Annotated in this window: 43 protein-coding genes and 1 pseudogene (1 of these 44 only partly in view); 23 read left to right on the top strand and 21 right to left on the bottom strand. The window is 64.0% G+C overall.

Features of this window, described 5'->3' with window-relative positions:
- Positions 1-259 precede the first annotated feature (259 nt).
- Complete coding sequence (gene tyrS / locus NMQ14_RS06420) at positions 260-1,462, bottom strand: tyrosine--tRNA ligase (RefSeq protein WP_257094486.1); 1,203 nt, start codon at positions 1,460-1,462, stop codon at positions 260-262.
- Positions 1,463-1,570: 108 nt separating this feature from the next.
- Between tyrS and NMQ14_RS06415 the strand changes: the two genes are divergently transcribed.
- Complete coding sequence (locus tag NMQ14_RS06415; RefSeq protein ID WP_257094484.1) at positions 1,571-2,659, top strand: anhydro-N-acetylmuramic acid kinase; 1,089 nt, start codon at positions 1,571-1,573, stop codon at positions 2,657-2,659.
- A 16-nt stretch (positions 2,660-2,675) separates the two neighbouring features.
- On the opposite strand, the gene erpA is transcribed toward NMQ14_RS06415, so the two are convergent.
- The 6 genes from erpA to rplM form a co-directional block, all read right to left on the bottom strand.
- Entirely contained in the window at positions 2,676-3,026 is a 351-nt protein-coding gene (gene erpA / locus NMQ14_RS06410) for an iron-sulfur cluster insertion protein ErpA (RefSeq protein ID WP_257081951.1), read from the bottom strand.
- Positions 3,027-3,073: 47 nt separating this feature from the next.
- Positions 3,074-3,475: a polymer-forming cytoskeletal protein gene (locus tag NMQ14_RS06405; protein ID WP_083223953.1), complete on the bottom strand. Its 402-nt coding sequence runs from the start codon at positions 3,473-3,475 to the stop codon at positions 3,074-3,076.
- Positions 3,476-3,498: 23 nt separating this feature from the next.
- Complete coding sequence (locus NMQ14_RS06400) at positions 3,499-4,125, bottom strand: DUF6776 family protein (protein ID WP_257094482.1); 627 nt, start codon at positions 4,123-4,125, stop codon at positions 3,499-3,501.
- Between the two features lie 101 nt (positions 4,126-4,226).
- Positions 4,227-5,258, bottom strand: a complete 1,032-nt coding sequence (gene argC / locus NMQ14_RS06395) for an N-acetyl-gamma-glutamyl-phosphate reductase (RefSeq protein WP_257094480.1) — start codon at positions 5,256-5,258, stop codon at positions 4,227-4,229.
- Positions 5,259-5,381: 123 nt separating this feature from the next.
- Positions 5,382-5,780: a 30S ribosomal protein S9 gene (gene rpsI, locus NMQ14_RS06390; protein WP_069038505.1), complete on the bottom strand. Its 399-nt coding sequence runs from the start codon at positions 5,778-5,780 to the stop codon at positions 5,382-5,384.
- A gap of 13 nt (positions 5,781-5,793) precedes the next feature.
- Positions 5,794-6,222 carry a 50S ribosomal protein L13 gene (gene rplM, locus NMQ14_RS06385; RefSeq protein ID WP_069038506.1) on the bottom strand — a complete coding sequence of 143 codons (429 nt, stop codon included), beginning with the start codon at positions 6,220-6,222 and terminating at the stop codon, positions 5,794-5,796.
- A gap of 500 nt (positions 6,223-6,722) precedes the next feature.
- Between rplM and NMQ14_RS06380 the strand changes: the two genes are divergently transcribed.
- Positions 6,723-7,145 (top strand): OsmC family protein, encoded by a 423-nt coding sequence (locus tag NMQ14_RS06380; protein WP_257094478.1) that lies wholly within the window; start codon positions 6,723-6,725, stop codon positions 7,143-7,145.
- A gap of 13 nt (positions 7,146-7,158) precedes the next feature.
- On the opposite strand, the gene coq7 is transcribed toward NMQ14_RS06380, so the two are convergent.
- Genes coq7 through NMQ14_RS06365 form a run of 3 tightly spaced genes read right to left on the bottom strand, consistent with a single transcriptional unit; the run spans position 7,159 to position 9,022 of the window.
- Positions 7,159-7,782, bottom strand: coding sequence for a 2-polyprenyl-3-methyl-6-methoxy-1,4-benzoquinone monooxygenase (coq7, locus tag NMQ14_RS06375; RefSeq protein WP_257094476.1), 624 nt, complete (start codon positions 7,780-7,782; stop codon positions 7,159-7,161).
- Positions 7,783-8,523, bottom strand: a complete 741-nt coding sequence (locus tag NMQ14_RS06370) for a CNP1-like family protein (protein WP_257094474.1) — start codon at positions 8,521-8,523, stop codon at positions 7,783-7,785.
- Positions 8,447-9,022: an RNA pyrophosphohydrolase gene (locus NMQ14_RS06365; RefSeq protein ID WP_257094530.1), complete on the bottom strand. Its 576-nt coding sequence runs from the start codon at positions 9,020-9,022 to the stop codon at positions 8,447-8,449. Before NMQ14_RS06365 ends, NMQ14_RS06370 begins: the two co-directional genes overlap by 77 nt.
- A gap of 144 nt (positions 9,023-9,166) precedes the next feature.
- On the opposite strand from NMQ14_RS06365, the gene NMQ14_RS06360 reads away from it, so the two are divergent.
- Positions 9,167-10,894, top strand: a complete 1,728-nt coding sequence (locus tag NMQ14_RS06360) for a proline--tRNA ligase (protein WP_257094471.1) — start codon at positions 9,167-9,169, stop codon at positions 10,892-10,894.
- The gene (locus NMQ14_RS06355) at positions 10,894-11,505 is read left to right on the top strand and encodes a lytic transglycosylase domain-containing protein (protein ID WP_257094469.1); all 612 of its coding nucleotides are present in this window, start codon (positions 10,894-10,896) and stop codon (positions 11,503-11,505) included. Before NMQ14_RS06360 ends, NMQ14_RS06355 begins: the two co-directional genes overlap by 1 nt.
- 6 nt (positions 11,506-11,511) lie before the next feature.
- Here the strand turns inward: NMQ14_RS06355 and NMQ14_RS06350 are convergent, their stop codons facing one another.
- Positions 11,512-12,138, bottom strand: coding sequence for a LuxR C-terminal-related transcriptional regulator (locus NMQ14_RS06350; RefSeq protein ID WP_257094467.1), 627 nt, complete (start codon positions 12,136-12,138; stop codon positions 11,512-11,514).
- Between the two features lie 19 nt (positions 12,139-12,157).
- A complete protein-coding gene (ffh, locus tag NMQ14_RS06345; RefSeq protein WP_257094464.1) occupies positions 12,158-13,513 on the bottom strand; it encodes a signal recognition particle protein in 1,356 nt (451 codons plus the stop codon).
- Positions 13,514-13,550: 37 nt separating this feature from the next.
- Between ffh and NMQ14_RS06340 the strand changes: the two genes are divergently transcribed.
- The 14 genes from NMQ14_RS06340 to NMQ14_RS06275 all read left to right on the top strand — a co-directional run bounded on the left by NMQ14_RS06340 (position 13,551) and on the right by NMQ14_RS06275 (position 26,007).
- On the top strand, positions 13,551-14,363 hold the full coding sequence (locus NMQ14_RS06340) for an inner membrane protein YpjD (RefSeq protein WP_257094462.1): 813 nt from the start codon (positions 13,551-13,553) through the stop codon (positions 14,361-14,363).
- Between the two features lie 3 nt (positions 14,364-14,366).
- Complete coding sequence (locus NMQ14_RS06335; RefSeq protein ID WP_257094461.1) at positions 14,367-15,644, top strand: HlyC/CorC family transporter; 1,278 nt, start codon at positions 14,367-14,369, stop codon at positions 15,642-15,644.
- A 101-nt stretch (positions 15,645-15,745) separates the two neighbouring features.
- Complete coding sequence (gene pilB, locus NMQ14_RS06330) at positions 15,746-17,461, top strand: type IV-A pilus assembly ATPase PilB (RefSeq protein WP_257081938.1); 1,716 nt, start codon at positions 15,746-15,748, stop codon at positions 17,459-17,461.
- Positions 17,462-17,520: 59 nt separating this feature from the next.
- Positions 17,521-18,753: a type II secretion system F family protein gene (locus NMQ14_RS06325; RefSeq protein WP_257094459.1), complete on the top strand. Its 1,233-nt coding sequence runs from the start codon at positions 17,521-17,523 to the stop codon at positions 18,751-18,753.
- A gap of 18 nt (positions 18,754-18,771) precedes the next feature.
- Positions 18,772-19,626, top strand: coding sequence for an A24 family peptidase (locus NMQ14_RS06320; RefSeq protein WP_257094457.1), 855 nt, complete (start codon positions 18,772-18,774; stop codon positions 19,624-19,626).
- A 121-nt stretch (positions 19,627-19,747) separates the two neighbouring features.
- Positions 19,748-20,068 (top strand): FmdB family zinc ribbon protein, encoded by a 321-nt coding sequence (locus NMQ14_RS06315; RefSeq protein ID WP_257094455.1) that lies wholly within the window; start codon positions 19,748-19,750, stop codon positions 20,066-20,068.
- Positions 20,068-20,697 (top strand): DUF502 domain-containing protein, encoded by a 630-nt coding sequence (locus NMQ14_RS06310; protein ID WP_257094452.1) that lies wholly within the window; start codon positions 20,068-20,070, stop codon positions 20,695-20,697. The genes NMQ14_RS06315 and NMQ14_RS06310 overlap by 1 nt, the downstream gene beginning before the upstream one ends.
- A 44-nt stretch (positions 20,698-20,741) precedes the next feature.
- Positions 20,742-22,535 carry an aspartate--tRNA ligase gene (gene aspS / locus NMQ14_RS06305; RefSeq protein WP_257094450.1) on the top strand — a complete coding sequence of 598 codons (1,794 nt, stop codon included), beginning with the start codon at positions 20,742-20,744 and terminating at the stop codon, positions 22,533-22,535.
- A gap of 8 nt (positions 22,536-22,543) precedes the next feature.
- Entirely contained in the window at positions 22,544-22,933 is a 390-nt protein-coding gene (locus NMQ14_RS06300) for a ribonuclease domain-containing protein (protein WP_257094448.1), read from the top strand.
- 2 nt (positions 22,934-22,935) lie between these two features.
- Positions 22,936-23,391 carry a barstar family protein gene (locus NMQ14_RS06295; RefSeq protein ID WP_257094445.1) on the top strand — a complete coding sequence of 152 codons (456 nt, stop codon included), beginning with the start codon at positions 22,936-22,938 and terminating at the stop codon, positions 23,389-23,391.
- The gene (gene nudB / locus NMQ14_RS06290) at positions 23,388-23,837 is read left to right on the top strand and encodes a dihydroneopterin triphosphate diphosphatase (protein ID WP_257094444.1); all 450 of its coding nucleotides are present in this window, start codon (positions 23,388-23,390) and stop codon (positions 23,835-23,837) included. Before NMQ14_RS06295 ends, nudB begins: the two co-directional genes overlap by 4 nt.
- A 70-nt stretch (positions 23,838-23,907) precedes the next feature.
- Positions 23,908-24,330 carry an Hsp20/alpha crystallin family protein gene (locus NMQ14_RS06285; protein WP_257081928.1) on the top strand — a complete coding sequence of 141 codons (423 nt, stop codon included), beginning with the start codon at positions 23,908-23,910 and terminating at the stop codon, positions 24,328-24,330.
- Positions 24,331-24,439: 109 nt separating this feature from the next.
- Complete coding sequence (gene argB, locus NMQ14_RS06280) at positions 24,440-25,342, top strand: acetylglutamate kinase (RefSeq protein ID WP_069038525.1); 903 nt, start codon at positions 24,440-24,442, stop codon at positions 25,340-25,342.
- Positions 25,339-26,007 (top strand): pyrimidine 5'-nucleotidase, encoded by a 669-nt coding sequence (locus NMQ14_RS06275; RefSeq protein ID WP_257094443.1) that lies wholly within the window; start codon positions 25,339-25,341, stop codon positions 26,005-26,007. The genes argB and NMQ14_RS06275 overlap by 4 nt, the downstream gene beginning before the upstream one ends.
- Here NMQ14_RS06275 and hemB read toward each other — a convergent pair.
- Together hemB and yihA are read right to left on the bottom strand one after the other, a co-directional pair.
- Entirely contained in the window at positions 25,994-27,004 is a 1,011-nt protein-coding gene (gene hemB / locus NMQ14_RS06270; RefSeq protein WP_257094442.1) for a porphobilinogen synthase, read from the bottom strand. The genes NMQ14_RS06275 and hemB overlap by 14 nt on opposite strands.
- A 289-nt stretch (positions 27,005-27,293) precedes the next feature.
- On the bottom strand, positions 27,294-27,923 hold the full coding sequence (gene yihA / locus NMQ14_RS06265) for a ribosome biogenesis GTP-binding protein YihA/YsxC (RefSeq protein WP_257094441.1): 630 nt from the start codon (positions 27,921-27,923) through the stop codon (positions 27,294-27,296).
- A gap of 145 nt (positions 27,924-28,068) precedes the next feature.
- Between yihA and NMQ14_RS06260 the strand changes: the two genes are divergently transcribed.
- A complete protein-coding gene (locus NMQ14_RS06260) occupies positions 28,069-28,719 on the top strand; it encodes a cytochrome c4 (protein ID WP_257094440.1) in 651 nt (216 codons plus the stop codon).
- Here the strand turns inward: NMQ14_RS06260 and NMQ14_RS06255 are convergent.
- Entirely contained in the window at positions 28,698-29,510 is an 813-nt protein-coding gene (locus tag NMQ14_RS06255; protein WP_257094439.1) for a ferritin-like domain-containing protein, read from the bottom strand. The two genes, NMQ14_RS06260 and NMQ14_RS06255, sit on opposite strands and share 22 nt — an antisense overlap.
- A 138-nt stretch (positions 29,511-29,648) precedes the next feature.
- On the opposite strand from NMQ14_RS06255, the gene msrP reads away from it, so the two are divergent.
- Together msrP and NMQ14_RS06245 are read left to right on the top strand one after the other, a co-directional pair.
- A complete protein-coding gene (msrP, locus tag NMQ14_RS06250) occupies positions 29,649-30,602 on the top strand; it encodes a protein-methionine-sulfoxide reductase catalytic subunit MsrP (RefSeq protein WP_257094438.1) in 954 nt (317 codons plus the stop codon).
- Positions 30,603-30,671: 69 nt separating this feature from the next.
- A complete protein-coding gene (locus tag NMQ14_RS06245) occupies positions 30,672-31,274 on the top strand; it encodes a protein-methionine-sulfoxide reductase heme-binding subunit MsrQ (protein WP_257094528.1) in 603 nt (200 codons plus the stop codon).
- Between the two features lie 9 nt (positions 31,275-31,283).
- Here NMQ14_RS06245 and NMQ14_RS06240 read toward each other — a convergent pair whose 3' ends face one another.
- From NMQ14_RS06240 to bioB, 5 genes and pseudogenes are all read right to left on the bottom strand, one after another.
- Complete coding sequence (locus tag NMQ14_RS06240) at positions 31,284-32,012, bottom strand: PEP-CTERM sorting domain-containing protein (RefSeq protein ID WP_257094437.1); 729 nt, start codon at positions 32,010-32,012, stop codon at positions 31,284-31,286.
- Between the two features lie 25 nt (positions 32,013-32,037).
- Positions 32,038-35,127, bottom strand: a complete 3,090-nt coding sequence (locus NMQ14_RS06235; protein WP_257094436.1) for an ExeM/NucH family extracellular endonuclease — start codon at positions 35,125-35,127, stop codon at positions 32,038-32,040.
- 311 nt (positions 35,128-35,438) lie between these two features.
- A pseudogene (locus NMQ14_RS06230) lies at positions 35,439-36,441 on the bottom strand (MFS transporter).
- Between the two features lie 225 nt (positions 36,442-36,666).
- Positions 36,667-37,560: a methyltransferase domain-containing protein gene (locus tag NMQ14_RS06225; RefSeq protein ID WP_257094434.1), complete on the bottom strand. Its 894-nt coding sequence runs from the start codon at positions 37,558-37,560 to the stop codon at positions 36,667-36,669.
- 26 nt (positions 37,561-37,586) lie between these two features.
- Positions 37,587-38,567, bottom strand: a complete 981-nt coding sequence (gene bioB / locus NMQ14_RS06220; RefSeq protein ID WP_257094431.1) for a biotin synthase BioB — start codon at positions 38,565-38,567, stop codon at positions 37,587-37,589.
- Positions 38,568-38,638: 71 nt separating this feature from the next.
- Here bioB and NMQ14_RS06215 point away from each other — a divergent pair, with 71 nt between their 5' ends.
- Entirely contained in the window at positions 38,639-39,346 is a 708-nt protein-coding gene (locus NMQ14_RS06215) for a ComF family protein (RefSeq protein WP_257094429.1), read from the top strand.
- A gap of 52 nt (positions 39,347-39,398) precedes the next feature.
- Positions 39,399-39,881: a tRNA (cytidine(34)-2'-O)-methyltransferase gene (locus NMQ14_RS06210; protein WP_257094427.1), complete on the top strand. Its 483-nt coding sequence runs from the start codon at positions 39,399-39,401 to the stop codon at positions 39,879-39,881.
- Positions 39,882-39,887: 6 nt separating this feature from the next.
- On the opposite strand, the gene NMQ14_RS06205 is transcribed toward NMQ14_RS06210, so the two are convergent.
- On the bottom strand, positions 39,888-40,615 hold the 3' portion of the coding sequence (locus NMQ14_RS06205; RefSeq protein WP_257094426.1) for an NAD(P)H-dependent glycerol-3-phosphate dehydrogenase. The gene runs 265 nt beyond the window's last position; only the last 728 of its 993 coding nucleotides appear in the window; its start codon lies beyond the right edge, outside the window; it ends in the stop codon at positions 39,888-39,890.

The raw sequence follows: 40,615 nt of genomic DNA, 5'->3' as shown, positions 1-40,615 counted from the left end.
ATTTCCATCACCCCAGGTTCCCCCGAAACGACATCCACACGCCGTTACAACCATGCCGTGCCCACACCTATCGGCTGTTTGTGTTTTTAAAGAGCTTCGCTGCTGAGCAACGAGAGGTGCGCATTCTACGGATAATCGAAAGGCCGTCAATACCTTTTCGAAAGAATCCTGAATATTTTTTGCATCGCACTCACGCCGCCCCGATGCAACACGACAAACGTATAAAAATCCCCCGTTTGATCAGCGGACTAACGGCTCATCACTGGCCGACGATGATCCTGCAAAATTTTCGCTTGCCGACCTGCGCCACCACGTTTGCCCCCGCCGCAAGCAACAGGCCGCGATCGGATACCTTCTCGCCGTCGAGGCGAACACCGCCTTGCTCGATCATGCGCAGCGCCTCCGACGTCGTTCCCGTGAGCCCGGCAGACTTCAGCGCCTGAGCGATCGGCAAACCGGATGGCGGCGCCTGAAGCATCACTTCCGGCAAATCATCCGGCACACCGCCTTGCCGGAACCGCGTTTCAAAGTCCTGCAGCGCTGCATCAGCCGCAGGCGCGCCATGGAAGCGCGCAACGATTTCCTGTGCCAGCATCACTTTTGCATCGCGCGGATTGCGGCCTGCCCGAGTCTCTGTCTGCAGCGCTTCGATCTCGGCACTGCTGCGGAACGACAACAGCTCGAAATAGCGCCACATCAGCGTATCGGATACCGACATCACTTTGCCGAAGATCTCGTTTGGGGGCTCGGAGACGCCGATGTAGTTGCCAAGGGACTTGGACATCTTGTTGACGCCATCCAGCCCTTCAAGCAGCGGCATCATGAGTACAACCTGCTGCGGCTGCCCGTACTGCTTCTGCAGCTCGCGCCCCATCAGCAGGTTGAACTTCTGATCGGTCCCACCGAGCTCCACATCGGCCTTCAATGCGACCGAGTCATAGCCCTGGCAAAGGGGGTAAAGAAATTCGTGGATGGCAATCGGTTGATTGCCGGCATAGCGCTTTGCAAAGTCGTCGCGCTCGAGCATTCTGGCCACCGTATGGCGCGAAGCGAGGCGGATCATGCCCTCGGCGCCGAGTTCGTTCATCCAGGTCGAGTTGAACACAACCTCCATGCGCTCGGGGTCAAGGATCTTGCCGACCTGATCCTGATAGGTGCGCGCATTGGCAAGCACCTGTTCGCGGCTGAGCGGGGGCCGGGTCGCATTCTTGCCAGTCGGGTCACCGATCGAGCCGGTGAAGTCACCGATCAGGAACAGGATGTGGTGACCAAGGTCCTGAAAATGCTTCAGCTTGTTCAGCAATACGGTGTGCCCAAGATGCAGGTCCGGTGCTGTAGGATCGAAGCCGGCCTTGACCCTCAGCGGGCGCCCGGACCTCAACTTCTCTACCAGATCAGCCTCGGGCAACAACTCTTCCACGCCACGCTTTATCCAGTGCAACGCTTGTTCGACATCTGACATGACTGTACTCCGGCTATCCAGAAACGCCGGCTGGCCCAGATCAGGCCGGCCGGCGTGCAAATCGCGCGATGGTATAGCAAGCGCGGTACCGCGCCGACGGGAAGGCTCATGAGGGAGCTGTTCGTCGGAATCATGTCGGGCACCAGCCTCGACGGAATTGATGCGGTGCTGGCCGATTTTTCGGCCGAACGGCCTGCGCAGCTCGCGCATGCACACCGGCCCTACACGAGCACGCTGCGCGAAGAACTGACCGCACTGTGCGCGAGCGGGCCAGACGAAATACATCGATCGCAACGCGCAGCCATTGCATTGGCCCATCTCAGCGCTGAACTGGTTTGCGGACTGCTCACCGCGGCCGGACTGTCTGCAGCAGACGTCAGCGCCATCGGCTGCCACGGCCAGACCGTCCGGCACATGCCGGACGACGGTTACACATTGCAGATCAACGCACCTTCACTGCTGGCCGAGCTGACCGGGATTGCCGTGGTCGCCGATTTCCGCACGCGCGATCTAGCGGCCGGCGGACAAGGCGCACCGCTCGTGCCAGCGTTCCACGCTCATGTTTTCTCCGACGCAACGCGGTCGCGCGTGGTACTGAACATCGGCGGCATGGCGAACGTGACACTGCTGGCGCCGGGCGAGCCGGTGCGTGGATTCGATTGCGGCCCCGGCAACGTGCTGATGGACGGTTGGATCGCGCGCGCGAGGGAGCTACCCTACGATGCTGATGGCGCGTGGGCAGCAACCGGGAAGGTGGATCGGAAGCTGCTTGATGGGTTGCTGTCGCATCCGTTCTTCGCACGCCAGCCACCAAAGAGCTGTGGGCGAGAACAGTTCAATCTCGATTGGCTGGATTCGCTGTTGACGGGCAGCGAGCGCGCCGAGGACGTGCAGGCCACCCTGGCGGAATTGACCGCAATGTCGGTGTGCCAGGCGCTGGCGTCCGCCGGTTTCAGCGCCGATGAGATCGCCGTGTGCGGCGGTGGCGCCTTGAACACGCATCTTGTGAACCGACTGCAGGCCAATACAGGAGCTCAGGTCATCAGCACCGCCCACTGGGGTGTCGCGCCCGGCAGCGTTGAATCGCTCGCGTTCGCGTGGCTTGCGCGGCGCACCTTGCGCGGCGAGCCTGGCAACGTACCGAACGTCACCGGTGCCCGCGGCCCCCGGATACTGGGCGCCGTGTGGCCGGCCTAGAAACCAGCTTGCAAAATCAGACTGAGAAGGACGAGCCGCAGCCGCAGGTCGATGTCGCGTTCGGATTCTTGATCACGAACTGGGCACCTTCGAGACCTTCACTGTAATCAATCTCTGCGCCAACCAGGTACTGGTAGCTCATCGGATCGATCAACAGCGTCACACCGTTCTTCTCAAGTGCAGTGTCGTCTTCGTTGGTGACTTCGTCGAACGTGAAGCCGTACTGGAAACCCGAGCACCCACCGCCCGACACGAAAACGCGCAGTTTCAGGTCAGGGTTGCCCTCCTCAAGGATCAGCTCCTGGACTTTGTTTGCCGCGCTGTCGGAAAAAAGCAGCGGCATCGGCATTTCGGTCATTGCATTCATGTTTCGTTACTCCAAGGTTGCTGCACTACAAGGCAGGTTCGTTCAACTCAACTTCCACTGGCCAATTTCAGCTCTATCGCACGCGGCGCTGCATTCTGATGTTCAAGCTGCCCCTTGACGATAGCACCAAGATGCACCTCCAGCCTGTTATAGACAACATCGCCGGAAATTCGTGCCTGCGGCTGCAGCTCGAGAAACTCGGACGATACGATGGGCCCGTTGACAACACCATTCACCATGGCGTGGGTCACGGATACAGCACCTTCGATCCGCGCATGCTCGCTCAGCACCAGTGTGCTGGATTCATCCCCGTCAGCTCGCACATTGCCCGCCACTTCACCATCAATGCGCAGGCCGCCACGGAAATGTACGTCACCAACCACTCTGGTTCCCGCGCCGATCAGGCTGTCGATGCGATTACTGGGCTTCTTCGATTTCTTTCCGAACATGCCGTCCTCCGTGGGTTGTAGATTCAAACCGCCGCCGTCGCACGCGCCCTGATTTGTCCGTCCTGAACAAAGCGGGCTTCAATCGATTTCAGTCGCGCGCCATCAGGCAAGGTAATCACCCCATCGACACGCTGGAAGTGCCTGAAGGCAACGCGATGCGATGCGTCGCCGGATTTGGGTGGAAATGTGATGTTAGCATCGTGCCCCTGTTGGTCAATTGTCGCAACGATCTCGTAGGCTCCAAGTGCGTCCCGGTCGGGCTTGCCGCCTTGGCGGATGATCAGCATGCGATAACGATAGCGCCCCGCCTCGCCATCGGATTCGAGCACCAGTCGGTTGATCTTGAAACCCTGCTCTACGCCGGATGAACCGGCCAGACTTTCGAATACGAGCATGTCTTCGCGCAGGCGGCTATTCTCGCTTTCCAGCGAGCGGATGCGGGACGTCAGCTGCTCCTGCGCGCTTCGCTCGATCTGCAACGTGCTATGCGCTGCATCGGCCTGCTGACGAATACCCGCCAGTTCGCCTTCAAGCACCGACACGCGCTCACGGAGCGATTTCGCCTCCGACTGTATGCCCGAAACGTCCAGACCCACCCAGCCGCGCCCGGCGTCAAAAATTACTTGCGCCAGCACAAGCGCAATCGCCACTACACCCGTGACCGCAAGCGCCTTGAGATACCAGGGCGCGTGGGAACGCACCGCAACCTGACGGGCTGCGATGCCGTGGCGCGAGCGCCAGCGACGCGCCTTTACGGCAAGACCGGTACGAGCTCTAGTCCACACGACTCATCGAACCCGAACATCAGATTCATGTTCTGCACCGCCTGTCCCGCAGCACCTTTCACCAGGTTGTCGATAACGCTGAGCACTACAACCGTATCGCCGCCCTGCGGGCGGTGTACCGCGATGCGGCAGGTGTTGGACGCACGAACAGAACGCGTCTCTGGATGACTGCCCGCCGGCAGGACGTCGACGAAGCGTTCGTTAGCGTAGCGCTCCTCAAACAGCGCCTGCAGGTCACAGTCCTTCGTCACGCGGCCATACAGGGTGGCGTGAATGCCGCGAATCAGAGGCGTCAGATGCGGCACGAAGGTCAGGCCGATTTCTCTGCCGGCCACGTTCGACAGGCCCTGCCGGATTTCAGGGAGGTGACGGTGTCCCGGGACCCCGTACGCCTTGAAATTGTCCGATGATTCAGCGAAAAGCGTGTGCACTTCCGCCTTGCGCCCAGCACCGGACACACCGGACTTGGCGTCGGCGATAAGGCCCGCGGGATCGATCACACCTGCTTCGATCAGTGGAATGAATCCGAGTTGCACTGCTGTCGGATAGCAACCAGGATTTGCGACGATACGTGCGGAACGTATCGTCGCCCTGCTGACCTCGGGCAGACCATAGACTGCTTCAGCAAGGATGTCAGGGCAGGCGTGCGGCATGCCGTACCATTTTTCCCAGACGGCCTCGTCCTTGAGGCGGAAGTCCGCGGCGAGGTCGATGACCTTCACCCCTGCCGCCAGCAGTACCGGCACCTGCTGCATGGCAATGCCGTTCGGTGTGGCGAAGAACACCACGTGGCAGTCTTCGAGCCCCGCATCGACTGGGTCGGCAAAACGCAGATCGACATGCCCCCGCAGGCTTGGAAACATCTCGGACACGAGTTTTCCCGCATCGCCGCGAGAGGTTATCGCCTTCAGTTCAACTTCTGGATGTCGCGCCAGCAGGCGCAGCAATTCGACGCCCGTGTAACCCGTTCCACCGACGATACCAACCCGGATAGCCACCTCGATTCCCCTTTGAATGGATGCGGCGTGGAGCGAACTCGTAGCTCCGCATACGCCGCATGATGCCAGAAACGAAAAAGGCCGCTGTCGAGGCGGCCTTTTCCGGATGAGGCGACTGACGGATCAGCGCTTCGAAAATTGCTTGCGACGACGCGCCTTGTGGAAGCCAACCTTCTTGCGCTCCACTTCACGTGCATCCCGCGTGACAAACCCCGCCTTGCTGAGTGCCGGCTTCAGCGTCGCATCATAGTCGATGAGCGCGCGGGTGATGCCGTGGCGGACCGCGCCAGCCTGACCGGATTCGCCACCGCCGATAACGTTCACCATGATGTCAAACGTGCTCACATGTTCGGTCAGCTCGAGCGGCTGTCTGACGACCATTCGGCCGGTTTCGCGCGAAAAGAACTCGTCGACCGGCTTGTCATTTACAACGAAAGCGCCCTTGCCCGGACGGAGGAACACCCGGGCGACCGCAGTCTTGCGCCGTCCCGTGCCGTAGTAATAATCAACGTTAAAAGCCATGACCGGACCGTCCTCAGATATTCAGTGCTTTGGGTTGCTGCGCGGTGTGCGGATGATCCGTCCCCGCGTAGCACTTCAGCTTCTTAAGCATTGCGTAGCCGAGCGGCCCCTTCGGAAGCATACCCTTGACTGCCTTCTCAAGAACACGCTCCGGGAAACGCTGCTGCAGCTTCGTGAAATTCGTTTCGTAGATACCGCCGGGGTAACCCGAGTGGCGGTAGTACTTCTTGTCTTCTGCCTTGTTGCCGGTGACGCGCAGCTTCTCGACGTTCACGACAACAATGTAATCGCCCGTGTCGACGTGCGGAGTAAATACAGGCTTGTGCTTGCCGCGCAGACGGCGTGCGATTTCGCTGGCCAGGCGCCCGAGCACCTTGTCAGAGGCATCGACGACATACCAGTCGCGCTCGACTTCGTGCGGCTTGGCTGAAAAGGTTTTCATCTCGAACGTCCCAATGATTTCGGGCCAGATCGCCCAAAAGCCGGCGAATATAGCCCGCGTAGTCAGGCGTGTCAATGCTCGACGCCTGAATAAAAAAAGCGCGACTCAATGAGTCGCGCTAAATCCACACCAAAGGAGGAGGGTGGAGGAGACACCTGCGGAGAAACGATCGCGGAGCCAACGACTGGCGTGAAGTGAACGATCGTCCTCAAAACTTGACCTGATTATTGTCCAGCCGACCGGCGTAAGCAAGAATTTTTTGCATCGCACAAGTGACGCATCACATCCGAAATGGGAAACAGCACTGACCCAAGGCCGTAAAAACCGCTATTTTTCATTGAGTTGCAGACTGATTTCTCATCAGTCAATGAATCACCACTACTGAAATGCGGATTACTTCGCATTGCCACCGAGTCCGTGCCGCGTTGCAACAATTCCGGCGCTCGCGGATTCATCGTGTCTGAGCATTACAATCTCCCGCTCTAACAGGAGATGGCGCAATGGAATGTGTCGTGAAGTGGCTGGACGGCGTGAGCTTCGTGGCCGAGACGGGCTCCGGCCACATGCTGAATATGGACGGCGCGCCGGAAGCCGGCGGTCGCAACATGGCACCGCGACCCATGGAACTGCTGCTCGCCGGCACAGGAGGCTGCACAGCCTTCGATGTCATGCTGATACTGAAGAAAAGTCGTCAGGCGGTCACTGGCTGTGAAGTGGAGCTCAAGGCAGACCGCGCACTCGAAGACCCCAAGGTGTTCACCCGCATCGGGTTCCACTTCAAGATCAGCGGGCTGCAGCTGAAACCGGAAATGATCGAGCGCGCGATCCATCTGTCGGCCGAGAAGTACTGTTCGGCTTCCATCATGCTCGGCCAGACGGCGCGTATCGAGCACACGTGGGAAATCATCGAAACACCTGCCTGATCGGCAGGTGCCGTCAGACGTGGTAAGCGAGTCTGGTCATCACCGACGACGCCGCACGCATCGCAGCCCGGACGGGTGCCGGCAAGTCTGCGGCGCCCAGCCTTTCCGCTACGCGCGCATGCTGGCGCTCGTCCTGCCGCATCTGTTCGAGCAGCCTCCAGGATTTCTGGTCAGCGGCCGGCAGTCGATCCAGATGCCCTTGCAGGTGCGCCTCGACCTGCCCTTCTGTCTCCATCAGGAAACCCAGATTCCATTTGTCGCCGACCAGTCCGGCGGTAACACCTGCCAGCAACGCACCGCAATACCAGAGCGGATTCAGCAGGCTGGTCCGAGCACCGAGTTCCCCGATGCGTGACGCAGTCCAGCACAGGTGTTCGGTCTCCTCGATGGCCGCCTGACGCAACGCATCGCGAACAGATGGATCGCGACACGTCAGCGCCTGCCCCTGATACAGCGCCTGGGCACAGATCTCCCCCACATGGTTGATGCGCATCAGAGCGCCTACATGACGACGCTGGCCGTCGTCGAGATCCGGCTCCGGCAGTTCGGAACCCGGAATCGGGCGTGCGGTTCGTGCGGGTGCCGCCAGAGTGCGCAGCGCGCGATCAAGTTCGATGATCAGTCGATCCGGGAACATTCAGCGATAGCCCGTAAGTGGTGTACCGACGCGCGACTTGAAGCTGGCCGCCATCAACTCGATCGCCTGAGATGGCTTCTGCGGGCGATCGCCCGCACACACCAAACCATCGAACAAAGCGTAGTGATAGGCGTTGAAGCGATTGCCGGTGTAGACCGGAGACCAGCGCACACCACGCGGAGTCACCCAGCCCGTTCCTGTCCTGAGGTAAGCGTACAGACGGCGCTCCGCCGTTGCGCAACGAATGCCCTCGACCGAAACAGTCTCTGCGCCACCCGCGGTCAGCACACGGGAAATGAAGCGCGTCACTTCGTCCTTGCCCACGCTGATACTCGCGCGTGCGACAAAATAGCGATTTCGCGTCTCGGAACCGATATGGAATTCGACCCAGTCCGTCGCCTGAGCAACATCGGGCAATGCGAAGTCGTCTTCCTTCAGTTCGCCCGGTTCGCCGGCTTCCTCTCCGCGATAGGGCTCCGGTTTCTGCCAGTCGGTGATCTGCGCACCTGCGCCGGTCATCCAGAAGCACAGCAACAACGCCGCAGCACGACGTCCGGCGGCTGGAGAAGGTTTGATCGACATATGAGCAGTTGAGGGTCCTTGGTTGATGCAGGTTCCGCAACTTGCTGCAGCACCTGCACGGCCCGGACGAAATTCGACGCACTCAAGGCGCCGGGGAAACAGAGTCCGGTCGTGAGTCGTCCGGAAGCGGCGCAGCCTTGTGTTCCTCGTCGTCGCCATGACTCGAGCAGCCTTTCGCGCGGGCGTTCCGGAAGGCCAGCCGCGCCAGTTCAGTCAGCGCCTGCTGATAGACCTGCCGCTTGAACTCGATGACCGAATCCAGCGGAATCCAGTAATCGTGCCATCGCCATGCGTCAAATTCGGGATGATCGGTCGCGCGCAGGCAGACGTCGCAATCGCGGCCCACCATGCGCAACAGATACCAGATCTGCTTCTGGCCGCGGTACGCACTGCGCCATTCGCGCCGCACCCAGTTGCGCGGCACGTCATAGCGCAACCAGTCGCGGGTGCGCCCGACGATACGCACATGCTGCGGACGTAGCCCCAACTCTTCCCAGAGCTCGCGGTACATCGCCTGCTCGGGCGATTCACCGTGATTGATGCCTCCTTGCGGAAACTGCCAGGCGTGTTCGCCTATGCGCTTTCCCCAGAAGACCTCATTGCGCCCGTTGATGAGGATGATGCCGACGTTCGGGCGATACCCTTCCCGGTCGAGCATGACTGAACCTGCCTGATGAAATTTTTGTGGATTCTTCCACAATTCGTCACCGAATTGAAGCAAAGGTCGCCGCTTCAGCCTATCGGTGCCAAGCGGCTAGAATCGCAGGTTGGCCACTTAACCATTCCCGGGTTCGCGAACTTCATGCACGCCAGCAAATTCTTCATTTCCACACTCAAGGAAGCGCCCTCGGACGCCGAGGTCGTTTCGCACAAGCTGATGACCCGCGCCGGCATGATCCGCAAGCTCGCTGGCGGCATCTACAACTACATGCCGATGGGGCTGCGGGTCATCCGGAAAATCGAAGGCATCATCCGCGACGAAATGAACAAGGCCGGCGCGATCGAGCTGCTGATGCCGCTGATTCAGCCAGCCGAGCTGTGGCAGGAGACCGGGCGCTGGGACAAGATGGGTCCAGAAATGCTGCGCGTGAAGGATAGACATGACCGCGACTTCATCATCCAGCCGACGTCGGAAGAGGTCGTCACCGATATCGCGCGGGCCGAAATCCACAGCTGGCGTCAGCTGCCGAAGAATTTCTATCATATCCAGACCAAATTCCGCGATGAGCGCCGGCCGCGCTTCGGCGTGATGCGCGGACGCGAATTCACGATGAAGGATGCTTATTCGTTCGATCGTGACGATGACGCTGCCGGCCGCAGCTACGACATCATGTTCGACGCCTATCTGCGCATCTTCAACCGGCTCGGCCTGCAATTTCGCGCCGTTGCCGCCGACACAGGCGCCATCGGCGGCTCGCGCAGCCACGAATTCCAGGTGATCGCCGACACCGGCGAAGACCTGATCGCCTGGTGCCCCGAGTCCGACTACGCCGCCAATATAGAACTCGCGCAGGCTGTGTCGCTGATCCCGCAACGCGGAGCAGCGACGCAGGTGATGGCTGTCACACCGACGCCCGGCACGACGCGGTGCGAGGATGTTTCGGCGCTGCTCGGCATCCCGCTGGCGTCGACCGTCAAGTCCATCGTGCTTGCGGCCGAAAAGGAAGGCAGGGCCGAACTGTGGCTGCTCATGTTGCGCGGGGATCACGAACTGAATGAAGTGAAGGCGTCGAAGCTGACGGGTCTCAAGGACGGATTCCGCTTTGCGTCAGAAGCGGAGATCGTCGAGCACTTCGGCTGTGTGCCGGGCTATCTCGGGCCGATCGGCCTGAAGAAGCCGGTGCGCATCGTGGCCGACCTGACTGTCGCCAACATGAACGACTTCGTCACCGGCGCCAACCAGCCGGACGCCCACCTGACCGGCGTGAACTGGGGTCGAGACCTGCCGGAACCCGAAACGGTCGCCGACCTGCGCAACGTGGTTGAAGGCGATCCGTCGCCGGACGGCAAGGGTGTGCTGGCCATCCAGCGCGGCATCGAGGTCGGCCACGTGTTCTTCCTCGGCACCAAGTACTCGGAAGCGATGAACTGCACCTATCTCGACGAAACCGGCAAGCCGCGCACCATGGTGATGGGTTGCTACGGCATCGGCGTGACGCGCCTGGTCGGCGCAGCGATCGAACAGAACCACGACGAGCGCGGCATTATCTGGCCGCAGACGATCGCCCCGTTCGAAGTCGTGATCTGCCCGGTCGGCTGGAGCAAGTCCGACGCCGTGCGCGACGCGGCGCAGTCGCTATACGGTGAACTGGTTGAAAAGGGCTTCGACGTCATCCTCGACGATCGCGACGAGCGCCCGGGCGTGATGTTTGCCGATTGGGAGCTGATCGGCGTGCCGCACCGCATCACGGTCGGCGAGCGCGGCCTGAAAGAGGGGTTGGTCGAGTACCAGCACCGGCGCGAGGGCGTGGTGCACAAAGTGGCGCCGGACGCCGTGGCCGGACTTCTGGGCGCCCCTGCAGGACACTGATGAGACGCGCTCGGCTCGCCTGCTTCGCCCTGCTGCTCGCTTCGCTGCCGGGCGGCGCGGCCGCGTCTCAGCAGTACGAGCCGCTGGCCGACAGCGTGCGCGCGGCGCTGCACCGGGCGATCAGTGACCGACCGGCACCGGAGTCAGCCGGCGGCGCGTCGGCCGAACGTCAGCTCTGGCTGAATACGATGTCCGAGCGGCTGACCAAACGCATGCCGGACGACGCCGGGCGCATGGAATTCCTGAAGGCGGTGCATTACGAGGCAACGCGGGCCGGACTCGACCCGCAGCTTGTGCTCGGCTTGATCCAGGTAGAAAGCGGCTTTCGCAAGTACGCGGTGTCGAGCGCCGGTGCGCGCGGCTACATGCAGGTCATGCCGTTCTGGGTGAAGCTGATCGGCAACGAGGAAAGCAACCTGTTCCACCTGCGCACCAACCTGCGCTTCGGCTGCACGATCCTGCGCCACTATCTCGACATCGAGAAGGGCAACCTGTTCAGGGCGCTCGGGCGCTACAACGGCAGCCTGGGCAAGGCCGAATACCCGAATCTTGTACGCGGCGCGTGGGAGCGTCACTGGTCCTGGCCCGGCTTGAGTGCCAGCAATCCCTGAACCCGGTCAGCGCAATGGCTCCGAGAGCAATCGCCATTCGGTGACCTGAGCCACCAGTTCGGCCAGCGAATCGACCTTCATCTTGGTCATCACGCGCGCGCGGTGCTGTTCCACTGTCTTCATGCTGATGCCGAGATCGACTGCGATCTCCGCGTTCTGACGCCCATCCATGACGCGCTCGAGCACTTCGCGCTCGCGCGCGGTCAGCGTTCCCAGATGTTGTCCAACCGCATTAAGGCGGCTGCGCCGGCCGCGCTGCGCACTGTGGATGCCGATCGCTTCATTCACCCGTTCGCGCAATTGCACCGGATCGACCGGCTTGAGCAGGAAATCCAGCGCGCCGCCGCGCACCGCCTGAACAGCCTGGTGCACCTCGCAGGGGCCCGACACGAACACGATCAGGGCGCGGCTGCCGATGGCGCGCAGACTGGACTGCAACTCGACGCCGGCGATGTCCCGCAAGGTCGCGCTGACCACCAGGCAAGCCGCGCGTGCGATGGCACTGCGGTTCTGCAGCAGCGAACCGGCGCCGGCAAACACCTGCACATCGATCTCCGGTCCTTCAAGCGCTTCCGCCAGCGCGCGGCGGGCGCGCTCGTCGTCATCGACGACACATACCAGCTCGCGAACCACGGCGACCGGCTCCGCGCGCTCAGCGCATGCCCGGGAGCATGCCCTTCATGCTGCGCATCATTTTCTGCATGCCCCCCTTGGAGAACTGCTTCATCATTTTCTGCGTCTGTTCGAACTGGTTCAGCAACCGGTTCACCTCCTGCACCGATGTACCGGAACCCGCTGCGATGCGCCGTTTGCGACTTGCCTTGATCAGTTCGGGCTTGGTACGTTCGGACGGCGTCATGGAATTGATGATGCCTTCGATGCGCCGGATGGCCTTGTCGTCCTGGCCACCCTGCATCTGCTGGGCGGCACCTGCGAATTGCGCCGGCAGCTTGTCCATCAGCGCCGACAGGCCACCCATCTTGCGCATCTGCGCGATCTGCTGCTTGAAGTCATTGAGATCGAAGCCTTTGCCGCTTTTCAGCTTCTGCGCCAGATCGCGCGCCTGATCCTCGTCGACCTGACGGCGCGCGTCTTCGACGAGACCGAGGATGTCACCCATGCCGAGAATGCGGGATGCCATGCGCTGCGGATGGAACTCCTCCAGTCCGGTCAGCTTTTCGCCGACGCCGGCGAACTTCAGCGGCGCACCGGTCACATGGCGCACCGACAGCGCTGCGCCACCGCGCGCATCGCCATCAAGCTTGGTCAGCACGACGCCGGTCAGCGGCAGCGCATCCTTGAACGCCTTGGCGGTATTGACCGCGTCCTGACCCAACATGGCGTCGACAACGAACAGCGTTTCGATCGGTTTGATCGCCTCGTGCAGCGCGCGGATCTCATCCATCATCGGCTGGTCGACCGCCAATCGGCCAGCGGTGTCGACCAGCAGCACATCGAAGTAACGGGTTTTCGCGAATTCGACCGCCGCGCGCGCGATGTCGACCGGCTTCTGGTCGGGCGTCGATGGGAAGAACTCTGCGCCGGCCTGGCCGGTCACCGTGCGCAACTGCTCGATGGCGGCCGGGCGATAGACGTCGCACGACACCGTCAGCACCTTCTTCTTCTGCGTCTCCTTCAGCCACTTGGCCAGCTTGCCGACTGTCGTCGTCTTGCCGGCGCCCTGAAGGCCGGCCATCAACACGATGGCAGGTGGCTGGGTGGCGAAGTTCAGACCGACCGAGGCGCCGCCCATCAGCGCGGTGAGCTCGTCATGGACGACGCCGATCAGCGCCTGGCCGGGAGTGAGTGATCCGACCACTTCCTGACCGACCGCCTTTTCGCGGATCTTCGCGACGAGGTCTTTCACGACAGGGAGCGCAACGTCGGCTTCAAGCAGGGCCATGCGCACCTCGCGCAGCATGTCTGCAATGTTCTCGTCGGTCAGGCGAGCCTGACCGCGCAGCGTCTTGACGACCTTGGCAAGCCGTTGGGTGAGGTTGTCTAGCATGTCGGGGCGGCCTGCGCCTTGGGTTAAACTGGGAGCAATGATTCTAATCGAACTGCTCCCTTCCGCCCTGTACGCCGCACTGGCGCTTTGGCTTGCCCGCCCTGCCATGCTGGCCCAGGCACTGCCGGCGCCGGGGAGCAGCTCGCGCACCGCGGCGCTCGCCTTCGCGCTTGTGGTACACGGCGTGGTGCTGTCGCACCAGCTCTTCCCGGACGGCCAGATGCGGTTCGGCGCGGCCGACGCACTTGCCGTAATGACCTGGCTGGCACTGGTTTTCTACTGGGTGGAAAGCCTGTCATCGCGACTGGATGGCCTGCACACACTGGCGCTGCCGGTCGCTGCGGTGTGCGCCGCGATTCCGGTCATCTGGCCGGACCGTCACGCGATCGGCAACGCCGACAATCTGCTGTTCCGCACCCATTTCGTCATGGCGATGACCGCCTACAGCCTGTTTACGCTGGCCGCGCTGCACGCGATGCTGATGTCGGCCGTCGAGCGCAGCCTGCACAAGGGCCGGCTGACCCGATTGCTCGACAACATGCCGCCGCTCCTGGTGATGGAAGGGCTGCTGTTCAGGCTCATCACGGTCGCTTTCGTGCTGCTGAGTGCAACGCTGGTCAGCGGCATCGTGTTTTCGGAACAGGTATTCGGCAAGCCGCTCACCTTCAATCACAAGACCTTCTTCGCGATCCTGTCCTGGGTGCTGTTCGGCATCCTGCTGGCCGGGCGTCACTTCCGCGGCTGGCGTGGCCGGCTCGCCCTGCGCTGGACGCTGGGCGGCTTCTTCGTGCTGCTGCTCGCCTATATCGGCACGCGCTTCGTGGTCGAGGTCGTGCTCGGCCGTAACTGAGCGATGGATTCGATCCCGCTATCCAGCCAGTTCGTGGCGCTGGCCGTGCTGCTGGTGCTGTCGGGCTTCTTCTCGATGGCCGAGACCGCAATGATGGCCTCCAACCGCTACCGGCTGAAGGCGGCGGCCCAGGGTGGCTCGCGCGGCGCACAGCACGCGCTCGACCTGCTGGCACAGACCGACAAGCTGCTCGGCGTCATCCTGCTGTTCAACAATCTGGTCAATGCCGCCGCCGCCACGCTGACCGGGGTGATCGTGATCGGCCTGTTCGGCGAAGGCGAGTTGACACTCGCGATCGGCACGCTGCTGATCACCTTCCTCATCCTGGTATTTTCCGAGATCACGCCCAAGGTGGTCGGCGCGGGCTACGCCAATTCGATCGCCCCGGTGGTCGCGTTCGTGCTCAAGCCGTTGTTGAAGGTGTTCTATCCGGTCATCTGGTCGGTCAATCTGCTCGTTTCGGGCATCCTGCGCATCACCCGCCTGAACCCCGGCGACCAGGAAGAAGGTCATGCGCTGTCAGCAGACGAATTGCGCGCGCTGATGACCGAATCCGGCCACTTCATCCCCGCCGCGCACCGGCGCATCCTGATCAACCTGTTCGAACTGGAAGACGTGACGGTGGAGGACGTGATGACTCCGCGCAACCAGATCGAGGCGATCGACCTCGAACAGCCGCTGCCGGACATCCAGCACCAGATTGCCACCAGCCACCACGGCCGGGTTCCGGTCTATGTCGGCGAGCTGGACCGGGTGCTCGGCGTGTTGCCGCAGCGGCGGGTGGTCAGCGCACTGTCGGCGGGCGAGCTCGACAAGGACGAAATCCGTGCGCTGCTGACCAAGCCCTACTTCGTGCCGTCGGCGACGCCGCTTTACAGCCAGCTGCAGTTTTTCCAGGAGAACCGGCAACGCCTGGCACTGGTGGTGAACGAATACGGCGAGGTCGAAGGACTGGTCACCCTGGAGGACATCATCGAGGAGATCGTCGGCAAATTCACCACCGGCCAGCCAGGGAGCGCACTCTCGCTGACCTGGGCGGACGGCAGCGTCATCGTCGATGGCAGCCGCAGCCTGCGCGAACTGAATGGCAAGCTCGGGCTCAACCTCCCGCTTCAGGGGCCGAAAACACTGAACGGGTTGTTGCTTGACCACCTGCAGGACATCCCTGAATCCGGTCTTTCGGTACGGATCGACAACGTGACGATGGAAATACTGCATACCGAAGACCGAATGGTGCGCAGCGTGCGCCTGTTCAAACCGGTCGACGAGACGAAGCGTTGAAACGGCGTTGAAGCGCCACAAACCGTTTACAGATCAAGCCTGAATCGTCATCATCAAAGGCGATTTATCAACTTTCGAAAAACCCGTCTCCGACTCCGATCATGGCCGCTACAGCAAAAAGCTCCCTGTCAGGTCTGGCGCGCGCGCTGGCCCAGCACGGCCGCCTGACCGAGACGGAAGCCAGCACGCTGACACGTGAAGGCGATCAGTCGGGGGCAGGTTTCGTGGCCCAGCTCGTGGCGAGCGGCAAGATGTCCGCACGTGATGCGGCCGTGTTCGCATCTGAAACCTTCGGCTATCCGCTGCTGGACCTGACGCAGTACGACCCCGACCAGTTCGCCACCGACGCGATCGACAAGAAGTTGATGCGCACGCATCGCGTGCTGGCGCTCAAGAAGCGCGCCAACCGGCTGGCCGTGGCGATCGCCGATCCCTCCAATCTGCGCGCAATCGATGAAGTCCGCTTCCAGACCGGACTGGCCGTCGATCCGGTTGTGGTGGAGACGGACAAGCTGTTTGCGCTGGTCGACAAGCTGTCGGAATCGGTCGAGAAGACGCTGGAATCACTCTCTTCGGCCGACTTCGACTTCGAAGGTGAAATGGCGCCGGACGAGGACGCCGCAAGCAACGACACTGGCGCCATCGAAATCGACGACGCGCCGGTGGTGCGTTTCATCCAGAAGATCTTGCTTGACGCGATCAATGAGGGCGCGTCTGACGTCCACTTCGAGCCGTACGAAAAGTACTACCGCATCCGCTATCGCACTGACGGCGTGCTGCGCGAAATCACCCAGCCGCCGCTGGTGCTGCGGGAAAAGATCGCGTCACGCATCAAAGTCATTTCCAGGCTCGACATTTCGGAAAAACGGGTCCCCCAGGATGGCCGGATGAAATTCGTGCTGTCCAAGACGCGCGCCATCGACTTCCGGGTCAGCACGCTGCCGACGCTGCACGGCGAGAAGATCGTCATGCGGATTCTCGATCCGAGCTCGGCCATGCTGGGCATCGACGCGCTCGGTTACGAGCCTCCGCAGCGTGCGGCGCTGATGCATGCGATCGGGCGTCCGTACGGCATGATTCTGGTCACCGGGCCGACCGGTTCGGGCAAGACCGTGTCGCTCTACACCTGCCTGAACATACTGAATCAGGCCGGCGTGAACATTTCGACCGCGGAAGATCCGGCCGAAATCAACCTGCCGGGCGTCAATCAGGTCAATGTGAATGACAAGGCCGGCCTGACTTTCGCTGCGGCGCTCAAATCCTTCCTGCGGCAGGATCCGGACGTGATCATGGTCGGCGAAATCCGCGACCTCGAAACAGCCGAAATTTCGATCAAGGCCGCCCAGACCGGTCACCTCGTGCTGTCGACGCTGCACACGAACGACGCGCCGACCACGCTCGACCGCATGCGCAACATGGGCATTGCAGCATTCAATATTGCATCGAGCGTCATATTGATCACTGCACAGCGCCTCGCACGACGCCTATGCTCCTGCAAGCAACCGATGGACATTCCGGTCGAAGCCCTGCTGGAAGCCGGCTTCACCGAAGAAGAACTTGACGGCAGCTGGCAGCCCTACGGTCCGGTTGGCTGCGAGCGCTGCAAGGACAGTGGCTACAAGGGCCGGGTCGGCATCTACCAGGTGATGCCGATCTCGGATGAGATTGCGCATATCATCATGACCAATGGCAACTCGATCGACATTGCGCAGCAGGCCCGGCGCGACGGCGTAAGGGATTTGCGACAGTCGGGTCTGCTGAAGGTCAAGCAGGGTGTGACCTCGCTGGCGGAAGTGCTTGCCTGCACCAATGAATGAACGGTCGCGGCACCCCCGCCGCGACAGCATGAGCGGTCATACCGCGCTAGGAGCTTGATTTGGCCACCGCAACCCGCCCCGCACGCAAGGACAGCGGTTCCAAGGACCAGGTATTCAACTGGGAAGGCAAGGACAAGAGCGGCAAGCAGGTGCGCGGCGAAATGCGCGCCGGCGGCGAAGCCATGGTCCAGGCCACACTTCGTCGTCAGGGCATTCTGGTCACCAAAGTCAAGAAGCGCAGCTTCGGGCGCGGCGGCAAGGTGACCGAAAAGGACATCACGTTGTTTACGCGCCAGCTCGCGACGATGATGAAAGCCGGCGTACCACTGCTGCAGGCCTTCGACATCGTCGGCAAGGGTGCTGCGAATGGCGCCGTGTCGCGCCTGCTGGGCGACATCAAACTCGAAGTGGAATCCGGGTCGAGCCTCAACCAGGCCTTCCGCAAATACCCCCAGCACTTCGACCCGCTGTTCTGCAACCTCGTGTCGGCCGGCGAACAGGCCGGTATTCTCGACAGCCTGCTCGACCGGCTGGCGACCTATCGCGAGAAGATCCTGGCCATCAAGGGCAAGATCAAGTCGGCCATGTTCTATCCTGCGTCGGTGCTGGGCATCGCAATCATCATCACCGCGGTGATCATGATTTTCGTCATTCCGGAGTTCAAGAAAGTGTTTTCGAGCTTTGGTGCCGACCTGCCGGCACCAACGCTTGTCGTCATTGCGATCTCGGACGCTTTCGTCGCCTATTCCTGGCTCATTGCGCTCGTCGTCGCCGGCGCCTTCATCAGCTTCGCGTACATGCTCAAGCGATCGCTGCCGCTGCAGATTGCCGTCGACCGGCTGCTGCTCAGGTTGCCGGTGATGGGCGATATCGTGCGCAAGGCCACCATCGCGCGCTGGGCGCGCACGCTGTCGACGATGTTCGCGGCCGGCGTACCGCTGGTCGAAGCGCTCGATTCGGTCGGCGGCGCCGCCGGCAATCACATCTACCGCATGGCAACCAAGCAGATCCAGTCGGAGGTAAGTACCGGCACCAGCCTCACCGTGGCGATGCAGAACACGAATGTGTTCCCGGTGATGGTGATCCAGATGGCGTCGATCGGCGAGGAATCCGGTCAGCTCGACGCGATGCTGTCCAAGGTGGCAGACTTCTTCGAGCAGGAAGTGGATGACTCGGTGGAGGCGCTGTCCAGCCTGCTGGAACCGATCATCATGGTGGTGCTCGGTACGCTGATCGGTGGCCTGGTGGTGGCCATGTATCTGCCGATCTTCAAGGTCGCGCAGTCGGTCTGAGCACAGGCAGGTCACATCATGAACATCGACCTGCTGGTCCAGTCCGGGCCGCTGGCGCTGCTGTGCGGCCTGATCGGGCTGGCCGTCGGCAGCTTCCTGAACGTGGTGATTCATCGCCTGCCGCTGATGATGGAACGCGAGTGGGCGGCACAGTGCGCGGAACTTGCCGGCCAGACGCCCGCACCGGCTGATCCACTGACGCTCTCTGCGCCACGTTCCCGCTGTCCATCCTGCGGCCACGCCATCACCGCGCTGCAGAACATCCCGCTGCTGTCATGGGCGCTGCTGCGCGGCCGCTGCAGCGCCTGCCGGACGCCGATCAGCGCGCGCTATCCGCTGGTCGAACTGCTGACCGGCCTGCTCAGCGCCGCCTGTGCCCTCAATTTCGGCCCGACGCTGCTGCTGGCTGGCGCACTGGTTTTCGTGTGGGCGCTGATCGCCCTGACCTTCATCGATCTCGATACCCAGCTTCTGCCCGACAGCATCACGCTGCCTCTGGTCTGGGCCGGGCTGCTGCTCAATCTGGTCGGCGGTTTCACCGACCTGTCCTCGGCGGTGGCGGGCGCCATCGTCGGGTACCTGGTGTTGTGGTCGGTGTACTGGGCCTTCAAACTGATTACCGGCAAGGAAGGCATGGGTTACGGCGACTTCAAGCTGCTGGCTGCGATCGGCGCCTTCCTCGGCTGGCAGATGCTGCCGGTGGTCATCCTGCTGTCGTCGCTGGTCGGCGCGAGCGTCGGCATCGCGATGATTGTCTTCCGCTCGCACGGCCGCAACGTACCCATTCCGTTCGGCCCCTATCTGGCGGCAGCGGGTGTTCTGGCGCTGTTTTTCGGACAGACGATCAACCAGACCTATCTCGGTGCTTTCTGACGCGCGTGCCCGGACTTGATTCCGGCGCGCCAACCCTCATCTCGACAGGGCCGCATATGGACTGAAATGTGCATGTGCAACAATGCCTTAATCTATACTTCTGCGTTTTCCGGAGCCTGACATGCCGATTTACGGTTACCGCTGCTCGTCCTGCGGTCATGAAAAAGATGTGATGCAGAAAATCAGTGAGGCGAAGCTGACAGTCTGCCCGGCCTGTGGCGCATCGACCTTCGTCAAACAGCTTTCCGCGGCCGGCTTCCAGCTCAAGGGCAGTGGCTGGTATGCGACCGATTTCAAAGGTGGCGGCGCAAAACCGGTCAGCCCGGCAGCCGGCGCCGATGCCCCGAAGGAGGCGTCATCGGGATCCTCTGCCGAACAGGCATCGACCGACAGCAGTCCGGCCGCGCCGAAGGCTTGCGGCGGCCCGTGCGCCTGCCATTGATGAAACGTTATTTCATCACCGGTCTGCTGATGTGGATTCCGCTCGCGATCACCCTCTGGGTGCTCGCGTGGATTCTCGGCACGCTGGATTCAACCATGCTTCTGGTGCCCTACAAATGGCGGCCGGAGCAGCTTTTCGGGTTCGACATTCCCGGTCTGGGCGTCATCCTGACCGTGCTGATCATCCTGATCAGTGGCGTCATAGGTCACAACATCATCGGCCAGCGCCTGCTGCGCTACTGGGAAAGCCTGCTGTCGCGCATTCCGGTGGTCAAGTCGATCTACAACGGCGTCAAGCAGGTGTCGGACACGCTGTTTTCCAGCTCGGGCGAGGCCTTCCGCAAGGCGATGCTGATCCAGTACCCGCGCCAGGGCAGCTGGACCATCGCCTTCATGACCGGCCAGCCGGGCGGCGACGTAGCCAACCACCTGACCGACCACATCAGCGTCTATGTACCGACCACGCCCAATCCGACTTCAGGCTTCTTCCTGATGGTGCCGCGCAGCGAGGCGATCGAACTCGACATGACGGTGGACGAAGCGCTGAAATACATCGTGTCGATGGGCGTTGTGCCGCCCGCCCGCAAACCCAGGGTACAGAAGACGGTCGTGCCCGCACTCGATAACTGAAACCGGGGCGCGGCCGCGCCCCTTCTCTCTTCCGGAAACACACCATGCGTACGCAATACTGCGGCCTGCTCGATGCGGGCTATCTTGATCAGACCGTCACACTTTTCGGCTGGGCGCACCGCCGGCGTGATCACGGCGGCGTCATCTTCATCGACCTGCGCGACCGCGAAGGTCTGGTGCAGATCGTGTGCGACCCTGATCGCGCGCAAACCTTTGCCGTGGCCGAATCGGTTCGCAACGAGTTCTGTCTGAAGGTGACCGGCCGCGTGCGCCGCCGCCCGGAAGGCACGACCAACGCCAATCTGGTGTCCGGCCAGATCGAAGTGCTGGCGCATGAAGTCGAGGTGCTGAACCCGTCGGTCACGCCGCCCTTCCCGCTCGACGACGAGAATCTGTCGGAAACCGTGCGCCTGACGCACCGCGTGATCGACCTGCGCCGGCCGGCGATGCAGAAGAACATGATGCTGCGCTACAAGACCGCAATGGCTTTCCGCCGCTTCCTCGACGAAAAGGGCTTCATCGACATCGAAACGCCGATGCTCACCAAGAGCACGCCGGAAGGCGCGCGCGACTATCTGGTGCCCAGCCGCGTGCACGATGGTCATTTCTTCGCCCTGCCGCAGTCGCCGCAGTTGTTCAAGCAGCTGCTGATGGTGGCCGGCTACGACCGCTATTATCAACTGACCAAGTGCTTCCGCGACGAAGACCTGCGCGCCGACCGGCAGCCGGAATTCACCCAGGTCGATATCGAAACCAGCTTCCTCGACGAGCACGAAATCACCGCGCTGATGGAGGAGATGATCCGCTACGTGTTCAGGGAGGCGCTCGCGGTCGAGCTGCCGTCGCCGTTCCCGCGCATGACCTACGCCGAAGCGATGGACCGCTTCGGTTCCGACAAGCCGGATCTGCGCGTCACGCTCGAACTGGTCGACGTCGCCGATGCGGTCAAGGACGTCGCCTTCAAGGTGTTTTCGGGCCCGGCCAACGACCCGGCGTGCCGCGTCACCGCGCTGCGCGTGCCCGGCGGCGCCTCACTGTCGCGCGGCGAAATCGACAGCTACACCGAATTCGTCAAGATCTACGGCGCACGCGGTCTGGCCTACATCAAGGTCAACGACGTCACGAAGCTGAACGAGGAAGGCCTGCAGTCGCCCATCGTCAAGAACCTGAGCCCTGAATCGCTGGCCGCCATCATGGCGCGCACCGGCGCGCAGAGCGGCGACGTGATCTTCTTCGGCGCCGACAGGAGCAAGGTGGTGTCCGACGCGCTGGGCGCGCTGCGCCTGAAGATCGGCCACGAGAAGAAGTTCGTCACCGGCGAAGCCTGGCGCCCGCTGTGGGTCATCGACTTCCCGATGTTCGAATACGATGAGGACGAAAAGCGCTGGAACGCCTGCCACCACCCCTTCACCAGCCCGAAGGACGATCACATCGGCCTGCTGAAGACCGATCCGGGCAAGTGTCTGGCCAAGGCCTACGACCTCGCGCTCAATGGCTGGGAAATCGGCGGCGGCTCCGTGCGTATTCATCGCGCAGACGTGCAGGAAACCGTTTTCGAGGCGCTGAACATCGGTCCGGAAGAACAACAGTTGAAATTCGGCTTCCTGCTCGACGCCCTGAAGTACGGCGCGCCGCCGCATGGCGGCCTGGCTTTCGGTCTGGACCGCATCGTCACGATGATGACGGGCGCCGAATCGATCCGCGACGTGATCGCCTTCCCGAAGACCCAGCGCGCGCAGTGCCTGCTGACGCAGGCGCCGAGCCCGGTGGACGAGCGTCAGCTGCGCGACCTGCACATCCGCCTGCGCAACACCGCGAAGGCGGACACTGCGCAGTAAGCCCGCTGATGACCTCGGGACTGTTTCGCCGGACCGGCCGCAGTGCGGTGCTTGCACTGCTCTGGCTGTTGCTCAGCGGCTTTGCGCCGCCCGGCAGCCTGCCCGAGGTCGACCTCGACCGACTGCCGCCCGAGGCCGCGCACACGCTGATGCTGATCAAGCAGGGCGGGCCGTTCCCGTACTCGCGTGACGGCGTGGTGTTCCAGAACCGCGAACGGCTGCTGCCGGCGCGCCAGCGCGGCTATTACCGCGAATACACCGTGCGCACGCCCGGTTTGAATCACCGCGGCGCGCGGCGCATCGTCGCCGGCGAGGGCACAGAACGCGATGTGCGCAGCTCGGGCGAGTATTACTACACGGGCGATCACTACCGAAGTTTCCGCCGAATCAAGGAGTAACCATGTCTTCCCTGCCGCCACCGACATCGATGGAGGCCCGATTGCGCGACGCCTCGCGCAGCGGCGTTTTTTTCGCGCAGCCCACCGCGGCTGCCCGCGCAGCGCGCGTGGCCGATCAGGCCGGATTGCTGCTGATCGGTCTCGATCTCAAGGACGCGCGCGACCGCGCTGCGCTGTTCCAGGCCTTCGCCGACACCTTCGGCTTTCCAGCCACCTTCGGCCACAACCTCGACGCGCTCGGCGACTGCCTCGGCGACCTGTCGTGGGTACCGGCCGGCGGATATCTGGTGCATCTGAGTGGCTGCGCAAAGCCGGTCGAACATTGCAAGGACGACTTCAATGCCATCGTCGCCGTGCTCGACGAGGCCGCCGCCGAATGGCGCTCGCGCGGCACGCCGTTCTGGGTGCTGATCGACCAGCCGAATACGCTGGCGCGTCCCTTCATGGCCAGCGCATGAAGCGACCGCAGTCGGTCCTGGTTCTGATCCACAGTGCCTGTGGTGACATCCTGCTGATCGAACGGGCGAAGCACCCGGGCTTCTGGCAGTCGGTCACCGGCAGCGTCGAAGCCGGCGAAACGCTGGCCGAGGCGGCACAGCGTGAAGTGGCCGAAGAAACCGGCATCGTCGCCCCGGCTGCGCAATTCGAGCGCTGGCATCACAGCAGCCGCTTCGAAATCTTCCCGATGTGGCGCCAGCGCTACCCGCCAGGCGTCACCCACAACACCGAACACCTGTTCAGCCTGTGCGTATCGCGCAACACGCCGATCACACTGGCACCCGACGAGCACCGCGACTGGCGCTGGTTGCCCTGGCGCGAGGCGCTTGACGCAGTGTTTTCATGGACCAATCGCGATGCGATACGGATGTTGACCCAGCGCAAGGCGTTGCAGCGGCGGTATTGAAATCACTTTTCCCCGACCCTAGTTTGGAAGCACGCGGGCGCTCCCCGCACCAGACATGAAAGGGAAAGCCATGAATCAAGTGACCCGTTGGGACCCGTTCGAAAACCTGTTCAAGGACTTCCGCGGCCTCGTGCTGCAGCCGGTCGATCTCGCCGGCAATCCGGATGTGCCGGCGCTGAAGGTCGACGTGAAGGAAGACAAGGACGCCTACACGGTTCATGCCGATCTGCCCGGCGTGACCAAGGACGACATCCACGTCAGCATCGAAGGGCCGGTGGTGTCGATCAGTGCCGAGAAGAAGCGCACGGTCGAGAACAAGGATGGCGAGCGCGTGCTGCGTTCGGAACGCCACTACGGAAAGGTGTCGCGCAGCTTCCAGCTCGGCCAGGACATTGACGAGGCGAACGCCCAGGCCCGCTTCAGCGACGGCGTACTGGAACTGACCTTGCCGAAAAAGGTGGTGGCTGCATCGCGCAAGCTGACCATCCAGTAAACCGGACCGGCGATGCATCGGAAGCGGACACCCCGGGGTGTCCGCTTTTTGTTTGTGCAGTGCACGGCTAGAATCCGGCACCATCATCTCCAGCTGCCGGACACCCGAAATGCCCCACTCTTCCGACCTGACTTCCGGACTGTCACCCCACGCCAAGGCTGCCGTGCTTTCGGAGGCGCTGCCCTATATCCGGCGCTTCCAGGACCGCACCATCGTCATCAAGTACGGCGGCAACGCCATGACGGACCCTGCGCTGAAGCTGGGTTTCGCGCGCGACGTGACGCTGCTCAAGCTGGTCGGCATGAACCCGGTGGTGGTGCATGGCGGCGGCCCCCAGATCGACGACCTGCTGAAGCGGGTCGGCAAGCAGGGCACCTTCGTGCAGGGCATGCGCGTGACCGACGATGAAACGATGGACATCGTCGAAATGGTGCTCGGCGGCCACGTGAACAAGGACATCGTGAACCTGATCAACCAGGCCGGCGGCAAGGCGGTCGGACTGACCGGGCAGGACGCGTCCTTCATCCGCGCCACCAAGCTGATGATGCCGAACAAGGACAAGCCGGACGAAATGCTCGATATCGGACTGGTCGGCGACATCGTGTCGATCGACCCGACCATCATCAATTTCCTCGACAGCGGCGACTTCATCCCGGTGATCGCTCCGATCGGCGTCGGCCCGGACGGCGAAAGCTACAACATCAACGCCGACGTGGTGGCTGGCAAGCTGGCGGAAATCCTGAAGGCGGAAAAACTGGTGCTGCTGACCAATACGCCGGGCGTGCTGGACAAGGAAGGCAATCTGCTGACCGGCATCACGCCGCGCGACGTCGATGCCATGATCGCCGACGGCACGCTGTCCGGCGGCATGCTGCCCAAGATCGGTTCGGCGCTCGATGCCGCGCGCAGCGGCGTCAAGAGCGTGCACATCATCGACGGTCGCGTGCCCAATGCGCTGTTGCTCGAAGTGCTGACCAATGACGGCGTCGGCACACTGATCAAGAGCAAGTGAGTCGGCAGGCGCAGCGGCGTCCGGTCTGGATCTTCGATCTGGACAACACACTGCACGACGCCAATCCGCACATCTTTCCGCACCTGAACCGGGCGATGACCGCCTGGTTGATGACGGAACTGGGACTCGAACACGGCGAAGCCGATCGCCTGCGCACGCACTACTGGCATCGCTACGGCGCCACGCTGCTCGGCCTGATGCGCCACCATGGCACGCGGCCTTCGCATTTCCTGCGCGGGACGCACGACGTCGAGGCGCTGCGTCCGGGTATCGTGTTCGACCGCGCGCTGCGTCACATGCTGACCCGCCTGCCGGGCCGCAGGATCGTGTTCACGAACGGTCCGGCGCACTACGCCGAAGCGGTGCTGGCGGTAATGGGCATGCGCCACCTGTTCGACGCGGTGCATGCCATCGAACATTCGCGCTACGTGCCGAAGCCGCGGCTCGCCGGTTTCCTGCATCTGCTGCGCGACCAGCACGTGATGCCCGCTGACTGCATCATGGTGGAAGACACCGCGGCCAATCTGCGCACCGCGAAACAGCTCGGCATGCGCACCGTGTGGATCAGCCGCAGCGCGGGCCACCACAACTACGTCGACCTGCGGCTGACCTCGGTGCTGAAGCTGCCGCAGGCCATGCGACTGCTCAGCGTCAGGCGTCCCTGAGCCAGCGCGCGGCGTCCAGCGCGTAATAGGTCAGGATGCCGTCGGCGCCGGCGCGCTTGAAGGCGAGCAGCGCTTCCATCGCGGTGGCGCGCTCGTCCAGCCAGCCGTTGGCGACCGCGGCCTTCAGCATCGCGTACTCGCCACTGACCTGGTAGGCATAGGTCGGCACACCCAGCTCCGACTTCACCCGTCGCACGATGTCCAGATACGGCATGCCGGGCTTCACCATGACCATGTCCGCACCTTCGGCGATGTCGAGCGACACTTCGCGGATCGCCTCGTCGCTGTTCGCCGGGTCCATCTGATACGTGTATTTATTGCTCTTGCCGAGGTTGCCGGCCGAACCCACCGCGTCGCGGAACGGGCCGTAGAAGGCTGAGGCGTACTTGGCCGAGTAGGCGAGGATGCGCGTATGGATCAGGCGGTGCGCGTCGAGTTCGAGGCGGATGCGGCCGATGCGCCCGTCCATCATGTCCGACGGCGCGACGACGTCGGCGCCGGCACGCGCATGGCACAGCGCCTGTTTGGCCAGCGCCTCCAGCGTTTCGTCGTTCATCACATAGCCGGTCGCGTCGATCAGGCCGTCCTGACCGTGGCTCGTGTAGGGATCGAGCGCAACGTCGGTGATCACGCCGAGTTCGGGAAACCGCGCCTTCAGCGCCTTTACCGTGCGCGGCACCAGGCCGTCCGGATTCCACGCTTCGGCCGCATCGTCGGTCTTCAGCGGGGCGTCGATCACCGGAAACAGCGCCAGCGCGGGCACGCCGAGCGACACCGCCTGTTCGGCCACCCCCATCAGCACATCGACGCTGACCCGGTTCACGCCAGGCATCGATGCCACGGCTTCGCTGCGCGTCGGGCCGTCGAGCACGAATACCGGATAGATCAGGTCGTTGGTGGTGAGCGTGTGCTCGCGCATGAGCCGGCGCGAGAAATCATCGCGGCGCATGCGGCGCAGGCGGGTGGGCGGGAAATGGCTGGCGGGAGGAAAGGACATCGCGTTGGCCCGGTTCGCAAAGCCGCGATGATAGTACGAGCGCACCCGGCTTCGCGTGTCGGCGCCGGCCGCGAAGGGCGCTGCGGCGACGCAACAATCCCGGAACTCGCGCCGACGCGCCCCGGTCAGAGCAAGCGACGGTGCAAGCCGTCACCCGCTTCACCTCCCTGAGCGGGTGCTTCTTCAAGAGGCGTTTCGAGCCCACGGCTTCCATCCCCTTTGGCCGTGGGCTTTTTTCTTTCCGGCTCCGGCGTTCTGTGCGCCGTGGGCCGTTTCGCTGCAACAGATGTCAGACCGGCGGCGTCGATGCCTGATCAGGCAGATGCGCGGCCAGCCATGGCGAAACAGCCGCCTCGGCTTCCTCGACACCGGTCTTCTTCAGGCTGGAGAACAGTTGCACGCTGACCTGCTCCCCCATGCCGGACAGTTGTCTGCGTACGTCGGCCAATGTTGCCGCCTGAGCACTGCGGGTCAGCTTGTCGGCCTTGGTAAGCAGAACATGCATCGGCTTGCCGCTCACCGAGAACCATTCGATCATGTTCCAGTCCAGAGGCGTGAGCGGGTGGCGCGCATCCATGATGAGCACGAGGCCGGCCAGGCTTTCGCGTTCTTTCAGGTAGCGCTCGATCAGTCCCGCCCAGGCCTTGCGGACTTCGATCGGCACCTGGGCATAGCCGTAGCCGGGCAGGTCAACCAGAAAGCCGCCGCGCACCAGCGTGAAGTAGTTGATCAGCTGGGTACGCCCGGGCGTCTTGCTGACGAAAGCCAGGCGCGTGTGGCCGACCAGCGTATTGATGGCACTCGATTTACCCGCATTGGAACGGCCGGCAAATGCGATTTCCGGGCCGGCAGGCGCCGGCAGGCCCGATGGCTTGGCGACGGACAGATGAAATGCAGCACCGCGGAACAGAGAGGACAAATCGATTACGCGCCACGCGCGCCCAGGAAAACACGGTAAAATGAGGAGTTTACCGTATCACCCTGTTCAACCGGCCACAGATCCATCCGGCACCGACCCGGCCACCGACCGGGCCATCGACCGGATTCATCGTTCAAGGATAGTCATGCGTATGCTCAAGTCGTTCGGTTTTGCCCTGTCTCTGACCCTGGTATCCGCCAGCGCGCTGGCGTCTGAAGAAAAAGCCGCCCCGAAAGCGGACATTGCGGCCGGCAAGACTGTCGCGACGCAGGTATGTGCGGCCTGTCATGGCGCGGACGGCAACAGCGTCATCGCGGTCAACCCCAAACTGGCCGGCCAGCATCCGGAATACCTGTACAAGCAATTGATGAATTTCCGCAGCAAGGACGGTCAGCCGCCCGAGCGCGCCAACGCCATCATGGGCGCAATGGCCTCCGGCCTGTCGGAAGCCGACATGCGCAACGTGTCCGCCTACTATGCGAGCCAGACCCAGACGCCGGAGAAGGCCAAGGGCAACCGCGAAAGCATCGAACTGGGCCAGCGCCTGTGGCGCGGTGGCAACCTCGAAAAAGGTTTGCCCGCCTGTGCCGGCTGTCACGGCCCGGCCGGTGCCGGCATGCCCGCCCAGTACCCGCGCATTGCCGGCCAGCACGCCGAGTACACCGAAACACAGCTGAAGTATTTCCGCGTTGCCGAACGTGCGAATGACCCGGCCAAGATGATGCGCATGATTGCCATCAAGATGACCGACGCCGAGATCAAGGCGGTGTCCGACTACGCGGCGGGTCTGCGCTGAGCGGTCAGGCTGTCGATTTCGCCTTCGGAAAAGCCCGCCGCCAGGCGGGCTTTTTCGTTGACCGGCGGCTGCAGTCGCGGTGCATTGAAGGCATTGAACAGTGTGAGGAAGGTGGCCTCGGGCGCCAGTCCGCGCTGTGCGCACACATGACGGAACCAGCGGTCACCGATCGCGACATGGGTGATTTCGTCATTCAGGATGAGGTCGAGTATGACCAGCGCCGGCGCATCGCCGATGGTGCGCAGCTTGTCCATGATGGGCGGCGTGGCGTCCAGCCCGCGCGCTTCGAGCACGCGCGGCACCAGCGCCATACGGGTCAGCACGTCATCGGCGGTGCGCCGCGCCATGTCCCACAGGCCGGCGTGCGCCGGAAAGTCACCATAGTCGAAGCCCAGCGTCCGCAGGTGGGAGCGCAGCAGGCCGAAGTGGCGCGCTTCGTCAGCCGCCACGCGCAGCCAGTCGGCCAGGAAGGCGTCGGGCAGATCGCGAAAGCGCCAGGCCGCGTCGAGTGCAAGATTGATGGCGGTGAATTCGATGTGACAGATCGCATGGATCATCGCCGCATGACCTTCGCGCGTACCCACGCGGCGCGAGCGCAGCGCAGAGGGCGCGACCAGTTCGGGTCGTGCCGGGCGACCGGGTTCGTCGATGGCATGCGGCAGCGCTGCCGCGCGATCGAACACTACACCCGCCTGCCAGGCTGTCCACAGCGACGCCACCGCGGCGCACTTGGCCTGCGGCGCCTCGCACATCAACAGGTCGAGCAGTTCGGGAAAAATCTTTCGGTTCATCTGCAGTCATACAGGTAAGGTCGCGCCGATGCAGCCGGTCAGCACTGGGGTCTGTTGACGTTCTATCGCAGGGCGCGCGCGATTGAATGCCGATCCCCCCGTCCGGACACCCTGCAGCGTACAACGAGGAGCTTCACCATGCTGATCAAACGCCCGGCCGACATCGTGCCATCCGACATCACGCCGCGCGCGCTGTTCGATACCCGCCGCGACTTCATCCGGGCAGCCGGACTGGGTGCCGGTGCGGCGCTGCTCGGCGGCTTGCCGGGGATCGCCGATGCGCAGGGCAAGCGCGGCGAAAAACTCGGGCCACTGGCGAAAAGCCCCTTCTCGACCGACGAAAAGCTGAACGACTACGAGGACATCACCAGCTACTGCAATTTCTACGAATTTGGAACCGACAAGGCCGATCCGTCGAAGAACGCCCACCGCATGTCCACCCGGCCGTGGACGGTGAGCATCGAGGGCCTGGTGCAGAAGCCCAGGACGCTGGGCATCGAGGAGGTGCTGAAGCTGGCGCCGCTGGAGGAACGCATCTACCGGCTGCGTTGCGTCGAAGCATGGTCGATGGTCGTGCCCTGGATCGGCATTCCGCTGTCAGTGCTGCTCAGGCAGGTCGAGCCGCTGGGCAGCGCGAAGTACGTCGAATTCACCACGCTGGCCGATCCCAAAACCATGCCCGGCGTGCGCAGCGCGGTGCTCGAGTGGCCGTATGTCGAAGGCCTGCGGCTCGACGAAGCCATGCATCCGCTCACCCTCATGGCCGTGGGCCTGTATGGCGAAGTGCTGCCGAACCAGAACGGCGCACCGATGCGGCTGGTGGTGCCATGGAAGTACGGTTTCAAGAGCGCGAAGTCGATCGTGAAGATCCGCTTCACCGACAAGGAGCCGCTGAGCGCCTGGTCGCGCGCCGCCGGTCGCGAGTACGGCTTCTATTCGAATGTGAATCCGGACGTCGACCACCCGCGCTGGAGCCAGGGACGCGAGCGGCGCATCGGCGAGTTTTCGAAGCGCAAGACACTCATGTTCAATGGATACGGCGATCAGGTTGCGTCGCTCTACACGGGCATGGACCTGAGGAAGTACTACTGAGTGCAGGCACGTGCCTCGACCGCACGGCCCCCGGGCCGCAACGCGCGCGCCTGGACACCGGGGCCCACCGTGTTCCGCTGGCTGTGGCGTACCGTCTGGCTCGCCTGTCTGGTGCCGCTTATATGGCTGGCATTCGGCGCATATGCCGACCGGCTGGGCGCCAACCCGATCGAATACATCACGCGCGCCACCGGTGACTGGACGCTGCGCCTGCTGCTGGTAACGCTGGCCGTGACGCCGCTGCGCCAGATCACCGGCTGGCACTGGCTGGTACGCCTGCGCCGCATGCTTGGGCTGTACGCGTTCTTCTATGCCAGCCTGCACCTGCTCACCTATCTGTGGCTGGACCAGTTCTTCGACTTCGAAGGCATCGTGAAGGACATCATCGAGCGGCCCTTCATCACGATCGGATTCGGTGCGTTCCTGCTGCTGCTGCCGCTCGCCGTAACCTCGACCAACGGCATGGTGCGCCGGCTCGGCGGCCGGACCTGGCAGCGGCTGCACAAACTCGTGTACGTCGTCGGCGTCCTCGGGGTGGCGCACTACTGGTGGCTGGTGAAGAAGGACCTGACCGAACCCATCCTCTACGCCTGCATCCTCGCCACGCTGTTCGCCGTGCGCCTGTGGCATGCCCGCCGTCTGCGCGCGCACCTGGCGGCGCAGACGACATGAGGACGTCGCTCAGCGACGCGCGCGACGGGCGGCGCCCGCCACACCTATCAGACCCGCCAGCATCAGCGCCCAGCTTTCCGGTTCCGGCACCGCGGTGATGCTCACGTTGTCGATCGCCAGTGCGGTCGTGACGCCGAAGTCGCCCACATCGACGACACCGAACGCCAGCCGCACCGCACCGCCGCGCGTGAATACGTACTCGAAGCTGCGGATGCCGGTGTCGGCCAGAAAATCGAGGATCGGCGCCGACGTTGCGTCAGCGACCGAGGCGATGCGCGTGATGTCGCCGTCGACCGACAGGAAGGCAAAGTCCGGCCGTGCTTCGGCGCCGACTTCGTTGGTCGCCAGCAGCCAGTCGAAACGCAGGATGTCGCCGACATTCACGTTCACGGTGCGCCAGATGGCCGAGCCTTCATAAGTGAAGTCGTCGCCGCTATCAAAGGCGCCGGGCTGCGCACCGATCGCCGTTTCGAGCGCGAGCCCGGTTTCGACCGCGGCCACACCGCTCAGATTGAACGAGCCGGCCGGCAGCGGGAAGTCATCTTCGAACGTCAGCGATGCCGTCGTCAGGGCGATGTAGGTGTCGCCGGAATTGTCCTGCGCGGACACGTCGCCCGCGGTCTGCCAGTTGGCGACATAGCCGCTGTTGAAGTCTTCGCTGAAGCGTACGTCGGCGTGCGCAGCGGTGGCGAACAGCGAGGCGATGAGCGCTGCGGCGGCAAGGGGTTTGAAGCTCATGTTCGTATCTCCGGAACGTCAGGGTTCAGTAAAGGAAGGACGCGCTGCCCAGTTCGGCCGGCAGCACATTGCGCAGGGTCACCAGCGGACGCGCGGCGCCGCGACCGGCAGACCCGTCGGCGTCGAACAGCACCATCGTGTTCGGTCCGGTCTGGCGGACGATGATGTAGCCGCTGACCAGCGGGTCGCTGCCGGTCGTGACGCCGGCCAGCAGCTGTCGCACGTCGAGCCGATCCTGCTGCGGTTCGAAGTCGGTGATGGTGTCGAGCGCATCGCGCACGCTTCGATAGACGAAGGTGTCCGCGCCGTTGCCGCCGGTCAGCAGGTCAGCGCCTTCGCCGCCGGTGATGACGTCATCGCCCGGGGTACCGGTCAGCGTGTCGCGACCGGCGCCGCCGTTGATCGTGCGCAGCAGGTTCAGCCCGATGAGGACCGGGTCGTGGTCGGACGAGCGGAAAGCGGTCGGCGCGTACAGGTCCTGCGGCTTGAACTCGGTGTTGTAGTCGATCACGAAGGGCTCGTCGGTATTGATGTGCCACTGCGTGATGCCGCTCACCTTGCCGGCCAGCGCGGCGCTGGCCAGCGCATGGTCGAGCGCACCGCTTTCGCCGTCGAAGGTGTAGGTGTAGTTGAGATCGATGCCTGCAGCCAGGTCGCTCAGCCCGCCTGAGGTCAGTGCGAGGACGGGATCTTCCTTCGCATAGGCGTTCAGGTCGCCGATGACCAGCACGTCGGCTGCACCCCCCTGGCCCGGCAGTTGCTGAATGAAGGTCTGCAGCGCCGCCGCCTGCTGCACGCGCAGCGGATTCCAGCAGCCCTGACCGTCGCCCTGATCGGCCTCGACACCGGCAGCATCGCCGCAGGACTTCGACTTGAAGTGATTCACGATGACCGTGAAGCGCTCGCCATTGGCGGCGGCGAAGGTCTGCGCCAGCGGCGGGCGGTTATGGACCGTCGCCGTGTCGCTGATCGCACCGCCGACCGGCGTGACCTTCGCCGGCTTGTAGATCATGGCCTGGCGGATGGCGTCGGTGCCCGTGCCGCCGACCGGCAGGCCGACGGCAGCATAGACCGCGCCGCCGGCGGACGCATTGAGCGCGGCCACCAGATTGTTCACCGCGCCCTGGCCGTTGTTCTCGATCTCGATCAGGCCGACCACGTCGGCATCCATCGCCCGCAGCGCGGCGACGATCTTGTCGCGCTGACGGCTGAATTCCAGCGCGCTGTCGGCGCCGCGGCAGTCGCTGCGCGTGCCGGTCGGGAAGCACGATGCACCCGCCTGGTCTATCGTGCTGAAGTAGTTCAGAACATTGAAGCTGGCCACCCGTACATTGCCGCCGACCGCGGTCGGCGTGGCGGTGCGCGGATTGTCGCGGGTGAATTCCGGTGTCACCACAGGATGCAGCTTGTAGTCGCGTGGCCCGGTGCTCGACGCGGTGATCAGGCCATGGTCGATCACGCCGGTCAGACCGTTCACCGTGTCGCCGGCACGCAGCGTGTTGTCGGCGCCGATGAACGGAATCGGGTTCGGGTTCTGCGCGCTCGAGCCATCGTCAAGGACGATGCGGCGACGGGCGTTCTCGTCGCGCAGCGCAAGTACTTCGGCGCTGCCCGCCGGGTGACGGTTGGTCGGGATTTCCATGCGCCCTTCGGCCGACAGCGTCACCTGTCCGTAGCGACCCTGGAAGTAGTTCTGCGACACGGTGAGCGGCGAGGTGATGCGAACCAGCATGCCTTCGTAGCGCTCCAGTTCGCCCTCGAACGCTTCCGGCAGCACGATGTCGGTCGGCGTGATCGTCACGCCGCTGCCCAGCACCTGCACCGCGCTCGGCGACACCAGTTCGGTCACGGTATTGAATTCGGTGACGCTGGCCGTCAGGCGGATCCGCTGGCCGACGACGGCCGTGTTGCCCGGCGCGAACACGAAAATGCCATCCGACGTGCTCGCGTCGCCGTCGCCTGAACCGTCCTGCAGGTAATAGCCCGACAAACCGGGGAACACGGCACTGACGACGCCCTCGGTGGTGACGACCTGACCGTTCAGAGGACTGGCATCACCGCTGCCCTGGATAGCCGGGATCGGCACGATGGCGGCCGGCGCAGCGACCGTGATATCGACACTGCACGTTCCTTCCTGTGCCTCGTTGTTCGTGAAGCGCAGACCGATGCTGTACTGACCGGTCGCTGTACCTGCCGCGACGCTGACCTGCGCCGACGCGCTGCCACCGTCGGTCGTCGCCGGTGCGAAGCCGTCGACCGTCACACCAACCGGCGGGGTGCCGGTCAGCGAGAATGCCTCGACCACGCTGTCGGCGTCGCTGGCCGCCACCGTCACACTGCCTGCTTCGCCGGCCTGCAGCACAAGCGCCGGGCAGGTGGTCACGATGGGTTGATTCACCGCACCGCTGCCGCCGCCCTGTACCGATATGTTGTCGATGCCGACCCACTCGTCGTTGCCCGGCGCATTGGTCGTGATCACCCGCAGCTGCAGCAGCGGCTGGTTGTCGGCGTCGGCCGGCAGCGTCACCTGCACCGGCGTCACCTTGCCGGCCAGCGACGGGCCGTCGGTCGCGTCGGCGACATACGCCTCCGGCACATTGATGAAGTTGCCGCTGGCGCCGACGCGGTACTGCAGCGTCACCTGCTGCTGCGCGTTGTCGGCCGAGCCGTCAAGATCGCGCAGGTCGTAGCGCACGACGATGCCGCTGTGACCGGTGGTGTTCAGCGAAAGCAGGATGAACGGCGCATCGGCGGTGCCGGAGCCGGTCAGTGCGACGACCGGATCGGTCAAGTGGAATTCGGTGACACCACCGGTGCTGAAGGTGTTCGGATTGGTCTGGTTGGCATTCACATCGACCGGCGACGCTGTGCCATCGGCCGTGATCGTCTGCGGATCGACGCCGGTCGCGCTGGTCAGCTCGTCGCCGCGATAGCCGATGATGCCGGGCACACCGCTCCAGTCGTCATTGGCCGTGATCAGGCCGATGTTCGTCCAGTCCTGCACGAACGGAAGGGCCTGCGGCGTGGCATCGGCATGGGCAGCCGACGCGAACAGGCCGGCAACGGCGAGCGTCAAGGCAAGTCGGGGGGGCAGGATGCGGCCATTCGATGACATATGGATTCCTTCACGTGTAGCGTAATCGAAGCTGGCCGCCCGATGCGCGCGGCCAGAAAAGAAAGTCGGGCTGAAAATGATCGATGGAGGGATGACGACGCCAGGCAGCGCGGGCGGGTCGCCTCTGCAGCGCGGACGAAGCTTAGGAGGTGAACATGACCGGACCGTGGCCCGGAAAGTCTCCGGACTGGTCTGAACGGACTATGCCGCGCTGGCCGGACGACGCAGGGCCGTGAGTGCCCACAGCAGGCAACCTATGCCCAGCGTGCCGCAGGCGACGATCCATGCCACAGGGGATGTGATGCCCCCGGTCAGGTCCAGCACACCGCCGAACACCAGGGCGCGACGAAGCCGGCGCCGAAGCCGCCGAGCGAATACAGCGCCATCGCCGCGCCGCGCTGTGCCGCTGGCGCAGCATGCACAAGTCCGGCGGTCAGCGAAGCCGAATCCGCCATCACGGCGGTGTTGTACAGCGCCAGCACGCACAGCATGAGCCACCAGTGCAGCGCCGCCGACGCGCCGGCCAGCCAGCACAGCAGACCCGAGGCGATCATCATGGCGACGATCCAGCGCCGTCGCCCGACACGGCTGGCCATTTCGTTGCCCAGTATGCTGGCCGGCAGTCCGAGCAAATTGATCAGCGCCGCCGCTTCGGTCGGCGACAGCGCGGCCTGCGCCGACGACAGTCCGTAGGCGAAAGCGACGAAAGCCACCATCCACGACCGCAGGCCGAACGGTTCCCAGCAATGCACCGCGTAGCCGGTCACCAGCTGGCGCACCCGCAGGTGCGCCAGCACAGGTCCGAAACGCGGCAGCCAGTGCGCGTCGGCGGCACCGGGCGGCCCATGCGGCCCGGTGCCTGCAAACACGATGACGGCCGCCAGGAGGGGGCCGACCGCCATCAGCGCGATCGCGATCCGCCAGTCCATCAGATTGCCGAGGGCGTCGGCCAGCAGCAGCGACAGGCTGGTACCGATGCCGAAACTCGCGGTGTAGAACGCGATCGGTCAGCACGCGCAGGCCGGGCATGTAGCAGCCGGCAAGTCCGGCGCCGCACAGCGCCTGAAAGAAGGCGCCACTCCACACGCCCAGGGCGAACAGCGCGAAGCCCAGTGTTCCGCCTGCCATCAGAACGCAGGACGCCACATAAACGATGCGCGCATCGATGCGGTCGGTGACGCCGGACAGAAAGGGCACGGCCACCATGTAGCCGAAGAAGAAGGCGCCGCCGATCAGACCGGCTTCGGCACCGCTGAGCTGCCACACCCCGGCCAGCAGCGGCAGGAAGGACGGATAGGCGGCGAATCCCGTCATGCCCAGCGTCTCGGCAGCGCACATCAGCAGCGTGAGCCGGGCCGATGGCGACATGTTCAGTCGCCGTCCGCCGTCTTGCGCAGATCCGATTTGAGCCGGGCGCGGCTGGCCTTCTTGTCCTGCCGTGCGTGCTCGCCGCCCTTCTTCATCAGCGCCGCCGTGGCCAGGGGTTGCGCGGCTTCAGGCTGCGTCCCTTGGCGCTGACCCGCACGGCGTCCTTGCGCTTCATCGCCGGCGGCCGCGTTCGAACTGGATGATCGCGCGGCCGTCTTCGGCCTGGCGCGGCTCGCCGCGCCAGGCGTGGCCGTAGATGATTTCCATCGTTGCCGGCAGGCGGCCGTTGTCACGCAGCCGCAGCAGTGCATCATCGAGCCGCGCACGGGCACGCGGCGTCAGCAGTCCGCGCGGCCGCGCGGCCAGTGCGCTGAAACCGCCGGTATCGGCCAGATCACGGTACAGCGCGGCCGGCGTGTCGAAGGTCAGCGTGATGTGTTCCATGTCCATCACCGGCTCGGCGAAGCCCGATTCGACCAGCATGTCTCCGACATCGTGCATGTCGATGAAGCGGTGCGCACGCAGCGGCAACCCGGCCTCAGCCAGCGCGCCACGCAGTTCGCGCAGCGTGTCCGGGCCGAGCATGGAAAACATGAACAGCCCGCCGACGCGCACGCAGCGCTGCACTTCACGCAGTGTCGCCGGCAGGTCCGCCTGCCAGTGCAGCGCCATGTTCGACCACACCATGTCGATGCTGCGCGGCGCAATCGGCAGCCGAGTGATATCGGCACGCACCAGCGCGGTCTGGCTGCCGCCCAGCACCCCTGGCAGCCAGCGCCGCCAGCGCGGCGTGCGGGCGGCTGCCCGCGCGAGCATGGCCGCCGAACGATCGATGCCTATCATCTGCATGTCGGGGTAGCGGGCGCGCAGCGGCTGCAGATCGGCGCCGGTGCCGCAACCCAGATCGAGCAGGCGTGCCGGCTTCAGCATGACCATATCAAGCCGCTCGGCCATGCGCCGGGCCACTTCGCGATGCAGTACCGCCGCGTCGTCGAACCGCGCCGCCGCACGCTCGAAGCGGCACGCCACGGCGCGCGCATCGAGTGCAAGGTCGGGCGGAACCACAGCGGAGATGGTCGTGCGCTCCGCGCTCAGACCGACCGGATACCGAGCCGCTCCAGCAACCGGCGATCGTTGTCGGCCTGCGGATTGCCTGTGGTCAGCAGCTTGTCACCGTAGAAGATGGAATTGGCGCCGGCAAGAAAGCATAGCGCCTGCATCTGGTCGTTCATCGCTTCGCGCCCGGCCGACAGACGCACGTGGCTCTTCGGCATCGTGATGCGGGCGCAGGCGATGGTGCGCACGAATTCGAACGGATCGAGATCAGGCGTATCGGCCAGCGGCGTGCCTTCGACTTTCACCAGATTGTTGATCGGCACCGATTCCGGCGGTGTGTCCATGCTGGCCAGCGTGGCGATCAGGCCGGCGCGACCGCGGCGCGATTCGCCCATGCCGACGATGCCGCCGCAGCACACATTCATGCCGGCTTCGCGCACCGCTTCCAGCGTGTCGAAGCGGTCTTCCTGCGTGCGCGTGCCGATGACGTCGCCGTAGAACTCCGGGGCGGTATCGATGTTGTGGTTGTAGTAATCCAGCCCCGCCTTCTTCAGCGTTTCGGCCTGGCCCTCGCGCAGCATGCCCAGCGTGGCGCAGGTTTCCAGACCCAGGCCCTTCACCGCCGAAATCATTTCGGCGACCGCTTCGACGTCTCGATCCTTCGGGCCGCGCCAGGCGGCGCCCATGCAGAAGCGCGTCGCACCGGCATCGCGCGCCGCGCGCGCGGCGGCCAGCACGTCCTCGACCGGCAGCAGGTCCTGGCTGGTCACACCGGTATCGTGGCGCACCGACTGCGGGCAATAGCCGCAGTCTTCCGGGCAGCCGCCGGTCTTGATCGACAGCAGGGTGGATCTCTGTATGGCATTGGGATCAAAATGCTCGCGGTGAACCTGCTGTGCGCGGAACATCAGATCTGAAAACGGCAGCGCGAACAGTGCTTCGACCTGCTCGGTGGTCCAGCGCTGGGGCACTTGCGAGCGCGAGGACGGCGGAAGATGGATGACTTGGGTATGCATGATGTGAAGTCTGGCGGGCGCGTCGGCGCCGAAACGGCGAAGCCGTCATTTTCCGCGAAAACGGCCTGCCCATGTTGCACCGCGTGATCGCCGCCGCGCGGGACGTTCGCAGACGATTGCTGCCGCAGGACTGCCGGCTGTGTGGCTTGCCATCGGGCGATGCGCTGTTGTGCACCGGATGCCATGACGAGTTGCCGCGCCTGCCCGCGGCACATTGCCCGGTCTGCGCGCTGCCGGTTCCGACCGCCGACGTGTGCGGACGCTGCCTGAAGCATCCGCCGGCGTTCGATGCAACGCTGGCGGTCTGGGCGTACGCGGAGCCTGCCGACCAGTTGATCCATGCGCTGAAGTTCCGCGCCCGCCTGCCGCTGGCCGGCTGGTTCGCACGCGAGCTGCATGCGCTCGGTCTGCCACCCTGTGATCTGCTGCTCGCCATGCCGCTGCATCCAAACCGGCTGCGTGAGCGCGGCTTCAACCAGTCGGTCGAGATCGGCCGCACGCTCGGCCGTCTCGGCCGACTGAACTTCGATGCCTTCGGTCTGGAGCGCCTGCACGATACGCCGCCGCAGCGTGATCTCGCGTGGTCGCAGCGACGGCGCAACGTGCGTGGCGCCTTTGCGGTGCGCACCGGGGTGGCGGGCCTGCATGTCGCCGTGGTGGACGACGTGCTGACCACCGGCGCCAGCCTGCATGAGGTCGCGCGCATGCTGAAGGCGGCTGGCGCGCTGACGGTGACCAATCTGGTGCTGGCGCGCACGCCGCGGCTGCGCGGCAAGTAGCGCCACCTGCGTCGCCGCGGCACAATCCCGCTCCCCGACCCGGCGCACGCCCATGTTCCACATCGTCCTGTACCAGCCCGAAATTCCGCCCAACACCGGCAACGTGATGCGGCTGTGCGCCAATGGCGGCTTCCGGCTGCATCTGGTGAAGCCGCTCGGCTTCGAAATCACCGACAAGCACCTCGCGCGCGCCGGCATGGACTACCGCGACCTGGTGAATGTGACGGTCCATGATGACTGGGCGGCCCTGTCGGACGCGCTGACGCTGCAGGCCGACGATCCGCGGCTGTACGCGCTGAGCACGCGCGGGCGCACGGCGCACACGGCACCGCAGTACCGCGCCGGCGACGTTTTCCTGTTCGGTCAGGAAACCGCCGGTCTGCCCGGTGCGCTGCTCGACACGGTGCCGGTCGCACAGCGCCTGCGCATTCCGATGCAGCCGGACAGCCGCAGCCTGAATCTGAGCAATTCGGTGGCCATCGTCGCCTATGAAGCGTGGCGCCAATGCAACTTCAGTGGCGCGGCGACGCCCTGAAACAGACTACAGCGGCGGCGTTTCCGCCTTCGGGTCACGCGACAGCAGGCGCTCGACCGCGTCGGCTGCGGCCAGCCGCCCGTCGAGCACCGCCGCCACCGCCTGCGTGATCGGCATGTCGACCTGCAGGCGCTCGGCGAGCGCAGCCGCCTCGCGCGCGGTCGGCACGCCTTCGGCCACATGACCCAGCGTGGTCAGCACCTCATCCAGCGAGCGCCCTTCGGCCAGCAGCAGGCCGACGCGCCGGTTGCGCGACAGGTCGCCGGTGCAGGTCAGGATGAGGTCGCCCATGCCGGCCAGCCCCATGAAGGTCTGGCTGCGGCCGCCGAGCGCCACGCCCAGGCGGGCGATTTCGGCCAGGCCGCGGGTGATCAGCGCGGCCCGCGCGTTCATGCCAAAGCCGAGTCCGTCGCACACGCCGGTGGCGATCGCCATGACGTTCTTGACGGCGCCACCGACCTCGACGCCGACCAGATCGTCATTGGCGTACAGGCGCAGCCGCGGACTGTGCAGTGACGCGACCAGCGCACTGACAAATTCGATGTCATCGCTCGCCACGGTGATGGCGGTCGGCAGGCCGCGTGCCACCTCGATCGCGAAGCTGGGCCCGCTGAATGCACCGCGCGAAACCTGCGCGGGCAGGATGTCCAGCGCCACCTGATGCGGCAGCAGACCGCTGCCGCTTTCGAAGCCCTTGCAGGCCCACAGCACGGCGGGCACCCCGCTGCGTGCCA

Source organism: Methyloversatilis sp. XJ19-13, assembly GCF_024580155.1.
Lineage (GTDB): Bacteria > Pseudomonadota > Gammaproteobacteria > Burkholderiales > Rhodocyclaceae > Methyloversatilis.
This window is presented reverse-complemented; position numbering and strand designations above follow the sequence as displayed.

Excerpts from the sequence above, each read along its gene's own strand:
- NMQ14_RS06215 (WP_257094429.1), top strand. The coding sequence starts at position 38,639 with ATGTTGCACCGCGTGATCGCCGCCGCGCGGGACGTTCGCAGACGATTG.
- NMQ14_RS06405 (WP_083223953.1), bottom strand. The coding sequence starts at position 3,475 with ATGTTCGGAAAGAAATCGAAGAAGCCCAGTAATCGCATCGACAGCCTG.
- NMQ14_RS06210 (WP_257094427.1), top strand. The coding sequence starts at position 39,399 with ATGTTCCACATCGTCCTGTACCAGCCCGAAATTCCGCCCAACACCGGC.
- NMQ14_RS06310 (WP_257094452.1), top strand. The coding sequence starts at position 20,068 with ATGAAACGTTATTTCATCACCGGTCTGCTGATGTGGATTCCGCTCGCG.
- NMQ14_RS06335 (WP_257094461.1), top strand. The coding sequence starts at position 14,367 with ATGGATTCGATCCCGCTATCCAGCCAGTTCGTGGCGCTGGCCGTGCTG.
- rplM (WP_069038506.1), bottom strand. The coding sequence starts at position 6,222 with ATGAAAACCTTTTCAGCCAAGCCGCACGAAGTCGAGCGCGACTGGTAT.
- coq7 (WP_257094476.1), bottom strand. The coding sequence starts at position 7,782 with ATGTTCCCGGATCGACTGATCATCGAACTTGATCGCGCGCTGCGCACT.
- msrP (WP_257094438.1), top strand. The coding sequence starts at position 29,649 with ATGCTGATCAAACGCCCGGCCGACATCGTGCCATCCGACATCACGCCG.
- NMQ14_RS06370 (WP_257094474.1), bottom strand. The coding sequence starts at position 8,523 with ATGGCGACGACGAGGAACACAAGGCTGCGCCGCTTCCGGACGACTCAC.
- rpsI (WP_069038505.1), bottom strand. The coding sequence starts at position 5,780 with ATGGCTTTTAACGTTGATTATTACTACGGCACGGGACGGCGCAAGACT.
- NMQ14_RS06260 (WP_257094440.1), top strand. The coding sequence starts at position 28,069 with ATGCGTATGCTCAAGTCGTTCGGTTTTGCCCTGTCTCTGACCCTGGTA.
- nudB (WP_257094444.1), top strand. The coding sequence starts at position 23,388 with ATGAAGCGACCGCAGTCGGTCCTGGTTCTGATCCACAGTGCCTGTGGT.
- NMQ14_RS06295 (WP_257094445.1), top strand. The coding sequence starts at position 22,936 with ATGTCTTCCCTGCCGCCACCGACATCGATGGAGGCCCGATTGCGCGAC.
- bioB (WP_257094431.1), bottom strand. The coding sequence starts at position 38,567 with ATGCATACCCAAGTCATCCATCTTCCGCCGTCCTCGCGCTCGCAAGTG.
- NMQ14_RS06355 (WP_257094469.1), top strand. The coding sequence starts at position 10,894 with ATGAGACGCGCTCGGCTCGCCTGCTTCGCCCTGCTGCTCGCTTCGCTG.
- NMQ14_RS06380 (WP_257094478.1), top strand. The coding sequence starts at position 6,723 with ATGGAATGTGTCGTGAAGTGGCTGGACGGCGTGAGCTTCGTGGCCGAG.
- NMQ14_RS06340 (WP_257094462.1), top strand. The coding sequence starts at position 13,551 with ATGATTCTAATCGAACTGCTCCCTTCCGCCCTGTACGCCGCACTGGCG.
- NMQ14_RS06235 (WP_257094436.1), bottom strand. The coding sequence starts at position 35,127 with ATGTCATCGAATGGCCGCATCCTGCCCCCCCGACTTGCCTTGACGCTC.
- NMQ14_RS06360 (WP_257094471.1), top strand. The coding sequence starts at position 9,167 with ATGCACGCCAGCAAATTCTTCATTTCCACACTCAAGGAAGCGCCCTCG.
- NMQ14_RS06285 (WP_257081928.1), top strand. The coding sequence starts at position 23,908 with ATGAATCAAGTGACCCGTTGGGACCCGTTCGAAAACCTGTTCAAGGAC.
- erpA (WP_257081951.1), bottom strand. The coding sequence starts at position 3,026 with ATGAATGCAATGACCGAAATGCCGATGCCGCTGCTTTTTTCCGACAGC.
- tyrS (WP_257094486.1), bottom strand. The coding sequence starts at position 1,462 with ATGTCAGATGTCGAACAAGCGTTGCACTGGATAAAGCGTGGCGTGGAA.
- NMQ14_RS06255 (WP_257094439.1), bottom strand. The coding sequence starts at position 29,510 with ATGAACCGAAAGATTTTTCCCGAACTGCTCGACCTGTTGATGTGCGAG.
- NMQ14_RS06300 (WP_257094448.1), top strand. The coding sequence starts at position 22,544 with ATGACCTCGGGACTGTTTCGCCGGACCGGCCGCAGTGCGGTGCTTGCA.
- hemB (WP_257094442.1), bottom strand. The coding sequence starts at position 27,004 with ATGTCCTTTCCTCCCGCCAGCCATTTCCCGCCCACCCGCCTGCGCCGC.
- NMQ14_RS06240 (WP_257094437.1), bottom strand. The coding sequence starts at position 32,012 with ATGAGCTTCAAACCCCTTGCCGCCGCAGCGCTCATCGCCTCGCTGTTC.
- NMQ14_RS06315 (WP_257094455.1), top strand. The coding sequence starts at position 19,748 with ATGCCGATTTACGGTTACCGCTGCTCGTCCTGCGGTCATGAAAAAGAT.
- NMQ14_RS06320 (WP_257094457.1), top strand. The coding sequence starts at position 18,772 with ATGAACATCGACCTGCTGGTCCAGTCCGGGCCGCTGGCGCTGCTGTGC.
- ffh (WP_257094464.1), bottom strand. The coding sequence starts at position 13,513 with ATGCTAGACAACCTCACCCAACGGCTTGCCAAGGTCGTCAAGACGCTG.
- NMQ14_RS06415 (WP_257094484.1), top strand. The coding sequence starts at position 1,571 with ATGAGGGAGCTGTTCGTCGGAATCATGTCGGGCACCAGCCTCGACGGA.
- aspS (WP_257094450.1), top strand. The coding sequence starts at position 20,742 with ATGCGTACGCAATACTGCGGCCTGCTCGATGCGGGCTATCTTGATCAG.
- pilB (WP_257081938.1), top strand. The coding sequence starts at position 15,746 with ATGGCCGCTACAGCAAAAAGCTCCCTGTCAGGTCTGGCGCGCGCGCTG.
- argB (WP_069038525.1), top strand. The coding sequence starts at position 24,440 with ATGCCCCACTCTTCCGACCTGACTTCCGGACTGTCACCCCACGCCAAG.
- NMQ14_RS06365 (WP_257094530.1), bottom strand. The coding sequence starts at position 9,022 with ATGCTCGACCGGGAAGGGTATCGCCCGAACGTCGGCATCATCCTCATC.